The organism is Anaerosporobacter mobilis DSM 15930, from assembly GCF_900142955.1.
GTDB lineage: Bacteria > Bacillota > Clostridia > Lachnospirales > Lachnospiraceae > Anaerosporobacter > Anaerosporobacter mobilis.
On sequence record NZ_FRCP01000005.1, the window covers coordinates 1 to 57,671 of the forward strand.

The 57,671-nt window shown below is 33.5% G+C and carries 35 protein-coding genes (1 of these 35 running past the window's edge); 7 read left to right on the top strand and 28 right to left on the bottom strand.

Annotated features, from left to right (window positions below; genetic code table 11):
• Positions 1 to 555: 555 nt before the first annotated feature.
• The gene (locus BUB90_RS00030) at positions 556 to 792 is read right to left on the bottom strand and encodes a hypothetical protein (protein WP_073281469.1); all 237 of its coding nucleotides are present in this window, start codon (positions 790 to 792) and stop codon (positions 556 to 558) included.
• Positions 793 to 1,016: 224 nt separating this feature from the next.
• Here BUB90_RS00030 and BUB90_RS00035 point away from each other — a divergent pair, with 224 nt between their 5' ends.
• The 3 genes from BUB90_RS00035 to BUB90_RS00050 all read left to right on the top strand — a co-directional run bounded on the left by BUB90_RS00035 (position 1,017) and on the right by BUB90_RS00050 (position 3,685).
• On the top strand, positions 1,017 to 1,244 hold the full coding sequence (locus BUB90_RS00035) for a hypothetical protein (RefSeq protein ID WP_073281472.1): 228 nt from the start codon (positions 1,017 to 1,019) through the stop codon (positions 1,242 to 1,244).
• Between the two features lie 82 nt (positions 1,245 to 1,326).
• On the top strand, positions 1,327 to 1,575 hold the full coding sequence (locus BUB90_RS00040) for a hypothetical protein (protein WP_073281474.1): 249 nt from the start codon (positions 1,327 to 1,329) through the stop codon (positions 1,573 to 1,575).
• A 1,054-nt stretch (positions 1,576 to 2,629) separates the two neighbouring features.
• Entirely contained in the window at positions 2,630 to 3,685 is a 1,056-nt protein-coding gene (locus BUB90_RS00050; RefSeq protein WP_073281478.1) for an NAD(P)-dependent alcohol dehydrogenase, read from the top strand.
• Positions 3,686 to 3,766: 81 nt separating this feature from the next.
• On the opposite strand, the gene deoC is transcribed toward BUB90_RS00050, so the two are convergent.
• The 9 genes from deoC to BUB90_RS00095 form a co-directional block, all read right to left on the bottom strand.
• Entirely contained in the window at positions 3,767 to 4,459 is a 693-nt protein-coding gene (gene deoC / locus BUB90_RS00055) for a deoxyribose-phosphate aldolase (RefSeq protein ID WP_073281480.1), read from the bottom strand.
• Positions 4,443 to 5,183 carry a GntR family transcriptional regulator gene (locus BUB90_RS00060; RefSeq protein ID WP_073281482.1) on the bottom strand — a complete coding sequence of 247 codons (741 nt, stop codon included), beginning with the start codon at positions 5,181 to 5,183 and terminating at the stop codon, positions 4,443 to 4,445. The genes deoC and BUB90_RS00060 overlap by 17 nt, the downstream gene beginning before the upstream one ends.
• A gap of 545 nt (positions 5,184 to 5,728) precedes the next feature.
• Positions 5,729 to 6,793, bottom strand: coding sequence for a DUF1611 domain-containing protein (locus tag BUB90_RS00065; protein ID WP_073281485.1), 1,065 nt, complete (start codon positions 6,791 to 6,793; stop codon positions 5,729 to 5,731).
• Positions 6,794 to 6,956: 163 nt separating this feature from the next.
• Complete coding sequence (locus BUB90_RS00070; RefSeq protein ID WP_170865416.1) at positions 6,957 to 8,243, bottom strand: MFS transporter; 1,287 nt, start codon at positions 8,241 to 8,243, stop codon at positions 6,957 to 6,959.
• Positions 8,230 to 14,388 carry a non-ribosomal peptide synthetase gene (locus BUB90_RS00075; RefSeq protein WP_073281490.1) on the bottom strand — a complete coding sequence of 2,053 codons (6,159 nt, stop codon included), beginning with the start codon at positions 14,386 to 14,388 and terminating at the stop codon, positions 8,230 to 8,232. The genes BUB90_RS00070 and BUB90_RS00075 overlap by 14 nt, the downstream gene beginning before the upstream one ends.
• A 26-nt stretch (positions 14,389 to 14,414) precedes the next feature.
• Positions 14,415 to 24,170, bottom strand: a complete 9,756-nt coding sequence (locus BUB90_RS00080) for a non-ribosomal peptide synthetase (protein WP_073281492.1) — start codon at positions 24,168 to 24,170, stop codon at positions 14,415 to 14,417.
• Positions 24,171 to 24,193: 23 nt separating this feature from the next.
• Positions 24,194 to 25,258, bottom strand: a complete 1,065-nt coding sequence (locus BUB90_RS00085; RefSeq protein WP_073281494.1) for a DUF1611 domain-containing protein — start codon at positions 25,256 to 25,258, stop codon at positions 24,194 to 24,196.
• Positions 25,259 to 25,289: 31 nt separating this feature from the next.
• Positions 25,290 to 27,059 (bottom strand): alpha-glycosidase, encoded by a 1,770-nt coding sequence (locus tag BUB90_RS00090; RefSeq protein ID WP_073281496.1) that lies wholly within the window; start codon positions 27,057 to 27,059, stop codon positions 25,290 to 25,292.
• A gap of 285 nt (positions 27,060 to 27,344) precedes the next feature.
• Positions 27,345 to 29,525, bottom strand: coding sequence for an alpha-amylase family glycosyl hydrolase (locus BUB90_RS00095; protein WP_278277247.1), 2,181 nt, complete (start codon positions 29,523 to 29,525; stop codon positions 27,345 to 27,347).
• A gap of 124 nt (positions 29,526 to 29,649) precedes the next feature.
• Here BUB90_RS00095 and BUB90_RS00100 point away from each other — a divergent pair, with 124 nt between their 5' ends.
• Entirely contained in the window at positions 29,650 to 30,567 is a 918-nt protein-coding gene (locus tag BUB90_RS00100; protein WP_073281501.1) for a LacI family DNA-binding transcriptional regulator, read from the top strand.
• A gap of 48 nt (positions 30,568 to 30,615) precedes the next feature.
• Here BUB90_RS00100 and BUB90_RS00105 read toward each other — a convergent pair whose 3' ends face one another.
• The 5 genes from BUB90_RS00105 to BUB90_RS00125 all read right to left on the bottom strand — a co-directional run bounded on the left by BUB90_RS00105 (position 30,616) and on the right by BUB90_RS00125 (position 36,523).
• Positions 30,616 to 31,239 carry a starch-binding protein gene (locus tag BUB90_RS00105; RefSeq protein WP_073281503.1) on the bottom strand — a complete coding sequence of 208 codons (624 nt, stop codon included), beginning with the start codon at positions 31,237 to 31,239 and terminating at the stop codon, positions 30,616 to 30,618.
• 2 nt (positions 31,240 to 31,241) lie between these two features.
• Positions 31,242 to 32,963, bottom strand: coding sequence for a glycoside hydrolase family 13 protein (locus BUB90_RS00110; RefSeq protein ID WP_073281506.1), 1,722 nt, complete (start codon positions 32,961 to 32,963; stop codon positions 31,242 to 31,244).
• 29 nt (positions 32,964 to 32,992) lie between these two features.
• A complete protein-coding gene (locus BUB90_RS00115; protein ID WP_073281508.1) occupies positions 32,993 to 34,270 on the bottom strand; it encodes a sugar ABC transporter substrate-binding protein in 1,278 nt (425 codons plus the stop codon).
• A gap of 74 nt (positions 34,271 to 34,344) precedes the next feature.
• The gene (locus BUB90_RS00120) at positions 34,345 to 35,172 is read right to left on the bottom strand and encodes a sugar ABC transporter permease (RefSeq protein ID WP_073281510.1); all 828 of its coding nucleotides are present in this window, start codon (positions 35,170 to 35,172) and stop codon (positions 34,345 to 34,347) included.
• A gap of 4 nt (positions 35,173 to 35,176) precedes the next feature.
• On the bottom strand, positions 35,177 to 36,523 hold the full coding sequence (locus tag BUB90_RS00125) for a carbohydrate ABC transporter permease (protein WP_073281512.1): 1,347 nt from the start codon (positions 36,521 to 36,523) through the stop codon (positions 35,177 to 35,179).
• Between the two features lie 410 nt (positions 36,524 to 36,933).
• On the opposite strand from BUB90_RS00125, the gene BUB90_RS00130 reads away from it, so the two are divergent.
• Together BUB90_RS00130 and BUB90_RS00135 are read left to right on the top strand one after the other, a co-directional pair.
• The gene (locus BUB90_RS00130) at positions 36,934 to 37,980 is read left to right on the top strand and encodes a tyrosine-type recombinase/integrase (RefSeq protein WP_073282509.1); all 1,047 of its coding nucleotides are present in this window, start codon (positions 36,934 to 36,936) and stop codon (positions 37,978 to 37,980) included.
• A 243-nt stretch (positions 37,981 to 38,223) separates the two neighbouring features.
• Positions 38,224 to 38,958: a YrpD family protein gene (locus BUB90_RS00135; protein WP_073281513.1), complete on the top strand. Its 735-nt coding sequence runs from the start codon at positions 38,224 to 38,226 to the stop codon at positions 38,956 to 38,958.
• Positions 38,959 to 39,034: 76 nt separating this feature from the next.
• Here the strand turns inward: BUB90_RS00135 and BUB90_RS00140 are convergent, their stop codons facing one another.
• The 12 genes from BUB90_RS00140 to BUB90_RS00195 form a co-directional block, all read right to left on the bottom strand.
• Positions 39,035 to 40,384, bottom strand: coding sequence for a sensor histidine kinase (locus BUB90_RS00140; protein ID WP_073281514.1), 1,350 nt, complete (start codon positions 40,382 to 40,384; stop codon positions 39,035 to 39,037).
• Positions 40,381 to 41,121, bottom strand: coding sequence for a LytR/AlgR family response regulator transcription factor (locus BUB90_RS00145; protein WP_073281516.1), 741 nt, complete (start codon positions 41,119 to 41,121; stop codon positions 40,381 to 40,383). Before BUB90_RS00145 ends, BUB90_RS00140 begins: the two co-directional genes overlap by 4 nt.
• Positions 41,122 to 41,456: 335 nt before the next feature.
• A complete protein-coding gene (locus BUB90_RS00150; RefSeq protein WP_073281518.1) occupies positions 41,457 to 43,964 on the bottom strand; it encodes a family 16 glycosylhydrolase in 2,508 nt (835 codons plus the stop codon).
• A gap of 345 nt (positions 43,965 to 44,309) precedes the next feature.
• On the bottom strand, positions 44,310 to 45,164 hold the full coding sequence (locus tag BUB90_RS00155) for a PhzF family phenazine biosynthesis protein (protein WP_073281520.1): 855 nt from the start codon (positions 45,162 to 45,164) through the stop codon (positions 44,310 to 44,312).
• A 259-nt stretch (positions 45,165 to 45,423) separates the two neighbouring features.
• Positions 45,424 to 46,935, bottom strand: coding sequence for a VanZ family protein (locus BUB90_RS00160; RefSeq protein ID WP_084139010.1), 1,512 nt, complete (start codon positions 46,933 to 46,935; stop codon positions 45,424 to 45,426).
• Positions 46,936 to 46,988: 53 nt separating this feature from the next.
• Positions 46,989 to 47,648, bottom strand: a complete 660-nt coding sequence (locus tag BUB90_RS00165; RefSeq protein ID WP_073281524.1) for a phage head-tail adapter protein — start codon at positions 47,646 to 47,648, stop codon at positions 46,989 to 46,991.
• An 89-nt stretch (positions 47,649 to 47,737) separates the two neighbouring features.
• Positions 47,738 to 48,235 (bottom strand): kinase, encoded by a 498-nt coding sequence (locus BUB90_RS00170; protein ID WP_073281526.1) that lies wholly within the window; start codon positions 48,233 to 48,235, stop codon positions 47,738 to 47,740.
• A 312-nt stretch (positions 48,236 to 48,547) separates the two neighbouring features.
• On the bottom strand, positions 48,548 to 50,287 hold the full coding sequence (locus BUB90_RS00175; protein WP_073281528.1) for an ABC-F family ATP-binding cassette domain-containing protein: 1,740 nt from the start codon (positions 50,285 to 50,287) through the stop codon (positions 48,548 to 48,550).
• Between the two features lie 255 nt (positions 50,288 to 50,542).
• Positions 50,543 to 50,755 carry a hypothetical protein gene (locus BUB90_RS00180; RefSeq protein WP_073281530.1) on the bottom strand — a complete coding sequence of 71 codons (213 nt, stop codon included), beginning with the start codon at positions 50,753 to 50,755 and terminating at the stop codon, positions 50,543 to 50,545.
• Between the two features lie 26 nt (positions 50,756 to 50,781).
• A complete protein-coding gene (locus BUB90_RS00185; RefSeq protein WP_073281532.1) occupies positions 50,782 to 51,954 on the bottom strand; it encodes a serine hydrolase domain-containing protein in 1,173 nt (390 codons plus the stop codon).
• A gap of 40 nt (positions 51,955 to 51,994) precedes the next feature.
• Positions 51,995 to 52,483, bottom strand: coding sequence for an NUDIX hydrolase (locus tag BUB90_RS00190; RefSeq protein WP_073281534.1), 489 nt, complete (start codon positions 52,481 to 52,483; stop codon positions 51,995 to 51,997).
• 22 nt (positions 52,484 to 52,505) lie between these two features.
• Positions 52,506 to 53,327 (bottom strand): acyltransferase domain-containing protein, encoded by an 822-nt coding sequence (locus BUB90_RS00195; protein WP_139241673.1) that lies wholly within the window; start codon positions 53,325 to 53,327, stop codon positions 52,506 to 52,508.
• A 695-nt stretch (positions 53,328 to 54,022) separates the two neighbouring features.
• Here BUB90_RS00195 and BUB90_RS00200 point away from each other — a divergent pair.
• Positions 54,023 to 55,900 (top strand): DUF4914 family protein, encoded by a 1,878-nt coding sequence (locus tag BUB90_RS00200; RefSeq protein ID WP_073281538.1) that lies wholly within the window; start codon positions 54,023 to 54,025, stop codon positions 55,898 to 55,900.
• A gap of 239 nt (positions 55,901 to 56,139) precedes the next feature.
• Here BUB90_RS00200 and BUB90_RS00205 read toward each other — a convergent pair whose 3' ends face one another.
• Positions 56,140 to 57,671 carry the 3' portion of a glycoside hydrolase family 10 protein gene (locus BUB90_RS00205; RefSeq protein ID WP_073281540.1) on the bottom strand. 262 nt of this gene lie beyond the right edge of the window, so the window shows 1,532 of its 1,794 coding nt (coding positions 263–1,794); the start codon falls outside the window, past its right edge; it ends in the stop codon at positions 56,140 to 56,142.

Consider the following 57,671-nt stretch of genomic DNA (forward strand, 5'->3'; position numbering starts at 1 on the left):
ACCTCAAATGGTTCGGCAACAATTTCGCCATCTGAGCTAAGAATAGCAACCATACTTTTAGATTTAGAAACATCAACACCGACAGCAATCATGATAGTCCTCCTTTATGTATTATTATGATTGGTTCCAACATCTCATAATCAACTCATGTTCGTTAGTGACACGGGAGCAACGTCCCAACTTGCTGAAGCGAATGTAAGATAATGAGAGCTGGCTGACAAGTTTAGCTACGGGCGTGGTGTCCCAATTGATAGATTACGTCAGCCAATCAACCTCATCATAACAAAAAAATAAGAATAGAGACAATATTCTCTACTCTTATATAGTACGAATTGATTTTTAATAGTACCAATATTGTATATAGTACCGTTATTTATAAAACAATTAGGTAATGTCCTTGGTTCTTCTACATACATACTGATCATATACTCTACTTCTTTATTTATGCTTCTGTGATTTCTTTTAGCAATGCGCTGCAACTTATCTTTAGTATGCTTATCACACTTTATAAACATATGTAGTTTACTCCCCTTTATCAGCTTGTACATTATTAAGCTACTTTGTATTTATGTTTTGTGTATTCACATTTCCTATGTTGTGTATAGTACCCTCGTTATTAATCTGTTGTAGATGAATCGTTCCATTATTATTCTCATATTCCTTTATAAACTTAAGAACAATATATTCTAATTCCTTACTTAATGTTCTGTTCTCTTCTTCTGCTATTATCTTTAATTTATCAATTGTATCTTGAGTTGTATAGGCTATTAATCTTGGCTTGTCGCTTGGCATAATATCTCCTTTAAAATATTTCAATATAATTACAAATTAGTGTTGACACGGTAACGCTACTTTAGTATAATAACAATATACAAAAGTGGTGTTACTTTACACCTACCGTAATATTACTCGATAGTTCTCGGATTGCTATCTAAAAAAATCGAAATGTAGTCATTAAAAACATAACATATTTTAACAAGTGTGTCAAGGTGGCACACCTTTTAAGGGGGAATTGAGTGGATAAAGAATTGAAAAAGTTTCATCTTGCAAAGTGTATTAAGAGAATGAGTGAGATTGAATCAAGAAAATTTGTTAGTTTTGAAATTCGTAAAAGTGCTACTGAACGTATTAATAATGATATTATGCTTGCATGTAAAAACGGTGTAATTTCAATGAAATCGGTAAATGATGTAACTATATTTCGTGGATTAAACGAAAATGAAATATTAGCAATTTTGGGATAGAGAACTTGGTTTACGCAATAAAAACACTACTGCTAAGTGCAAAAATGTGTTCCGTTCCCCCTCTCCCTTAAGTGGTGAGATTATGGATAAAATAGAAATCAATTTCACTAAAGATATCAAGAAAAAGAACATAAGAAGTAATTTCGAATTTATGCTTAACTACTATTTGGGCAGAATCGAATTGACGAATAAGAACAACTTATATGAAGTTGAGTATCGTGCGCAATGTAGCGCAGATAACATGATTTACATAGCTTTGAAAATTGGTTTAATAGAACATGATGAATATAAAAGATTATACCGTATTATCTTTCATCAGACTAAAATGTAAATTAGGATTTAGTAAATTTAGAAAGTGGGTTGAATTTATGTGTTCCATGAATTGTGTATTATGTGGTTTTTGTACTATGAAATATAAAATTACTCATGGTAGTGTATCACATGAAAAGCTTCGTTATTGCAATTATTATAATATGTGGGTTCATGAAGTTGTTCGTTCATATAAAATAGGAATATTAAGCTAAAACTTAGGGGGTGACAATTATCGATATTTCGTCTATTGATTTAGAAATACATAAACTACAGAAAAAAATTACTGCTATTAAGGACCTTAGAGAACAAAAGAGAAAGGACGCAGATATTCGCTTAGTATATTCAGACGTACACTGTAACGTATCACTAGAAATATATGAGCGTGCTTTACAAGACTTAAAGCTACAGAAACACCAACTTGCATTACAAAATACATATGAAATGTTAGCCTAGAACAATATGGGATAACTCAGGTTTAACGAAATAATTTGTATGCTTTTTAACATTATTAACTTCAAATCTATTACCCCATATAAAATATCATTAAAATGAATTATACAGGGTTTATTCTATAAAATCTTCAATTTCATTTTAATTTTAACATACTTTGTATATAGATTAACTATTTCATTGACATTTTTACTAAGATTTATTAATAACACCCATATAACTAATGTTATCTATAAGGCATATAGAAAACATATATTTATATAGCCAAATCACAATATTGAAATTTTTTATTGCAAATTCATATTATATACATTATACATTAATAACACATCATTCGATAAAGATGGTTAAATATCAAGTTAAAAATATAGATTTTGTAACTATATAAACGATTAATTGATGCATTGATTTACATATTTACAATATGTTATTTAGCATAATAACATGTATTTTTCTTTATAACATATATAATATTGTTAATAATGTATTCTATCAGTTATTAAAAATTTATTAATTGTACATATTGCCACTTTTACATATTGATTATGTAAACATTATATGTTATTATAACGATGTGATAATCATTTAACAAAGTTTACAACATTTAAGGAGGATTTTTACTTATGAAAGGTTTTGCAATGCTAGAAATTGGTAAAGTTGGTTGGATCGAAAAAGAAGCCCCTACTTGTGGCCCATTAGACGCTATATGTAAACCATTAGCTATTTCTCCATGTACTTCAGATGTACATACAGTCTGGGCAGGCGCCATAGGCGATCGACATAATATGATTTTAGGACATGAAGCGGTAGCTGAAGTTGTTGAAATTGGCTCCTTAGTAAAAGAGTTCAAAGTTGGTGACAGAGTTATTGTCCCTGCTATTACTCCTGATTGGGGATCACTTGAAGCACAAGCAGGTTATTCTATGCATTCTGGCGGAATGTTAGCAGGCTGGAAATTCTCCAATTTTAAGGACGGTGTTTTTGGTGAATTATTCCATGTTAATGAAGCAGATGCTAATCTTGCTCTTCTACCAGATGGTGTTGATTTAGCTTCAGCTACCATGCTTTGTGATATGGTTCCTACGGGATTTCATGGTGTTGAATTGGCAGATGTTCAATTTGGTGATACAGTTGCAGTTATCGGTATTGGACCTGTTGGGCTTATGTCTGTTGCTGGTTCTGCTTTACGAGGGGCTTCTCATATTTATGCTGTAGGATCACGACCAAATTGTATTCAAATCGCTAAAGAATATGGCGCAACGGATATTATTAATTACCGCGAAGGTGATATCGTTGAACAAATCATGGAAAAAACACATGGTAAGGGGCTGGACCGAATCGTAATTGCAGGTGGTGATGTTCATACTATAAATCAAGCAATTCAGATGTTGAAACCAGGCGGTAAAATTGGTAACGTTAACTACTTAGGTGAAGGTGATTATATAGATATTCCTAGAGTTGAATGGGGATGTGGTATGTCGCATAAAACGATTGCTGGAGGATTAATGCCAGGTGGTAGACTAAGAATGGAGAAATTAGCTTCTCTTTTAGAGACTAAGAAACTAGACACAAGCAAATTAATTACACATACATTCAATAGTTTTGATAAGGTTGAAGAAGCCCTCTTTCTAATGAAAGATAAACCGAAAGATTTAATTAAACCTGTTGTAATTTTATAATACTATTAGTAGAGCCGATGAATTATCATTAGACTATATTAAGCGATTGAGTTTAGGAGATTGAAAAAAGAAGCAAGCGAATTATTTATATTCACTTGCTTCTTTTATTATAGATATTGCCGATGCAACACTAACACCGAAACGTTCACAACCTAAATCGGCCATCTCTATCACAGTATCTAGTGTACGAATTCCTCCAGCTGCTTTTATAAGAGCACGATCTCCTACTACTTCTTTCATGGATTTAATTATTTCTGGAGTAGTTGGTTTTCCTGACCAACCAGTTCCACTTTTTACGAATGTAGCACCAGCTTGAACTGCAATATCACAAGCTTTACGTAACTCAGATTCTGTTAAATAAGTCGCTTCAATGATAACCTTAACAGGTATTCCATTTGCTTCCTCCACAACTTTCCTTATATCTTGTAAGACATAGTCGTAGTTCATTGACTGCAACATACTATAAGCCATTACCATATCTATCTCTTTACAACCAAGAGCTATAAGTTCTTTTGTTTGAAACACTTTGGATTCTGTACTATCACATCCGGATGGAAATCCAACAACACCACCCACTTGAATATCTTCTTCATCACGTAATTCATTTATTACATAAGGTGTATAGCATGGCAATGTAAACACAGTAATAAATCGATATTTTTTCGCATATGTAATCATTGAATCAATATCTGTCTTCGTATCTGTACTTTTTACACAGCTTACGTCTATATGTCTATTTAACTGTTTTAGAAACGTATTACTTATTCTTCTCATCACCACGATATCTCCCCATCATACTAGTATTTAACTCATATTTACTTCCGATAATTTTAACTTTATCAAAACAAATTGGTTTATTCTCATAGTAACAAACTCGTTTAATGCAAAGTAAGGCTTCGCCCACAGCTATATTTAGCATTTGAGCTTCCTCAAATTCTGCATTTTTAGCATAAATAGTATCAGAAGCTTCATCAATTTTAATCTGATAAGTATCTTCAAGAAACTGGTATAATGCAGTAAATTTATTGGAGTATTTGACTACGTCAGGGACCATACTAGCTTTTACGTAGTTTTTCATAATAACGATAGGGTTATCATCTGCTAATTGAATACGTTGAAATCTGGCAACATAATCCCCTACATTAAGTTGCAGTGCCTCTGCGATCTCATAGGTAGCCTGCATTATGTCAATATACATGCTTTGTGTTTTAACTTCATAGCCCTTTTGGCGTAACGTCTCGGTAACAGATACGACATGATTCAAACTTTGTTTTGGTTTAAAATCTAATACAAGTGTTCCACGCCCTTGTTTTACATCAACTAGATGATCTTCCACCAGCATCTTTACAGCTTTTCTTATGGTTATTCTACTAACACTAAATAATTGCTCAAGATCACTTTCGATAGGAAGCATATCACCGATTTGATACTTTCCATTTAATATTTCTTGCTTTAATTGTTTATAAACAAGCATATAAGACGGTAGTTTAGTACTCATTAAACTTTCTCCTATTTCATTTATAGTATTTTCTATTATTTACTATAAATCAAAATTGAAACAATGACAACCAAGTCTTTGAATAAAGCCTATTCATTATAAATTATATTTTATCAAATTCATTAAAACATTATAATTTGGACATTTTTCCCTGACTGTTATCACTAAGCATACAATTTACTTGTAATAAGCAATTTTCCTAAAAAATATTCGTTGCATACGTTCTCCCTTAAATTATATATATTTTTCATTAATAAAGCACCAAAAACCGTGTAGAATACGGAATTTTTATACTTAATGTAAATATTAACTTACTGAGTTAGTGTTTTAATTAATACTATACTCAACAGTAAAATTATACCATTCACACAACCAAAATACCACTATTAAAATTGGTAAAGATTTTAATATATTGCTACAATGAACTTCCTGAGGAATTAAAAAAAATGCAAATACAAATTTTATGTAACTATTCGTACTTGCATTGTTTTTCGTTAACTCATATTACTTGAACTTTAGACTATAATATTAAATATAATATTTAATTAACTTATTACATCTAAAACCTTCTCAATGCAAGCAATTGGTTCTACCATAGGAACATTGAATTTTTTTATTAGCTGCATTTTTCTTTCCTGAATATCTTCTATCGTTTTTTCTTCATATTGCCCATAGCCCACCTCAATCTTGTCCGGTAATAAGAATGCTAATGGTTTCTTTCCCTCACAATAAATCCTTATAAGTTCTAAACAGTCTTTTATCGCATCATCATCGTCAAAACCTACAATAAGCAAAATTACATCTGGATCATATTCAATCATATTAGATAACCTTATTAGATTACCATAGATATTATCCTTTCCGTTATAGGCTAATCCTTGTTGAGAAGCCTTTATAATATACTCATCGCCATTATTTATGCAATTGGTAGCTAGAGCCTTTGTATATTGATTATACTTTATAGGATCTGGTAAGATCTCCAAGAATCTAATTGGGTCAACATCATATTGTTGAAACAAATCTGCCGTAGGTTCTGTAATCAGGGCACTTGCTTTTCGTCCTCTTTCTTTTAATGCTCTTAATAAATACATTTGTGCAGTAAATTTTCCAATACAGGATCTGGTTCCATAGATCCCTATCTTTGTTGATTCAGTCGTACTTTCTTTGCTTTTCGTATTTTCAATATATTCTAATACCTGTTCCCTCGTCTTAGTAAAGGTATGTAACACAATATTATTATCCTTAATCCATCTGGATAACTCTGGATTCGTTATCTCATGGGTACTGACTATCTTAATTCCAAGATCATTCGCCTTTTTTAGTACCTCTTTCCACCGTTCTTGTAGATTGTATTTGCTATAGATATCTGCAAAATGATGAATCGGTGCTCCGCCATCATTCAGTATTAAAGTGTCAACCTCATTAAATGCTTTGTCAATATCATCTTCTACGGTTACTCCTATTGGCTCACCGTATATCACCTCTCCCACATCTTCACCGATATGAATGGAAAAATCTATTACGGATGTAATATTAAATGCCAATAAGTCTCTAAACCTTATTAACCCCTGTGATATTTTATTAAATGGATACAATGCTACATTCTTCATATAAGTTTCCTCCTGTATTAAATATTAATGTTTCAGAACTACTCTTTCACAATAGTAGTTCTAAAGTGGCTAATTAAACTCAAACTTCGCACTTGAAGATTTCTAGGAATAGCTTATTGCTATATTCAATGAAAAAACCATTCTCACTTAGATTGTGTCAAGTTTATTCTACGGATTCGTTAAATTTCTTAAAGTATGTATTCTTGCTTAGCAATACACTTACTATTAACATAATAATACCTGACACCACAAGAATCTGGTCCCACTTTGCAAATTCTAATATTCCACCAAATATCCATATACCAATTGTGCTTGAGAGCATTATAGTAACATTAAAAACGGCAAATACACGCCCCCTAAGGTTTTCTGCTACTCTTACTTGAAAGTATGTATAGAGTGGAACGTTCTGCATCACATTAAGAATTCCAAGAATGATTAATAATAAACTAAAGGTAATCGTGATGACCCATCTAGAATCAAACAAAGGTACCTTAAGATTCGGAAAACAAAACATAATCATAATGAATGCTTGTGCTGATATTAATACAAAAACATGTTTGATTAACCTAAAGGTGTCTTTCTTAACCGACAATAAAAAGCCACCAATGATTGCGCCTGCTGCCCAAGATCCTTGTATAACGGACAACTGAACTCCTGATACTTTTAACACGTTATAATTAATATACGGTATTACTAATGCTGATAAAGGAGAAAAGACCAAATTAACTAATAACGTAATTGTAATAAAAAAAGTTGTTGTTTTTTCCTTCAAGATGTATTGGAATCCAAGTTTAATTCCACTAAGATATCCTTCCTTTTTAGGAGTGTCTATACTAATACCTCTTTTGGTTTCCATGATGATAAAGGTTTCAGAAATACCAGAGAGAATAAATGATATCCCATCAATTAATAATATGTATTGCAAACCTATTGTTTTATAGGCAACTGCACCTACAACGGGTCCTAGGATATTAATCAATGAACCAACTGTCGTAAAAAGCGAATTTGCTCTTGCAGTATTCTTTTCTCCTACAATATTAGGAATCGATGTACTAATTGCTAACCCGAAAAAAGATTGTGTAACAGCTAGTATAACTTTAAAAACAATTAGCATAAGTATACTTTGCGGATTTAAGTGAAACATACACATAAATGTTAATACTATTATCCCGCTTAAGATATCCGTAATGACAATTGTTTTCTTCTTATCGTGCTTATCTACAAAGGAGCCAGCAATTAAATTAACAAGCATATTGGGGATTATAGAAAAGCTTAAAACCAGGGAAAATGCTGCTGCGGAATTTGTAAAGTCAAGTACATAGAGACTTAATGCAAATCCGAATACAGAGGATCCTAGTTCTGATACAAAGCGTCCAAAGATTAATAAGAAAAAATTCAACTTATAGTTTATTATTCTCTCACTTAGTATTGATTGATTATTTTCCGACATAAATCTTTTCTCCCTTGCAATTTTTATCATTTTCTTTCTCAACCTCTATGATAGTTTTGAGTTCTTCAAAATAAGTAGTTTGTTGTACATAGATTGTTTTAAGTTTCCTACACATATCTTCAACGAATTTATCCATGTTATTAATAGCATTGTTATCATTATGTATCAATTCAACCTCAGAACATATTTTCGTGCACTCTGTTATAAAACGGTCGCAGTAATCTATGTATTCTTTAGGAAGTTCTATATATTTTGATAGATCTTCTAAAAACTCCTTAAAGAACATAAATTTATACTGCCACGACCCAAAGCAAGACGATAATAATTTCTTAATCTCCTCTACATGAGTTTTATTTTCTCTAAGCATTGTAGCAATTTCTAGATATGCTCTTACGCCTATATAAAAGGTGAAATTGTTATCATTTACTTCAAAATCTAATCGTTTATTGGACAGATTAATGTCAATATTGTTCTCTAATACTTCAAGGGCAACTTGTAGATTATTCACTTGATTAATTTTGCTTAAATCAAGCTCTGTAACTGCATAAGGTAAATTCGTTGTCTGTGCATACAGTCCATCTAAAAATCTCATACCTCTTAATCCAGCAAAGGAATGATTAAAGTCATCCGTTGGAATCACTCCATAATACTTAAAGGTAGTATCGTACACTAGATATCCGTCTTCTAGAATATCAATTAGTAAGAACGTATGTGCCCTACCACTACTTTGATCTGTTACTGCAATATTATTTTCTGGGCGTATATCAAGTCTTCGTCTCCACTCCTCCTCACCAATACAATAATCTGGTGTATAGTTTAGATAATAGGTAGTACCAGAAATCATAACCAGCTCATTATCACTTAAGTGCTCTCTACAATATGCCAAGCCTGCCTCTAAGTCTTCAAAAGATTTCACCTCTTCTGTTACACCTAATTCATCAAATATATTCACTACTCCAGGTATCTTTTCTGTTGGTAATTCTCTATATTGAAGTGTGTTTTGAAGGCCTTTACCATTCACATGACCGTAGGTTACGAAAAACTTACCACCACCAACAGCAAGAAAACTTCTTTCTAGATTTACCTTTCTCTCATGCTTTAACTTCTCAAGGATTACACCGGTCATACAACCATAATAACTTGGGTATTCCGTTGTCACCTGAAAGCTTTTATTATATACCCTTCCTTTTACTAATTCTTCAGAGTCATTATCTAATGATACAGCCGCTTCTTCACATATATCTACACTACCTTCTACCTTGCAATGCTCCATAATATTAGCTATGGTTCTATATTCTAGAATAGCCTTAACAGATACAGGTATTTTAAGAGTATTTGCCTTAGAAAGAATCTTGATTGCTTTAATGGAATCACCTCCAAGTTCAAAGAAGTCATCATAAATCCCAATCCTACTAACCGAAAGAACCGTTTCCCATATGTGTACCAATTCTTTTTCTCCACTGTTTCTTGGTGGACAATAACTAATCTGTTGGTTCATTAGCCTACTAGTTATATTTATGCAGTGCGTGATTACCTCCTTTTGCTTTTCATAGAATGTTTTCTTTAATTTAACAATATTTTCTTTTTTAAACTCATTACAATCATATCGAAACGTTATGGATAACTTCTTATCAATAACCTTGCATATAATATTTAAGGCATATTGTGTCTCATCATTACTATCCACACAATCTCCAATAGGTGCATCTGATAAGGAAAATACATCGTTATAGGAATCTTCGCCGAATTGTCCAAGATAATTAAAATTGATCTCTGGTTTATACCGAAAACTCTTTCTATCATATTTCTCTAGTTCAGACATGTATTTGAGTATTCCATAGCCAATTCCCTTATTCGGCACATTCCGTAAGGTATCTTTGATAGTATTCACATATTGACCTAAGGACTCTCCAGAACTCATAGTAAGAACTACAGGATAAAAAGAGGTAAACCAACCAACAGTTCTTTTCATATTCATATTACTTATGATTTCCTCACGACCATGACCTTCTAAGTTAATCCATACGTTATCAAGACCACTCCATTCTTGTATAGCTAATCCAAGTATGGATAACAGGATCTCATTCGCTTGTGTACCGTAAGCTCTGTGTACATTCTTAAGTAAATCTGTTGTTTCTTCCGTAGAAAGAATTAATTCTTCTAACCGTACATCTCTAAATCGTCTAACTGATACCCATTGATCCTTCGGCAATTGATTGGCACTCGCTTCATTAATACCTTTCCAATATGCTAACTCGTTCAATAGTTCTTCACTCTTTGAATATAACTTTAATTCGTCAGCCCATTGTTTAAAGGAATCTGTTTTACTTGGCAAACATATGTTTGCGCCACTAATTAGTTGCTTATATCCAGTTGCAAAATCCTCAAGTAGTATTCTCCACGATACTCCATCAACAACTAAATGATGTATGATGATAAGTAAATGATCCCCTTCTTTCGTTTTACATAATCCTAGCTTTACTAATGGACCGTTTTCAAGGCTAATTCCTGCCTGAAGACAATTCGCTACATCTTCTATATTCTTATATAGATTAATGCAATTGGTTAAGTCATATATATCAAACGTTAAGGTATTCTCATTCAGTCCCGTATTATATTGAAGGACCTTTCCCTTCTTATTGGAAAATCGCATTCTTAATGCATCGTGATGTTCTACAATTTTTTCAAATACTTGTTTTACTGTTTCTTCATTGAATCCGCCTTCCTTATATAAGCAAAAAGCTTGATTCCACCAATCTTTGTGAGACAGTCTTCTTTCAAAGAAATCCTTCTGTATAGGTGTAAGTTCTACTTCACCAGTTACGATTTGCTGACAAGTAGTTCCCTCGTTATACTTTATATGTTCACTTAGCTTCTCTATAGTAGAATATAATCTTAAATCAGATACCTTTAATGCTATATTGAGTTTTTGTAACTCCATTGCCATTCTTATATCAGATGTCTCATCTCCTCCAAGATCAAAGAAATTATCGTATATACCTACCTTATCTACATTTAGGATTTCTCTCCATACATCTGCTACGATTTCTTCAAGTGTATTTCTTGGAGGAACATATTGCACCCTATCTCCCTCTACCAGGCTAATTAATTGTTTCTTATCAATCTTTCCATTATGTGTAACTGGTATTTCGTCTATATTCATTATATAGGTAGGTATCATATAATTTGGCAGATATTTAGAGAGATGCATTCTCAAATCCGTAAGATCTATGGGAGCTCTTGAAACCACAAATGCAGCTATATACTTACTACCTTGCGTAGATTCACCACATATAACTACTGCCTCTTTTACCTCCGAAAACTTGCGTATTTGCTTTTCAATCTCTTCTAATTCGATTCGAAATCCTCTGATTTTTATCTGTTGATCGATTCGACCTAGATACTCAATTTCTCCATTATTAAGACGCTTTCCAAGATCACCGGTTCGATACATCCTACTTCTTTCTATAAAAGGATTTGTGACGAATCGCTCATTGGTAAGTTCTATCTGATTAATATATCCACGACTTAAGCCTTCTCCAGCAATATAGATTTCTCCAGGAGTGCCCATTGGTACAGGTCGTAGATATCTATCCAATATATAGATTTGAACATGATCTAGATTACATCCAATCGGTATCGTTACCATTTGATCTAATTTTTCACGATCAATCACATACATGGTTGATACATCACAACACTCTGTTGGACCATATACATTCGTTACCTTTAACTCTTTTTTATGATTTAACTCAAAGAAATTACGTACTAAGTCTATGGATAATTCTTCTCCTCCAATTACAAAGTGCTTTGTTGGTAACGCAATCTTCTGATCCATAAGCATATCCATAATTATACTTAAATGTGCCGGTGTCCCATCGGACAAATGGATGTTATGTTCGATATAATAGTTGATAAGCTTTTCACCGTTTAATCGTTCCTCTTCTGGGACGATAACTAAGGTCTGTCCATATAAGATTGCGGGAAAGATTTGCTTAACAGATGCATCAAAAACATATGGTGACAACAACGCAACATTCAGTTTATTATGATACTCCTGATAGATGTTCGCATGCAGATTCCTAGATAAGTTGATAACACTCTTATGCTCAATCATTACACCTTTGGGGTTACCCGTTGTACCTGACGTATAGATAACATAGGCTAAATCTTTGTCCTTGTTGATATTCTCTAGATTTGCTTGTACCTTCACATATAAAGCATTCTCTCTCAAATCTATGACATTCCCTTGAAACATCAACTCCTTACACTCTGTATTCGTTACCAAAATAGTAGCCTTACTGTCCCCAAGCATATAGTTTACTCTATCCACCGGGTATGTAGGATCAATTGGTAAATAAGCTCCTCCCGCCTTAAGAATAGACAGAATCCCTATTATCATCTCAATTGATCTTTCAGTAATTAGTGCTACTATGGTATCTCGATTAACTCCCATAGATCTCAAAATTCTAGCCACGCTGTTTGTCTTCTCATTTAGCTCTTTATAGGTTATTGTTAGCTCTTTATATACTACTGCATACGCATCTGGTGTTTTTTCTGCTTGCACTTTAAACAAATCCTGTATGGTCATATTGACATATGTTGTCTCATATACATCTGTTGATAACTCACTTAGTATTGATGTAAGTTCTTGCTTTGACACATTATCAAGAATTAATGTATCTTCATACATTAATAAATCGTCATGTATTGAAGTATCTTCATACATTAAAATCTCCTCAAGTCTTGACGGTTCTTCCTGTACCATATCATAGGGAAGTATCCTCCTACTTTGATTAAACCGATACACTACTTGCTCATACTCATTATCTGTTAGCATTCTTATATCTTTTAAAAGGATTTCTGGATTATTGCTAACACAATTAATGATTTCAATGATATGGTCTTTTATTGTCTCTACCACCTGATCCTCATAGATTACTGCATTGTATTTTAGTTTAATATGTATTTCCTCTGATGGTATGATAACGATATTGAAATCGTAATTTGTTTGTTCAAAAGACCTAGCATCTTTAATCTTATATGTATCGCTAGTATTCATATCTCTAGCAGGATAGTTCTCGAATATGAAAAGGTTATTAATTAGATTTTGTTTAACATTACAAGAGTTTTGTATTTGTGCTAGGGATACAAAATCATATCTTGTTGATTGATTGTAATCATCTCTAATATTCATAAGCAAGTCTGCAAACGTAAGATTCCCATCACAATTGACTCTAATAGGAATGGTATTAATGAATAATCCTACCATTTTTTCAATACCTTCAATTGGTGCATTTCTTCCAGATACTACTGCTCCGAAAACAACATCTTCTAGATTATTGTATCGTTGTAGTACAATTGACCAGATTGCTTGAAAAGCATTGTTTACTGTTACATTTGCCTTTCTACACATATCTACAATTTTCAACGTCATTTCTTTATCAATAGTAAAAGGTATCTCTTTCTTGTTATATTCGTCTACTTTTCTATTTGTTTTTTGAGGTAACACAATCTCATTCTCATAATCCGCTAAGTAATCCTTCCAATAACCATTAGCCTTATTGTTATCTTGCTTTACTAGCCAATTGATGTAGTCAACATATTGATATGCTTTATCTAGTTTATGTTCTTCACCGTATCTAAGGGACTTATAGATATTGATAAAATCGCTAATTACTAGTCCTAAGCACCAGCCATCCATTATAATATGATGATGACTCCAAACAATCTCATAATCGTTTGTTCCTACTTTAATGATAGCAATTCGCATTAATAAATCCTTTGATAAATCAAAACCTTTCTCCCGATCCCTTTCCTTGAGTTCTTCTAGACAGCGCTTCTGCTCTTGATAGTCCATCTGGGAAATATCTTCATAGTGTATGTTGGCGATTCTCTCGGCCAACACAACTTGCTTAGGTTCTTCAACCTTCTCATATATGAATATAGAACGAAATACTTCATATCTTGCAATAACTGCGTTTACACTTATGTTAAATATGTCAATATCCAAATCAGCTTCTATTGCAAAACAAAGTTGCTGAAAATATGCTTGCGAATCTCTGTTATATAAATAGTTAAAAAGCATCCCTTGCTGCATTGGCGTTAATGAATACACATTTTGTATTTTTGCTCCTTTGGCCATAATGATTTCCTCCTAAAACATCATAATCATATTTCTATCTCTTGAAGCATTTCATTCAAAGTATCCAGTTCCGTAAAAGAGAGACTATCATCGTCAAAATCACTCGGTGTATACTCTTGTTCTTCTTTGTCCGAACAGTGTTCAATTACTTCTTGTAGAATCTTAATATAACTTCTTGATAGAGTTTCCATTGTTTCTTTATAAAATTCCTTTGTGTTATAGGTGAATTTAATAATAAGTTGATTATTAACAATCATACCTCCCACTGATACGGCATATGTATTCATATTCTCCTTATTACTATTGTATCCAGAACTGATTTTTGAAGTAGTGAATATATCACTTGTTATATCGTTATCGAATTGCCCAAGATAATTAAAACATATTTCTGGCTCTAGACAAAAGCACTCCTCATTATTCCACATTGGTAGTGTGATATACCTTAAAATTGAATATCCAATTCCTTTTTGTGGAACGTGTCTTAGTGTTTCCTTCACAGTCTTGATGTCATTACTTAATCCATAACCATCTTCAAGCTGAAACAATACCGGATATTTAGATGTAAACCAACCAATTGTTCTAGCGATATCTAGATTATCTGCTATGTCTTCCCGTCCGTGTCCTTCAAGATTAATTAATACTTGCCCATTCTTTGTCCAGTTTTTAATAGCTTTTACCAAGGCTGTTAAAAGAATATCGTTTATTTCCGTGTTATAGGCACTATTCGTTTCTCGTAAGAGTTTATCCGTATATGGTTCGTCTAAAACAATACGAATGGTCTCGTAATCAATGAGTTTCCTAGTGCTAGATAGCTTAATGTCTTTCTCCATAGGAATAATGTTTTGTTTTTCTATGTTACTCCAGTAGGTGAATTGCTCTTTAATCTCAGAAGATTTTGCATATCCATACATCTGATTTGCCCATTCTTTATAAGAATCTGTTTTACTAGCCAATGCTATTTCTTGTTTTTGTGTTAATTGTTTATATGCCAGTTCAAAGTCTTGCAATAATATTCGCCATGATACCCCATCCATCACTAGGTGATGAATTACAACTAATAAATGATCTCCTTCATTGGTTTTAAACAATCCAAGCTTTACAAGTGGCCCAACTTCTAAATCTATACCACTTTGGATTTCACTTACCTTTTCTTCTATATAACTTTCATAGTCCTCAACCGCTAAATAATATATCAGGAATTCAAATGACTGTGAATCGTCACGTTCATTCATTTGTATAACTTCATGACCATCTTTCTTAAATGTCATACGTAATGCATCATGATGACTCACGATCTTCTCAAACGCTTTTTCAACAAACTTTTCATTAAAACCCAGTTTGCTATATAGCATAATGGATTGATTATAATGATTTTCAACCTTATAATGACGTTCAAAAAAATCTTTCTGTATTGGTGTTAGTTTGACCTGGCCTGTAACCATCTCTTGACTTGTCTTTAAATCTGTTCTGGTAACATACTTACTAAGTTCTTCGATGGTTTGATGTTGTAACAAATCTCTGATTGCTACCTTGAGATTATAGTCTCTAAGTTTTGAGCTTATCTGAATCGCCTTAATGGAATCTCCGCCAAGTGAATAATAATTATTATGTATACCCACTTGTTGTAATCCTAAGACCTCACACCAAACCTTTACTAGTATCTCTTGCGTTTCATCCTCTGGTAACTCAATTGGTACTTCCAGTTCTGTTCCAATTATCTCTGGTTCAGGAAGTAATTTCCGATTGACTTTTCCATTGATTGTTACCGGCAATTGATCCAGCTGTACAAAATAAGAAGGGATCATATATTCCGGTAATTCCTCCGAAAGATATCTTCTAATTGCATCAATACTAATTTTGGAATCTGCTGTAAGATAGGCACATAAATACTTACGATCAGAACCGTCATCTCTAGCTAACACAGCTGCTTCCTTAATCTCCTTATGACTTAGTAACTGCTTCTCAATTTCTCCAAGTTCAATTCTAAACCCTCGTATCTTGACTTGATGGTCGATTCGACCTAAGTATTTGATAGTCCCTTCTTCTGTCCACTTAACCAAATCACCCGTTCGATACATTCGCATTCCATCCTGATAACAATCCTCCATGAAAGCTGAACTAGTCAGTTCCTGACTGTTCATATATCCCCTCGCTACACCATCACCTGATATGTAGAGCTCACCTGGTATACCAATAGGAACTATCTTTTGGTACTTATCTAACACATACAATCTAACGTTATTCAGTGGTTTGCCAATTACAATGTCTTCGTTACAGTTATCTTGGTTTATTAAATATGATGTAGCATCCACACAACATTCCGTTGGCCCATATACATTGACAACATCAAGCTTTTTATCACCATGATTACACTTGTCTAAAAGGCTTTTTACAATGCCATTGTGTAATGCCTCTCCTCCAATCAAGAAACATCGTATCGGGATTTGTTTTAGTTGTTGACTGCTGCAATTTGTCAGTATACTAAGATGTATTGGCGTTCCATCTGATATGTCTATTCTGTTTGCAATATAGTAATCAAGTAACAGCTCTCCATCTACTCTAGCTTCCTCTGGAATTACGTGCAGAGTATGTCCTAAAAGAAGGGATGCAAAGATCTGTTTCACCGATGCATCAAAGATATAAGGAGCGATTAAAGCAATCTTTAAATCTCCTTCATATCTTTGGTACACCTTGTCATATAGAGAATAAATCAGATTGACAACAGATCGATTCTCAAGCATTACCCCTTTTGGCTTTCCAGTCGTACCAGATGTATAGATAACATATGCTAAGTCTCTACTATCCCTTGTAATATTAAGTCGTTCATTACTGTAATTCTTATATAACTCTTCGTTATCGATACATATAACATGGTTCACGTAACTTACTTGCTGTACGCACCTAACTTGTTCTATTAAACTCTTCTCTGTTAATACGATTGTAGCTTTGCTATCCTCCAGCATATATTGAATTCTGTTCACTGGATACTCTTCAGAAATCGGCATATAGGCAGCACCTGCTTTCAATATTCCCATTATCCCAATAATCATATTGACCGATCGTTTTACCAAGACTCCTACGATGAAGTCCCTGTCTATTCCCTTATTCATTAACATATGAGCTACACAATTTGCTCTCCGATCCAGTTCAAGATAAGATAAACGATTTCCTTTGAACTCAACCGCCGTTTTTTCTGGATATAATAAGACTTGCTTCTCAAATAGTTGTGCTATTGTTTGCTCCTTTGGATAATAGGCATTCGTATCATTAAAACTTACTATTATTTTCTTTTCTTCTTTCTCATCAATATAATCAATATCGCAAATCCTTTGCTCTTGATTATGAATTAAGGCACTTAAAATCTTGATATAGCTGTCTCTTAGTCGTTTGATAGTTTTGATATCAAATAGTTTGGTACAATACTTGAATTCAAATTTTATAGTATCTTCGATTTCTTCACCTACAAGCATGCAATCAAACTTTGAAATCCTATTATTTAATTCAAAAGGCTCTAACGTTGGTCCATTCATATCAATCGATGAATATTCCACATTTTCTAAGATGAACATGGTATCGAATAATGGGTTTCTTCCCATTTCTCGTTTTACATGCAATTTATCAAGAAGCATATCAAATTGATAGTCCGAATTATTGAATACTTCAAAGCAGGTATCCTTCACTTCTTCCATATATTGTTGTAAGGTTTTATCCCCACTAGGATAGGTTCTTAAGGGCAAGGTATTGATAAACATACCGATCAGGTTTTCTAAATCAGCATGATGTCTGCCGGCTTCTGCGGTACCAACAATGATATCCTCTTGTGAGGAATACTTGGATAACAGTATACTATACGCTCCAAACAGTACCATAAACAAAGTTGTTCCTGTCTTTCTATTCAAATCTCGTAACAATTGTGTCATGGTATTATCAATTTCAAATATGATACTACTGCCTTCAAAGCTCTGAATGGTAGGTCTTTCAAAATCAAGAGGTAACGAAAGGGGTAACCATTCATCATTATATGCGTTGAGCCAATACTGTTCCTGACGTTTGAGGGTATCAGAACGTAAGAAATCCTTTTGCCATACTGCAAACTCTTTGTACTGGATCTTCAATTCTGGTAACGTGTTCCCTTTGTATAACTCATTAAACTCTTTTACAAATATTCCAATGGATACCCCATCAAATATAATGTGATGCATGTCCATAAGTAAAACATGTTCTTCTTGTTTCACTTTCAAGAGTTTAAATCGGACTAATGGTAACGTTCCCAATGAAAACGGTTTTATAAACTCCTTCATGATATATTCTGTAGTATCTTTGCTTTCATCAACGCAAACCTGTACTTTAACTTGGTCCTGTACCTGTTGCACGATTTCTCCATTAACAATAGGAAAGCTTGTTCTGAAAACTTCGTGTCGGTTAATCAGTATAGTTAATGAATTTTTTAATCGATCAATATCTAAATCACCTTTTATTATGTAGGCAGCAGGCATATTGTAACTTATACTTTGCGGATCAATCTGCGCCAATGTATATATTCTCTTCTGAGAAGAGGATACTGGATAATATGGGCGTTTCTCAACTCTTTGAATTCTACTAAATTCAGATGGTCCCTTGTTATTCATACAGATACTAAGCTCTCTGATTGTCGGATAGTCGAACACATCTTTCATATCAATTAAGATATTGAATTCTTTTTGAATCTTTGACATCAAGGCAGTTGCTTTTAGTGAATGACCACCGATTTCAAAAAAGTTATTATCAATTCCAATTTGCTCTACACCAAGCACTTCTCCCCATATAGTTACAAGTCTTTTCTCTGTATCTGTTTTCGGAGCAACATATTCAATTGTATCGACAGGATCGTTATTTGGTTTTGGTAAAGCTGCTTTATTAACCTTTCCATTAGAAGTTATAGGTATCTCTTCAACTGTTACAAGATACGTTGGTACCATATACGTTGGTAAATTATTGAGTAAGTATTTTCGTAGATCCTTAATTATTCGCGCTTTCCTAGTAACAATATACGCGCATACTTCCTTATTACCATTGGAATCATCGATATCAATAACACAAACTTTATCAATACCAGGATAAGTAAGAATACTATTCTCTATCTCTCCAAGTTCTATTCGATATCCTCTAATTTTGACTTGATTATCTATTCTACCTAAGAATTCAATGCTACCGTCTTCTAGATACCTTCCCAAATCTCCCGTTTTGTAGAGTCGATTATTATCATTTTTAGTAAACGGATTCTTAACAAACTTCTCTTTATCTAATTCTGCAAGGTTCATGTAACCTCTTGCTAAGCACGAACCGCCTATATATAATTCACCTGTTTGTCCAATTGCTACGGGTTCCATCTTATTATCTACTATATATACTTTAACGTTATCGATCGGCATACCAATTACAGGACACCTTTTATATTCCTTAAGATGATTCCGATCAATCAAGGTTGCAATACAGCCAATTGTACACTCTGTCGGGCCATAATGATTCATAATTTGGGTATCCGGGTAAATCTTATTATATTTCTCTACCAAGGATACATTAATTGACTCGCCTCCAAGAACAATCAATCGTAGTGATTTACATATATCTGATTTATGAAAGCTATAGGTATTCACAAGCATACTGAATAATGATGGAGTTGCTTTAATATATGTAATTTCATGGGTACTTATATAATGCAACAATTTCTCGGGATCTGTATATTCATCTTTTGATACAATATGAAGTTCTCCACCGCATAATAAAGACGTATACAAACTCGTATAACTTAAATCAAAAGCATAAGAAGACAATAAAATAGTTTTATCCCTTTCCTGTAGGTTAGACTTCCTAGTAAACCATGCAACGTAATTTACCAAGCTACGGTGTTCAACTTTAACCCCCTTAGGCTTTCCCGTACTTCCCGAGGTATAGATGACATAAGCAATATCATTGACGGTACTAATTGGTTGTATATTGCTTGAATCTTTGGAATAGCTGCAAGTATCATCTATTATTATCTTAGTACCTGAAAAATCAACACGATTTTTTAACATGGTTTGTGTAATTAAGGCACTTGCATCACTATCTTCAAGCATATACGTGATACGATCAGGTGGATATTCAGAATCAATCGGCAGGTAAGCTCCACCGGCCTTCATCACCGCAAGTATCCCAATTGCCATATAGACGGATCGTTCTATCAATAACCCAACAATTGTATCTGTTTTAACTCCAGCCTGTCGTAAAGTCCTTGCTAAGGAATTTGCCATTTGATTCAATTCATCATAAGTCAGTTTTTCCTTACCGCATACTACAGCAATGTTATTAGGAGTTTTCTCAACCTGACGCTCAAACATTTCGCATATAGTAAGACTATTATTATACATAACATCGGTATTGTTAAATGTACTTACTATTCTTTCCTTTTCTTTGATGGGAACTATTCCAATAGAGGATACCTTCTGATTAGAGTAATCAATTATGCCATTCAGTACCTCCAGATAATACTGTTTGAACCTATGAATCGTCTCCTTTTTGAACAAAGATGTACTATACTGAAACCAACCGATAATCGCTCCATCTCTTTCTTGAACCTTGAGCGTTAGATCAAGTTTTGTTCCTTTGGGTTTATAATCATAGATTTGGAATCTCATATGTTCATCATCATTAACTGGTAACTCCATGTTTTCCATAACAAACATGATATCAAAGATCGGATTCCTGCTAAGATCTCTATTCTTATGTAAATCTTCAATCAGTTGGTCAAATTGATACTCACTATTATCAAAAGCCTCTAAAGATGTATCCTTTATTCGTAGTAGATAATCAGTAAACGTTTCCTCTTCATACAGTTTGCTTTTAATAGCAAGGGTATTGACAAACATACCCACAACATCTTGTAAGGAATCAAGATTTCTTCCGGATGTAACGGTTCCTATGACTATTTCTTCCTGATTCGCATACTTATGAATGAATAAATTAAAAGCACTGAATAAAACCATATATAGCGTTGTATTCGTCGCCTTTGATAAGTTTTTAAGACGACTGGTAACCTCTTCGTTAATGCTAAAGGAAATAGAGTTGCCTTCAAATACTTGCTTAGATGGCCGCATATAGTCCGTAGGCATATTTAGTAAAGGTATATGACTTCCAAACTCCTTTAGCCAGTATCCTTTTTGCTTCATGATTTTCTCAGAATTTTTTTTCGTCTCTTGCCATACCGCATAATCCTTATAGTTTAATCTATGCTCTGACAGTTTTTCATTATTATAAATCTGTAAAAATTCTTTCATAAGGATTCCAATAGAGGTTCCATCAGATATAATATGATGAATATCTAGGATAATATAATAATTTTGTTGCTCTGTCTTTATTACAAAAGTTCGAAAAAGAGGTGCTTTATCTAATTCATATGGAACGATAGCTTGGTCGATTATCTCATCTATATCCGCTTCTCTAGCTTCTCGATAAGTAAAGTTGTTCTGTACAATATTATGTATACGTTGTACGATTAATCCATCTTGCAATTCGAAGGAAGTTCTAAGAGCTTCATGCCGCTTTATGAGTAGATCAAACGTCTCTTTCACTCGTTCTACCTCTAGATTATCTTCTACCATAACCACTTGTGTTATGTTGTAGGCAATCCCCTCCTTATGCAGTTCGTTTAAGGCATATAGTCTTTTTTGTGCTGAAGACAAGGGATAATATTCCTTCTTCTCTACTGGTTGTATGTCCTCAAACGAATTTGACTCTACACTAGAGATGAATTCAGCCAAACTTTCTATTGTGATGTGATTAAATATGTCCCTTAGAGATATATCAATATCAAACATCTTATTCATACTATGTAACACCAAGGCAGCTTTTAATGAATCCCCACCTAATTCAAAAAAACTCTGGTCGACACTAATATTGCTACTCTTTAAGATTTGGCTCCAGATCTGCACTAACTTTTCTTCTGTATCGTTTTTTGGTTTCTTTAGCTTTCTAGATACATTACATACTGATACTATGCTTAAGGCTTGAATTACAGTATCAAAACTTCCATTTAAAAACTGCTCCATTAATTTGAATCTTTGAATCTTACCACTACTTGCCTTAGGTAAAGAATCAACAGGTATTATATTGCTTACTTCTATACCAGTACAATTATTCACATGGTTTTTAATTGAACTTGCTTTTACTGCAAAAGATTCAACATTTTCTTTTGTTAGAACAAATATAGCGACCTCTTCCTTTTGCTTTTCCTTATTGAATATTCCGCATACTGCAACTTCATTAAAAGCAAGTCCATTCGTTTCCTTTACAATTCGTTCAATATCAATAGGATAGTAATTTTGACCATTGATGAATATAATATCCTTCTCTCTTCCCGTTACTACGAGTTGATTCTCATACAGAAACCCTATATCGCCAGTCTTTAGCCACCCATCGTTTGTAAATGCTTCTCTGTTTGCAACGTCGTTACTATAATATCCTTTCGTTACATTCTTTCCTTTGATCTGGATACTACCAATATACTTTTCTTCAAGAATATCATTATCCTGATTACAGATTCTAACGAGACATTCTTCATATGGATAGCCTACTGAGACTACATTTATTATATTTTTAACATTTTCTGGGTTAGTATCGCTTATTTCTTTAATTTTGTTTCCATATCCTATAGAGTTTCTATCCAAACTAAAAAATCGAAATCCGTCACCTATCTTCGGAGCTGTAATACCAACTGTGGCTTCTGTCATTCCATAACTTGGCCATATTGTGTTCTTATTTAGCCCATATCTACTTAGATAGTCTATGAAAGTATTGCAAATAGTAACATCAATAGGTTCACCACCTGATGCTATAATCTTAATACATGATAAATCCCAATCGTAAGTAACTTCTTGATTCGTATAAGCGAGAAAATGGTTGAATCCAAAATTAGGTGCTAATAACATAGAATTTCTATGCTGATCAACTTTTTGCATCCACAAGGTAGGATTCTTTAAAAACAACAAGGTAGGCATTAAATATTGGTTTATATCAGCATACATAGATGCTATATGCCCTACTACTAAAGAAAAACTATGAGAAATAGGAAGCCAATTCAAAATCGAATCCTCTTTCTTGCAGTTTGCCCGATTGAAGATAGCATACGCATTGGAGATAACGTTCTCATGGGAAATCATAATACCTTTTGGGTTTCCAGTTGAGCCAGAAGAAAACTGGATGTAGGCTACATCTTGTGGTAGAGGCACGATTCCATCATCATAATTCGTTATTGTGATAATATCCTTACAATAGATGGTATGTTCAAGTATTCGTTGTTTAAAACTCTCAATTGTATCTTTATCCGTACCAATACCTGCACGCTCTTTTTCTACATGTTCTTTATCTACATCTTCTTTATCTGCAAACACTTTCTCACTACACATTATTGACTCACTGTTACAATCCGTTATTATCTTGGGATTTTTCAATACTTTGAAAATATTAATTACTTGATTTTGTTGTTCCTTATTAACGGCTACATGCAGTGGTATAGGAATAATTCCACCAAGAATACATGCCCAAAATACTCGAATAAAGTTCTCATTATATTCAATTTGCATGATCACTTCATGTCCTCTTGTTATTCCTTGTTGCCTCAAATTATATAATATTCCTTTGGCAGTATCGTATAACTCTTTATAAGTAAGTAGCTTTTCAGAATCCTTATCCTGAATAAAAACAATTCCTGCTTTATTCTTACTTGCAGATTCTAAGACTTCACACAAATTTTTAGCGTTTGACATTGTAACATTTCACCACCTTTACTTTAACCTGTAATCACAGGAAGTATTTTTTCAACATCACGAACCAGCTCGACATTCTCTATCTTGAATTTATCTTTGAGTTCTTTCTTTCTTTGTTCAATTTCTTCTTTTGTTTTTATCTCATATTTGCCATAAGTAACCTCTAATCGATCTGGTATTAATATTGATACTGGCTTTTTACCGTCACAAAAGATTCGAAAGATATCCAAACAATCTTGTATGTTTGCATCATCGTCATATCCAGCAACTAGAATGATAGAATCTGGGTTGTATGCTTTTAGCAATGATGTGTTGGAAGCGACCTCCTCAAGGAAGTACTGACTAGTTATGCTTTGCTGATCTGCCATTACGATATAATCGTTACCCGCCATTTCTGCATGTTTGATAAGTGTTGTCACATAATAAACATACCTCATAGGATTTTTTAGTAGTCTATGTCTTAATGGATCTGCATCATATTGTCCATATAACAATCCTACAGGTTCGGTTATGAATGCTGCAACCTTTAAGTCTTTTTGCTTCATTGCTTTCATTAAATACATTTGGGTTGTATATTTTCCAACACAAGGTCCTGTCGCATATATAGCTACTCTATGTGCATGATCTACAACCTCCATCTTTCTTCCTTCACTGATAAATTCTTCAATCTCATCATCTGACTTTGTGTATGTCATTAATTTGATTTTATTATCCTGAATCCATTTGTTTAGCGCTTCATCATGGATATCATGCGTACATATTATCTCAATACCTTTTTTACTAGCGCTTAGTATCATCTCTTTGCACTTCTTCTCAACTTCCTTTTCTCTGTATATCTTCATGTACGTTTCGTTATAGAAAGGACCAGTCATACTGTTAATAATTAGGGTATCAATACCTTCTAAAGCATACGTAGTGTCATCTCTTATTGGTATACCCACATACTTTCCATCAATATTCTCCCCTGCATCTTCTCCTACATTGAACACAAAATCTATTATAATATTAATCTGAAAATCTAATTGATCTCTGAATTTAACAAGTCCTCTTGTAATTTTATCAAATGGATATACTGCTACATTTTTCATCTATAATTCCTCCAATACTTATTTAAGAGTTCTAAACCAATAGCAAGAAACTATATGGAGGCAGCTCAAATAACACGTCTTTATCGATAAGATATTCTCTCCCCGATATAAGATCTGTAATTATATTGTTGCCGTCACACCAATCTACTCTGGCATTTACTACAGAAGCTTCATTCGAATTATTAAGCACTACACCTACATGTTCCGTATCTGTAAATCGAATAAAGCCATAAACACCTTGTTTATCATCTTCAATCCAGGTACGAAACTCACCATCCGTAAGTGCTTTAGATCTTTTTCTAATAGCTATCAGGGTTTTATAGAATTCTAATATACTATGATTTTGACGTTGACTATCCCAAATCATCGGTTTTCTACAATCTGGATCCATTGTTCCCTTCATTCCTATTTCATCCCCATAATAAATGATAGGAATACCATTGTAAGTCATTTGAAAAAGTACTGCGAGCTTCATCACCTGAATAGAATACTCCTCGTTTTCTACTTCACGAAACTGAGCACAATCGGTTAAAAATCGTTCCGTATCATGACTATCCAGAAGATTAAACATCGTTCTACTTGCCTGATCGCTATATGTCATTCTGTTTTTGGTAAGTAAACTATTAAATTCACTAACACATATGTTGCCTTTAGCAAAGAAACTGTGTACGGCTTCTCTAAATTTATAATTTGTAATTCCGTCAAACTGCTCACCTCTAAGCCATGCTCCCGCATTATGCCATATCTCCCCTATAATCAATGACTCTGGCTTTATGGATTTAATCTCTTTTCTAAATAATCTCCAAAACTCGTGATCGATTTCATTTGCCACATCAATTCTCCAACCATCAATTCCGATTTCCTCTATCCAATAACGACCAATATGAATTAAATAATCTCTTACCTCTTTATTATGAGTTTTTAACTTAGGCATGCCACCTAAAAATCCAAACGTAGCATAATTGGGGCATGGAGACTGAACAATAGGAAAACTGTTGATATAAAACCAGTCCTTGTAACGAGAAGCCTCCCCATTGGTCATTACATCTTTGAAGGCAAAGAATTGCTCACTGCAGTGATGAAAAGTAGCATCAAGTATAACGTGGATTCCCCTTTGATGCGCCTTCATTACTAACTCTTTAGCTACATCTAAGTCCCCAAAGTGAGGATCAACATTAAAATAGTCTATCGTATCATATTTATGGTTGCTAGGAGATGTAAAAATTGGAGTGAGGTAAATCAAATTGATACCTAACTCTTCCAGATAATCAAGTTTATCTACTATTCCCTTTAAATCTCCGCCATAGAAGGAATCCGTTGTTGGTTTTTCCTCCCAGGACACGATATCTTCTGGATCATTACTTCTGTCCCCATTACAGAAGCGATCAGGCAATATCTGATATACGACTGCTTTACTAGCCCAATCTGGTATAGCAAACATATCTTGTTCCGAAATATATGGAAATTGAAACACGCCTGCTTTATCTAACGTTTCTGATACACCATTCTCTCCATACCAAAGTTCACTTTTATCATTACCAACTAAATTAAATCTATATTTAATTCGTTTTGTAACTGAATAAATAACCCCTTCAAAATAGTCGAAGTTTTCATCCCAAGCTACTCTTTGCAACTGAATTTTTTCTTCTTTGTCTTTATTGGATTCATATCGATCTCCATGAAACAAATAACAATCACATATATCAAGTTTCTTTGCTTGTAGTCTGATTTTTAACTGGTGATTACCTATAGGAAAAGCATATGGCTCATCACATACATGGTAAATTGCTTCTCTAAGCATAAAGTCACTCCTTTCATGTATTAACTATGATTAGTTTTTGTGAAACTCTTACTTATGTAACCGATCCTTTCTCTTCTATAAATCCCTAGTAATCCTACAAACTTTGTTTCCATGTATTTCCATTTTACATTATTTATTTTCATATTTCAACACAATGTTATAAATTACTATATTAATACATTTATATACTTTCAAGTGAAGTAACAAGCCCTCTACATCTATTAGAGAACTATTAGATATAAAGGGCTTATATTATACTAACTAATTAGTAAGAAAATCCTATAATTAATTCTGCCAATTGGCTGTAGCTTCTGCTGTTCCAGTATTCGGAGTCGTTACCGTATGATTACTACCACTTTCCCATACTACATTACCACTAGCATCTTTTTTAATAAATTTATACTGAATTGCTGTACCCGCTGGTACGCTAACATCAAAGAACCATGTAGGATACACACCAATTGTACTAGTATTATTGAATAATGGTCCAATAGCCTTAGAAGCATCCCAGTTGCCAAGTTCAAATATATTACCAACTAAATATATGTTAGTTCCATAGTTAGTTGTAGCATTATTGACCTTAAATCTAACTGATATCTGTTTTCCAGATAATACTTCAAATCCGCTATAAGAATTACTTGCAGACCCTGTTGATGTAGTTACTTTAATTGCATATTTTCCAGCAGATACACTAGGAATAATTACTTTAATGGTCGAATCTGTCCATGAAACTACTTGTGCAGCATTAGTTCCAAAACTTACGCTACCTTGTGTATTACCAAAGCCTCTACCTGTAATCGTTACTGTGTTACCGGCTACTCCCATCATTGGATCAACATTACCAATTAATGGTGTTGTCGAACTACTTGCTGTATATTGCCATACTGCTGACTGGCCAGCACCTAAAGTAAATGTATTAACTGCTCCACCACTTGTTACTGTGATATTGCCACCACCGAGAGTTCCTTGCATTACATCCGTGTATGTACCTTGTGGAAGGTTTGTATATAATCCTGAGATGCTATAACTGCTACTTTGATTACGATTGACAGCTGTTACAACAACATTGCTACCAAATTGACGTTCATAGATCATTACATCATTGTTTATCCAACGTTCTGTCGTAGTTCCATAAGCCAAAGCTGGATTAGTTTTACGTAGTGGTGCAAGCTTACCAATTACTTTATAAGCTGTTGAATTTGTATTAAAGGAAGGCATGTCCCCACGATTATTAGGATCCGTTGATCCAGTAGCATATTGTTCTGAACCATAATAGATGGTTGGAACCCCACGTGAAGTAAGTAGAATTACATAAGCGTTATCTACTGCCCTTTGATTATTGCTTGCTAGAGTCATAAAACGACTCATATCATGATTATCAATGAATGTAACTTGATCATTCACTTCCTCATAATCAGAACCTGTTGCTGTAACTACATTATATAAATCCTTCATTGTTGCAGTACCTGAACCAAGTGCATTACGAACCGCATTGGCAAATCTAAAATCTAATAAACTCATACCACTGTCATTGGCAAATTTGGTCATATCTGCATCTGCTGCCACTCCACCATTAAACCATTCGCCAAAAACAAATACAGGTTTATAGGAATAGATAGAACTTAACCAGTTTTTTTGCCATCCAGCTGACATGTGCTTAACAGCATCCACACGAATACCATCAACACCGTAATCGAGCCATTTTTGTATTGCTTCCTTCATATACGTATCTACTGTTGCATTCTGGTGGTTTAAATCTGCTAAACCATACATGCTGTGATAGATACTATTTTCTAATGTACTAAAGTCAGTCCAACTTTCATGATTGAATAATCCTTGTGAGTCGTTTTTAAATCCACCTAGATATGTTCCATTTTTGTATAATGCACCATCTTCTGGGAAAGTCATAGTTCCATATTCTGCTGTAGATGTATGGTTTGGTGCAAAATCAATTACAATTTTAATTCCTAATGCATGAGCTGTGCTAATCATTGTTTGGAAATCGCTTACGGAACCAAAGTATGAATTCGTCTTAAAGAAATCCTTTGCCCAATATCCATGATAGGAAGCACAATTATTAGAAGGATCAATCGTGGTGATATTCTCAACTGGAGATGAAATCCAAAGAGCTGTAACACCCATACCTGTAAAATACCCTTCGTTTAATTTTTGTGTAATACCAGCCCAGTCACCGCCATGGTATTTCTGCAAATTTGACTTATCAAATATACTTCCTGTGGGATTATTACTGGTATTCCCGTCAAAGAAACGGTCTGTAACTATCTGATAGATAACATCTGTTGAAAAACTTGCTGTATTCGTAACTTCTGCATCTGTTGATGTTGTGGCAGCTTGCACTGGTATATTATTGAATATAACTCCAAATGCAAAGATAAGTACGAACAGTAAACTAGTTAATTTTTGTACCAAAGAATGGTTCCTTCTATTCAATTGCAAATTCATCATACTTACTCCTTTCAGCCCTTATATAGGGACATATAATTCGTTTTATCAAGTGACTATCGTATAGTTGCTTTTACAATTTTCTCATGATACAATTAACGGTAATACTACCATATGGAGGTGCATCATGGGAAAAAACAAAGCAACTATGCAAGATATAGCAGATTTATGTGGTGTATCAGTTGCCACCGTTTCTTATGTAATTAATAATTCAGATAAAGAGCATATTAAACACGATACCCGCATTAAGGTTTTAGAGGCGGCAAAAAAACTTAATTATGCCCCTAATATAAATCGTTGTACAACGCATCCGAAGAGTAATTTAGTTGGTATAATAATCAATTGGAATAAGCGTAACGCTCCTAGTAAAAAGATGCTTTATTACGATTTGGCCATTGAGCTACAGATGCAGTTGTCATTGTTAGGTTATGACACCATCATAGCAACTACAAAAGCATTCGAGGAGGAAGCTGATATTATATCCAAACGTTCTCTTGATGCTGCTTTCATAATAGATATACGTTCAGAGGAAGTTCGCAGAGTTACAAGAAAATACTATGTTCCTATTATTTTTCTTGATTGTGAAATTAACGATCCTCTTTTTTGCAAGATATATCCCAATTATGAAGCGATTATTTCTAGGGCAAAACGCATGTTACAAGAAGAAGATATCTTCTTAATAATGGAAGATATACTGAATGAAGAGCTAAAAGATATCATAACCAATACAATTGGTGCGGAAAAGTTATTTATTAATGATATGAAAAATGATTTGCGAGAATTTCTTCTTAAACATCAGAACGAAAAAGGGATTGTCCTAGGTGAAATTCTCGGCCTTGAAGTAGAACGATATATCCGCAATGATCATATTGTAGTTGTAACTTCGCTCGATAATTCAAAACTTCTTTTACCTGATACGATGACAATTTCAATAAAAAACAAGACGAAGGCAATTACTGCTGTGAAAATTTTAGAACAGCTCCTTCGTCTTGTGTATGTGGGTACTCCTTGCAACAAGTTTTTGATTAATCCTGATGCGGATTAGAGAGATCCCCCCCTTCATTACATATTGTTAATATCTGATGCTAACGGATTATTTCTCTCCCTTTTTCTTCTTAGTGATTACAACACCTGTAATAATAGCAACAACTACTACAGCAGCAATTACTACATATAGAACTACATTATTACTATCCTTATCTTCACTTGTAGTTGCTGGTGCTGTAGTTGCTGTATCGGCTTCAGGTCCTTCAGGCCAACCAGCTTTTGGTTCTGATGAAGCTACCAAACTTACTCCTCCACCCATACCAGAGTCATTCAGTAAATCTTCACTACCATTTGTGATCCAATATGTCTTACCAGGCTCAAGATCTTTACAATCCGATGTCTGACCACCTGCATTATCGGTGAATAAAACTCCGATATTTTCATCTGCAGTTATTTCAGCAGAAAACCAACCATTTCCTTCATCTGTCATAGCGTCTCCAGGCCAGGCATTCTTTGCTAAATCAATTTGAGTCTCAATAGTCCAAGCCCATACATTAGCACCTTCCCATTCATTTTCATTAAAATAATAAACCTTAACTACATTAGCTGCATCCGTTGTTGTACTTGTAGTATCTGCTGCCTTAGATAGTTTAGCTTGTGACACCAGACCAATAATTACAAAAGCAAAAACCAATACGAAACTTAAAACCTTCTCCAATTTCTTTTTCATACTCATTCTCCTTTACAAATCTTAAAATAATGTGCCGTATAAGGCGATATTTCATTACAATCCAAAGACTGATTTGCTAATAAATCAATACATGAAGATTGTATGATATCAGATGGTAATAACTGAACTTTATCTGTTTGGTTAATTACAACGTAGATATCGATTTCCTCATAACTACGCTTCATTACAAACAATTCTTTCGTACTCTCAAATGTTATCATTCCATAGCGAAGAGGTTTCTCACTCTTTCTAATATATATCAACTTCTTATAAAAATTATGTAACTCATGATCCCATTCTTTCGTATTCCAATTAAATCCTTTTCTACAACCTGGATCATACCCTCCGGTTAATCCAATCTCTGTTCCATAATAGATACATGGAGATCCAAGATAACCGAATATGAATGCTGCCGCGTTCATCAGATTTTGCTTGTTTTCCTTACACATAAAAAGGAATCGTTCTGTATCATGACTATCCAGTAGATTAAACATCATTTCGTTAATTACATCTGGATATTTCATAAGTTGCATGGTAATAACTTCTGAGAATGTCCTTGCATCAATATCTCCTTTTGCAAAAAAGTTAATAGCTTGATGCATAATCGGATAATTCATAACGGTATCAAATTGATCACCTAGTAACCAAGGCATAGAATCATGCCATACTTCACCTATAATGATAAGGTCATTATCCATTTCTTTTACCACGTTTCTAAACTCTCTCCAAAAACAGTGGTCCGGTTCATCTGCTACATCAAGTCTCCAACCATCAATATGAAACTCTGTTGTCCAGTAACGAACCACATCAAAGAGATACTCTTTTACTTCTTTGTTTGCTGTGTTGAATCTTGGCATATATGGTACATTTGCAAACACCTCATAATTTAGTTCTGTTTGACTAACTGGGAAATCTTTAATACGGAACCAATCCTTGTATTTGGAACTTTCCCCATGTTCCATAACATCCCTAAATGGAGCAAATCGATCACTACAATGATTAAACACGGCATCAAGTATAATACGAATTCCCTTGTCATGTGCTTCCTTCACTAATCTACGAAAAGTCTCTTTATCACCGAAATGTGTATCAATCTCCATATAATCAATGGTGTCATACTTATGATTTGATATGGATTCGAATATTGGTGTAAGATAGATGGCATTAATTCCTAAGTCTTGTAAATAGGATAAGTGCTTACGAATTCCTTCTAAATCACCTCCATAAAAGGATTTTGGTGTTGGATCTGAATCCCAAGGTACAATTCCATCTGGTGAATTCTCAGGCTTTCCATTATCAAACCTTTCCACAAAGATCTGATAGAATACCGCGTCACTAAACCAGCTTGGTTTGTGCGGTATATCTACATAATGTGCACTAGGATATTGGAAGAATAGGCAATGTGCACGGTTATCATCAAAAGCATCTAGGATTCCAGCTTCTGTATAGTAGATATCCTCCTTACCTGCTATAACTTCAAAATAATAACCTAACCTTATATCCTCTTGTTCAATATTATATTGATAATAATCAAAATACTCATCCGAACCAATTTTAGTCATAATACGATATGTTTTGTTCGCCCAATCAAATTTCACTCCATAATAGAGTCTAACTTCATCCACATCATCCTTCGCTGTTCGGAAACGAATTCTGATATCTGTTAGATTGTATGGATATGCGTAATTGCTTTTTGAGCAATGATATAGTGCTTCTCTGTTCATGCATGCTCCTTTCAGTACAATACTCTGTCTTATTCTGTTGCTAGTAACGCCTTCCAGTTCTCAATTGCTTTCTTACGTGCATCAGCTGGTGTTAATTGACCATCAAACACGGCACGGTCAATGTCTGCTGCAATTGACCAAAAGTATGAGATTCTAGAAACACTTGGCATTGGTACAGAATACTCGAATTGTTTTACGAAGGCTGGAAGATATGGATCTTCAGACAATCCTTCTACGTTATCAATGTTGCTAAGGGTTGTAATTCCATTTGATTCATTATATAAGATACTTGCACCTTCATCACTAATTAAGAAGTTTGCTAGTAATTCTGCAGCTATTGGATATTTCGTAAATGTTGAAACAAATGCACATTGTACACCTGCAAATGGTTTTAATTGATTTCCTTGATACGTAGGTAATGTTGTGATACCAAAGTTTACTCCACTTTCTTTGATTTGTGTTACATCCCAAGGTCCAGTTATATAATATGCAACATTACCATCAATAAAGTTAGCCTTTAGGGAGCTCTTATTATTAAGGTCAGTAGATGAGATTGGCATAGTATCATGCAGTGCAGCGATTAACTCCAGACCCTTTTCAAATTCGTCTGTATCAAACCCTGGGTTATCTCCATCATCACCGTTTGGACCAAACAATTCAAAACCTTGTGCAGCTAGGAATGGGAATTCATAATAAGCATCTCCAATGGTACATAAGAAGTTGAATTTGTTGTTAGCAGGGTCATTAAATGTCTTTGCTCCATCCATGATTTCTTCTAATGTTGTGGCTGGAGTTTGAACTAAATCTTTGTTATAGAATAAGCAGTTAACTTCGATTGATATTGGTATACCATACATCTTTCCATCCTTCATAACAGTTTTAGTACCTGATTCCGATACTTTACTATTAACGTTATCAACGATTGCTTCTTCTAGTTCCATGAATACACCCGAAGATAACCCTTTTTGGAAATTATCATGACCTGTTATAAACACATCTGCACCTTCCCCTGAAGGACCACTTAGTGCAATCTTATCAACCGTTCCCATTCCCTCTTGTGCAACAGTTACAGGAACACTATATTTTGCTTCAAATGCTTTGGCAACTGCTTCTCCATATTCTTTGTTACTAGTCCAAAATACCAGTTTGGCACCCTTTTCTGGAGTCATTTCATCTACAGTGGCAGCACCACTACCTGTAAACACTTCTTCATCTTCTGGTAGTGCTTTCTTACAACCAGTTAAACTACTAATCATTACTACAGACAAGATCGCTGCAAGAATTTTCTTGCTTATATTCTTCTTCATAACTCATCCTCTTTTCTATATATTTACCTGATAAAGGTATATCTTTGCTGACAATGAACATCCCCTATGCATCTTTACTCCTTAGATGCACCTGCTACAATTCCTTGTACTAAGAATTTCTGGAATAATAGATACATAATAGTGATTGGTACTGCAACCAAAACTGCTCCGGCAGCAAACAATGTAAAGTTTGCATTCTGATCGTTTGAGATCATGGAATATAGTCCCACAGCTACAGTCTTGTTCTTGTTTCCTGTTAATAACAAATTAGGAATGATATAATCCATCCATGGCATCATAAACTGAGATACTGCACAATATACAATAATCGGCGTTGACATTGGAACAATAATACGTACGAATGTATTCAATTTACTACTACCGTCTATATATGCTGCCTCATCAAGAGAACTTGGTATACCATCTATATATCCCTTTACCAGCCATACATTATATGGGATAGCCCCTGCTGCATAGAGTATTACTAAGGCAATAGGCTTATTCACAAGTTCAAATACAATGAATAATGTATAAACTGCTGTCATGGATAAGAAACTAGGGAACATAGATAATACTAGTAAAGTAAGTAATCCGGTCTTCTTTCCCTTAAACTTAAATCTTGATACGATCCACGCAGTTAACAATATCAAGATAACTGAGATTAACGCATTCAATGTAGCAACGGATAAACTATTAAAGAACCAACTCCCAAATTCAGTCTCCTTAAATAATTGCGTATAGTTTGATAATGTCAACTCTTTTGGTATAAAACTTGCTGTCGATAAGTTTTGTCCTTTGTTAAAGGAAGACATTACGATCCAGATAACAGGTATAAGAACTATGATTGATACTAGGATTAGTTCTGCATTAATTAAAATCGCTTTCGCTCGTCTCTTCCACATGTTCTTACACCTCCTTGAATGCTTGTGTTCTTCTGAAGTTCCATATAGAAACGACTGCTATTAGTATGAAAATCATAATATTCATAACAGCTGCCATATCATATAGTTTCTGTTCTAAGGTTAGCTTATAGATCCATGAAATCAAGATATCGGTATCTCCTGCAAATTGATAACTTGAGTTAACAGGTCCTCCATTAGTTAAGAAGTAGATAATTCCAAATCCATTAAAGTTACCTGCAAGATTCATAACAATCAGTGGTGCCGTTGCTCGTAAAACAAGTGGTAACGTAATGAACCTAAATATCTTAAATCCACCACCACCATCGATTTCAGCGGCTTCATATAAGCTCTTATCTATATTCGATAAGATACCTTGAATCATAATCATGAACATCGGGAATCCAAGCCATAGGTTCACAACTAAGATGGTAATCTTTGCAATGAACGGGTCTGCTAAAAATGCAATTCTATGATCGGTTAATCCAATGTCCATTAAAAACTTACTTACTGGACCAAATTGTCCATTTAAGAAATTACGAAATACTAATAACGAAATTAATTGTGGTATCGCCCATGGTAAAATCATAATTCCTCGGTAAAGAGTCTTACATTTGGTATATTTACTATTTAATAAGATTGCTTGAAACATACCAAAAAAGTAAGTTGTAAACGTTGCCAGAACAGCCCAAACAACAGTCCATCTTAGTACGGAGAAGAACGTACTTGACCAGATTGGAATCTGGAACAATTTCTTAAAGTTACTAAAGCCTACCCAACTAATTAGGTTTCCAGGCGGTAAATGATTGGTGTTATAGTTTGTAAATGCAGTTAATATTGCAAATATAATAGGCATGATTACGATAAACATGATATATATAACAATGGGAATTAAGATTACGTAAGCAAAGAATTTGGAATATGTATTTTTGAAATATTCTTTTGTAGTTGGACAATGTCCTGTTTCATCTAATAACTTACCTGTCTTGTACGCATCTCGTATATTGAAGAGATAGATGCCCATCACTACAAGGAGTACCATTACTGCTATAATACCTGTTATTAATAACATGGTTGAGTGGTCACCGTTTTTTCCACCTTCTTTTTCACCTAATGTGATTAGTCCCCAGATTCCTTTGGTAAAGAACCCTCCATGTAGGCGAAATGAAAAATGTGTTATCTGCCCAGATAATGCTTCTAATAGGTAGCCACTGAATATTTCTGTTCCAACAAAAATCAACTGTAACAGAAATAGTATCATACCCTTCAACCTCTGCTTACACACAAAAAACTGGCCAGATCCCCATATGAGTATGGAGCATATTGTACTTACTATCCGTTTATTCTTATTCAAAGTCTTTCATCCTTTCTCCTTACCGGCCCATTAATTACCATCTTTGACTATATACTACTTCATCATATGTCCTCAGTCAAGTATAATTGCACGAAAAACTGTACAATAATTTAATAATTTTATGCATATTTACCTATTGAAAATACTTAAAAAAATTATTTAAGTAATTCAATTACCGTCAAAAGCCTTGCTATTACAATATATTTTCATATGATTACTTAAATTTCAGTTTAAGTAATCACTTAAAAGAAATTCGCAAAATTTCGATATTGTGGTATAATTAAACAATAGAAAGCAAACTAGAGAGCCTTTTATTGACAAAATAAAATTAATACTCAATTTAATTGATATTCTAGTATATTATAAACAGGAAGGAGCCATGCTCGAAAACGCTATGCATGGATAAGATGATGAAAGAAAGAAATTATCATGAACAACTTAATATAGATAATACAAAGAAGCTACGTGAATTAATTAAGGAACTTCCCCCCTATGTAGCTACATATTTTCGTGGAATAGAACATACGACAGCACCAAGAACTCGTATTGCATATGCGATTGACTTGCGTACTTTCTTTGAATTTATTCACCAGACGAACCCACTATATCAGGAAAAAGAGATTCGAAACTTTGAATTTGATCTATTAACCAAACTAGAATCCACAGATATTGAAGAATATCTTGATTATCTTAAGTTATATACCAAAGATGGTAAGGAATATACCAATGATGAACGTGGCATTAAGCGCAAATTAGCCGCTCTACGTTCCTTCTATGGGTACTTCCACAAGAATAAGATGATTAATGAAAATCCTATTCTACAAGTGTCGATGCCAAAACTTCATGATAAAGCAATCGTTCGACTCGATGTAGATGAGGTTGCAACATTATTAGATACAGTAGAATCCGGTAGCAAACTAACAGACAAGCAACAAGCCTTCCATTCCAAAACAAAAGAACGTGATCTTGCAATCATGACTCTTCTACTAGGTACAGGTATCCGTGTATCGGAATGTGTTGGTTTAGATCGTAAGGATGTTGATTTTAACAACACGCGTATTAAAATCACAAGAAAAGGTGGTTACGAAGCGTATGTATACTTTGGAGAAGAAGTTACTGCTGCACTTCAAGACTATCTTGTACTACGTAATAAGATTCCTGCTGCCACAGGACATGAAGATGCACTCTTTCTATCCATTCAAAAAAAACGTATGGGAGTTCGTAGTATCGAGCTTCTAGTTAAGAAGTATTCCAGTACTGTTACTACGATGAAGAAAATTACACCTCATAAACTTCGTAGTACCTATGGTACCTCACTATACCGTGAAACAGGTGATATCTATCTAGTAGCAGATGTTTTGGGACACAAAGATGTTAATACAACAAAGAAACACTACGCAGCGATTGAGGAAGAACGCAGACGTAGTGTGAAGGATGCTGTTCGGTTGAGGGAGTAAGTTACATATGTAAAAAATTATTCTCAGTCTTTGTCTGTACGATTTCTTCACCAGTGAATGCTTTATCAGTTTCTATCCCTTCTAAGGATTCTACTAGATAAGAAAATATATTAGTGCCCAAGTATTCCTATAAAATGTCCAATCATTCCTTACACATTGTAATCTAATAAATTTATGTATATGATTGCAATTATGAAAGATCACAAATACTTTCATAATAATAATCTAAAGGAGGATAATCCCATGAAGAAATTTAGTAAACGAATTATTAGTATCTGTTCCATATGTTTGTTTCTAGCAGTTGAATTAGGTGCAACTGCTTTTGCAGCTGGTGGAACAGGACCATACAGAAGAGTAAGTTCCAATGCAGGAACGAAATCACAACCATATACCTATATGGAAACAACCGTTACTCTACCATCTAAAAGTAATATTAAAGAAAATGGTAAGGATACCGCTTATGTATACATAGGTGGTTCTGGTAATGGAACAGAAATTGATGCAGGATTACAACATAGCCCAACTTATGATAACTGGGCACCAATTATCAACTGTAATTCAGTATATAGCCATCCATCTGATACTGACAGATTTAAAGGTGGTCAAACTGTAAAGATGGTATTCTATGTTAGTGCAGACAATAAGGTTGTACTTCAAGTAAGCGGAACAACAGATAAAGGACAATATAAGACAATCACAACATACTGTAATACAGCCACTGGTTGGAAAGCAAATGGTATAGGTAATACTATGAAACGAGTAACATCGATTGGACAAAGTCCTGAAAACCTAAGTAGTGGTTCCTACATTTTAGGTGTAAAGTGGGCTAGCTCCTATATTGGGACTACAAGTAGCAAACACCAATGGCTTGCTAATGATACGCTAAGTAGCGGATCAATCTGTTACCCAAATAAAACTAAAGTACAGGTCAATTATGTGAATGCCGGCGAAGAAACCGTTTCAATTGATCTAAGATAACGTTACAAAAACAAGTTCCAATTTAGCAAAAGAATGACTTCTTAGAATATTTAGAAGTCATTCTTTTTTATTATCATCATTCTTGTATTGTATTATATGATTGTTTCGTGCTATATTCAGGTATCAGCAAACTACATTTTAAGTTAAATATGCCTTTATTTGCCCCAATCATAAATATTCCATTATACTTATTTACAACATGCTTTATGTTTTGTAATCCAAAGCCATGTACTGCTTTATCATTTTTGGTTGTTACTAGTTCATCATTAACCCATTCTATATCCTCTTTACACGAATTCTCAAAATAAAAATTTAGATAATTTAGCTTAATGATAATAATACATTTTATATATCTTTTAATAACAGGAAGTTTTATACATGCTTCTATTGCATTATTCATAGCATTATTAATGACAATTGCTAGATCATACTCTTCTATCGGTATATCATGACATACCGTTAGTTTTTTTATTATTTGTATTTCGTTGGTCTTCGCTTCTTTTAGCTTATAATCGATAAGAATCTCCATAAATGACGCATTCTTTCTAATTGTTTGATCGGTATCAATGCTTTGTTTTAACAACTTGCGTATATAATATTCTGCTTTATTGATATCATGTTCTAAAAGTAAAGCATTGATACTTTCAATATGATTCTTATATTCATGTTGCTTTGTTCTTATGGTTTTAATAGCATCTTTCTGACAATCAAGTACTAGTTTTTGTATATGATTTTCGACTTCTGTTTTATTCATATACTGAAGTTTTTTATATACTTGTATTATAAAGACTATCACTGCTAATATCGTAAATTCAGTAATTAACAATACCATAATTGTATTTGTATGCATTGGCTTTTTTAGTTTCTGTAAATTCAATATTTCTTTAAATAGAAATAATGAACTTAGTATAAACAAACTAAATAAACAACAGATTGGCTTAAAAAAATAGGTATGTTGAAGGATTTTATAATATCTAATTAGATATAAGCTATAAAAAGCTAAAATGATTTCTAATACTTTCGAAAAAATAATCAATATCCAACGTATGTGTCCATTTGACAATAAATCTACAACATCTAACTTAAAAACCAATATAGGAATGCAGATAAACATAATATTACTAATCACTAGAATAACCGAAGATAAAATCAGTTGAAATACTGTTTTCTTTTTAGACACATGTTTTTCTGTAATACTTCCCATAAAAAACCATACCATATTTACTGTTATCATTAATATAATTGAACCAGGTTCACAAAAATAATCAACCAGTATCACAAATTGAGACAAGAGTAGGATTGTTACTATTCCATTCTTTAGTGATTGTTTTGAAAAACAAATTGGCCTAAGCAAAATATAGAATAATACCATATCTGCTATATTGGCAAAGAAATAATTAATTAATATATAAGCTATATTCTTCATATTATATTCTCCCAGATCTTCATTTCCATAACAGCCGCTACTTTATGTATGTTTGCCTTGCTAACTGGTATGCTTATATGTTGTTTTCCTACATACAATTCCGTTCTTTTATGGGATACAATCTGATTGATATTAACGATAAAACCATTGTGACATCGCAGAAAACATTCTTGTCCCAATTCTTTTTCTATATCTTTTAAGTTAGCTATATACTCGTAGATGAAATCATTGGTTACAACCAATACATTTTTTCCTTTTTTTTCAATGTACAGGATATCATATTGATATACATAAGTTATCTTTCCTTTAATTTTCATTTCAAATCTAGAGGAACCATACCTTTTTATTATAGTTTCATTATGATACTCTCTAATAATTTTATCTAATTTATTATAAAGTTTAGTCTTTTCAAGTGGTTTCAAGATATATGCACTCGCTTCTACTTCATATGCTAAATAACCAAAAGAATCATAATTTGTTAAAAAAATAATTTTACATTCCGTATTATTACTTTTAATTGCTTTTGCGATATCTATTCCTGTCTTATCATCTATTTCAATATCTAATATAGCAATATCGATAGTATTTGAAACGACACATTTTAAGGCATCTTTTGTGGAAATAGTCGAAAAAATATGAAAAAATATTTGCTCTTTTTGATATTGATAATCAAGCAATACCTTTTTCATTACTTGAACTTGTTTATCTGAATCATCACATAATAATACATTCAACATGCAGTTATCTCCATTTTAAAATATATATTCCGCTTTATATTACCATATTATTACATTTTAGTAAATAGAATTGTCAATTTATTAACAAATTTATACATAAAAAACAAGGACTACATTCCATGTAATCCCTGTAAAACTTTGATATTCTTTTTATAAAATATTATTTACAATTCCCTGAAAACAGCATTCTTCCTGCACAATCAACCGTTCCAACATTAAGGATAATGAAAAACCTCTCTACCCCAGATAATATCAAGGGCTAGAGAGGCTAATTATTATTATTTAACTTAAAATTATTTAAAGGCAATCAATTCTTTCATCTTCATAACTTAAACTTAATTTCCCATCACCTTAATATCCCATAAAGAATACCCATACGGTAATGCTCTTTCTACTCCCTGGAATTTGACATATCTTGCTTTTACTTTGTCTAAATTCAAGGTTTCCACTCCGCCTGCTCCATTGTTTTGTTTAATAACAGAAGTATAATTAACTCCATCTGTTGAAACTAAAATCTCGTACTGCTTACCATAAGCCGCTTCCCAATTTAGAATTACCTGATTAATTGTATAGGTATTGTTAAGATCCACAATAAACCAAGCATCATCAGCAAAGTTAGAAGCATATCTTGTTGCTGTATTATTATCTACCAAATTATTAGCAGAAAATACTTCATTTTCAGTGCCTGATGATTGTACTGTTTTACCGAAAGCTTTATCTTCTAAAACTGGTGTTACCTCTGTCGTATTATCTGTATATGAACCGTCTGTACTGCCTTCTGCTTGATATACTCGAACATAATCCACTTGCATAGATGCTGGTATATCACCTTCTCCTGGTGTAACTCCGCCATCGAACCAGCCACCTACAGCTAGATTCATAATAATATAAAATTCTTGATCAAATGGTGCGTTTGGATTGTTCGGATTTCCTGCAGAATACCATTGATCATTGGTTGCCTTAAAGAAGCACTTTCCGTCTACATACCATTTGATGTTATCTTCTTCCCATACAAGACTATATACATGATAATCCGAATTAATGGATTCTCCTTCTGGAAATACATAATCACTACCTAAGTATGTATTAGTTGGCCATGTTCCACCATAGTGGATAGCACCGCTACTTGCATTCGGGATACGTCCTCTTGCTTCCATTACATCAATTTCACCAGAAGAAGCCCATGTTCCATATTTGTCTTCGTTTGGTAACAACCAAAGTGCTGGCCATAAACCGTTACCAGCTGGAAGTTTTGCTCTAAAATCAATTCTTCCATATTTAAATGTGAATTTGTCTTTTGTTGTTATTTTTCCTGATGAGTATGGTGCTACTCGATTAGGATCAATCTCAGGAAACGTTGTTGGTTCATAATAGGTGGCAAGATTTAAGCTTCCATCTTTGACAAAGGTGTTTTTTTCTGAATCCGTATAATATTCTAGCTCATTATTTCCCCAGCCCCATTTATCCGGATCTCCATCAATAAAGTATCCTGTATTATAGTTCCACTTGGAGGTATTTAATTTATCTCCAGCAAACTCATCATTCCATACCATATTCCAGCCGTTCAACTTAGAACTGTCACTTGTTCCTAATTCTAATTCTCCCAAATCTGAAACATCAGGCCTTGGTGCATTTGGATTTCCAATAAAGGAATACACAATATAGTTATTACCAACATTGCCGCCTTTTTCCCCATTCAATGGATATCCGATACGAAGCTCCATATCCTGTTGAATCGGCTGGAACCATAATCCGTAAATTCCATCTACCCAATATCCCCATTGGTTTTTATCTGATAATTTATTATAACCGTTACCTTGATAACTAAAACTACTTAAAGCTGTGTTGCTTAATTCAACCCATGCTCCATTTACCTTTACTTCATAGATGAAATTGTCGAGTTCAGTTGATACTGGATAACCACCATCAATAAATGGAAGTGGTATACCGATTGCACCTGTTGTTCCTGCTGTAAAAGTTGTTGTATCCGCAGTCAGTACATGCTTATCTCTTACTGGTTTTGTGTATGTAATAGTATAATCCAGAAATACCCCTGGTGAAGAAACAGAAACAAGACGAACATAGGTTGTCTTTTCTACATTAAACCAATATCCTCCCGGCCCATCAAAGAACTGTCCGAAATTCTTATCATAAATCCAACCACTGGCAGCATTGTTGTTAATATCTATCCAGTCCTTATCATCTTCTGTTCGAACATATACCTTTAGATCTTTTGCTATCTGTTCATATTTAATAGATGCGTCTCCATTAAAGGTCGGATAAGTAAATCCACAACCACCAGTAACTCCAGCAGTTAATTGAGGCCCCTGTGTTGCCGTCATAGAAGTAATTGTTGCAGTTGATAGCTGTGTAAACTGCAAGGTATACTCCAGTGTTACTTCTTTATTGGTTTTTGACTGTAATTGTAGATTTGTTGTTTTATTTACGTTAAACCAATAACCGTTAAATCCACTGTCACTCCAGTTTCCCCAATTTGAATTATACACGAAACTTGAAACTGTATCGATGCTAACCCATGCTCCATTCACCTTTACATTTACTTGTAAGTCGCTTGCAACATCTCCCCATGATGCAGAACCACCATTAAAGATTGGCATTACAAATCCATAACTGGCTCCATCAACTCCTGAACCTGTAAGTATCGGACCATCAGAGGCTGAATAATACTGCATGGATGTGATTGCCTCTGATGCTGCTTTTGCAACCTTTCCAGTGTAGCTTGAATACCCAGTTAATGTACCAATTAGCAATGTGATTGTCAGTACAATGCTTAATACATTATGTAGTTTCTTTTTGTTAAGTTGTAACATTCGCTTTTCCATAAGCGCCCTCCTTTAGATATATGATTTCCCCTTGCTTACGTCAATTTTCACAAAGAAGTCGTTTCATATCTCCCACTAATATTAATTATAATGGTAAAACTTACTAGTTATAAGTTTCTAAAGTTACATAAGGGTATACATTTTTTATAATTCCTTGTAACAGATTGTTAATTAATGCTTCTTATGGACATAACTGCAATAAAAAAAAATCTATTATTAAGAATTTTTCTAACTAGAATCTTAATAATAGATTTAAACTATCATAATATACTTTTGTGGGAATATAATCTAATTCATCCAAAAATAAATATCATATTGAGCAGTGTTTGTTTTTTAAAATTAGTGCTATAACTTTGCAACAATAGCTCCCTTTGCCAAAATAGCTACCGCTCCAGACACTAATATATCTTTTTCAGAATTGCTCATAGAAACCCTAATTTTACTAGGTCTGCCGACAAAGCTTCCTTGATTAATTATAATCTCATGTCCTACATTAAACATATTATGCTTATATAAATATGCACCTAATGGTCCAGCTGCACTTCCTGTTGCAACATCCTCAACGTTTCCTTGATTATCCCAGGTCCGTCCTTCTATAGTATTTACATCAAATATATAAGCAAATTTAGCACCTACTTCTCTTAACATTTCTTCAAAATTTGAAATAAGTATTTTGGTGTTCTCTATTCCTGAAGTTATTGGTACTAATAGGTATGGTAATCCCGTTGATACAACTTCCATAGGAAATTCTTCGCTTAAATTCTCTTCTGACAAATTCAATGCATGAACATATTCATTTCTCTTCTCTTTTGAAACTTCACAGAGGAATTCTGCTTTTCCTTGATTCATTTGTACCTCGTAATACTCCGCTGACTTTTTGGAATTAACTATAATTGTTTTTTGATTTAATTGAAAGGTAATTGCTATATCTTCTTCATTTCCAAAAATATGACTATGTATAGTAGCAGCTGCTCCCAAAATAGGATGCCCCGCAAAATCCAATTCTTCATTTACTGTAAAAATTCTTGCACTAAAGATACAATCAACTATTCTTCTCACAAAAATAGTTTCAAATTGCTTAAACTCCTGTGTTAATTTTAACATAAGATCATCTTCTAATTCCTCGTTGCAAAAAACAACAGTTAATCCATTACCAGACAAAATTTCATTACTAAAAACATCAACATGAAAATATTCCATTTTAATTTCTCCTTATGTAAAAAATATAATTAACATTTATTTAACCTAATATTATAATATAAAGTAAAATACCGCATTTCCATTACTATAAGCTAAAATACAATATATTTCAACATTAATTATCGTAATTCTTTGAAATTATATATTTCCACTCATCATATTATAATCTACCTCTTTTCATAGTTTTCAAAGTTTCCCTCAAGAAAATTAAAATTGAACTTTTATTTATTTTATTAGATTCCTGTAATTTTCTAACAATTCAATCTACTGTAAATTCCTGCGTTGATAGCGTACCATTCCATTCATGTCCATCAGATCGGTAGTACTTTCTGATAACTGATCCATCTGTCATTGTATAGTCGATCACAAAGATCTGTCCTGTATCTATTTTCATAGGATAATTATTGTATGGCAGTTCATCTTGTGTTAGAGGTCTATCCTTTAAGTCTTCATATGCATTTTCGAGACGCCAATATTCCCGGTAGGAATAGCCTTCAAATATTCCCTTTAGATTCTGTTTTCCGAAATAGGAAGCCTCATACTCTTTTCCATTAACCTTGATGGTATCTACTCTAGATGGTTCAATATCCTCAACTATAATATCTAGACTTTCAGAACGTATGGCATCGCCATAATACTTCTTTAGCTGATTTGCCATACATGGTATATCATTCGTATAGTTCATCGATTCAAGCCCGGTATGTGCCGAACCATAAATACCCATGATACTTTCGTTGCTTAACTTGTCAAACTCTCGGATAAAGTTCTGCACCATCTTGTTTTCACGATATACATCGTCTGAACGTTCGTAATAATATCTACCTTGATCTATCGCCTCTTGCGTTAAAACATATTGCTCTGAGTCCACTAACTTGTTACTTTGCATATATTTCAAAAATCGTCTTCCGGTAGTGTCATATTGGTGTCCAACATCTGTTCCATGAAATATGGTTTCAGGACATTGACTTTTTATCTTCTCATAAAATTCCTTATTAGCGGTGGTGTTTGCAGCAGTACCCTTCAAATCGCTAAATATCTCATCTAATATCTCATTGCTATCAGATTGCATCCATAGATTTAAAAACTCTGCGGTATAGTATGGAAACTCAATAAATAGATGTCTCATACCCTGATTTTGATAGTATTCATTCCATAACTCAAATTCTTGATCTAAGATGTTTTCGACCCCATGTGCTTCCCCGTATAAGTATATTTGCCCAGTGGATGTTGGTGAGGAACTATTCGTCTGGGTAACGTTTTTAGAATTAGCGGAAAATACTAGTATCATAATTACCATAACTAATACAGAAGAAATTAGTGCCATTACATTAACCACGGTGATTGCCCTATCTTTAAAAATTCTCTTAATCAAACCATACATACCGATTCCAATGATTCCACCGAATGTATTACCAATAATATCAGTAATATCACTCGCGCCAATTGCAAATGTATATTGTATAACCTCGAATAGTAAACTAACACCTAAACATGGCAATATCTTTTGAATAAATGACCACTTAGATTTAAATATATTTATATAGATTCCCATAGGTATAAAAACCAAAACATTATATATAATCTCTCTTAATTCAATCTTACCATTCACTACCATTGATGCGGCAAATGGGATTAAATTAATATTCCTTATATGGCCTAAGTCTGAAATGTTGGTTTGAAATTTAAACAATATCAACCAAACTAGTAAAAAAGCATACACAATAAAAAGTCCTATGGTTAATATTTTCTGTCGTTTATCTTTGAACATCATAATACCCCCATCTTTCTGATTTGTCTTAGCAATTGTTTAATTTTATAGAAATATCAATTAGGATGAATTTTATTTATTATACGTAAACAAGCTTCAATATGCATAATCAAATGTCTTGAAAATGGCATTTGTATTAATCCTTTTATATCCTTTCCACACCAATAATCAATTAGCCAATAAGCATTTTCATCTCTACTAACCACTTCCAGCGATTTTAGATAATTCTTACTTTCATTCGTTATCTTACGTTTTAAATCTTGGTAAGATAAATTCCTTAATAAATTATCTGTACTGCGCATGACTTTTGATATGTATAGATATAATTCATTTAGATCTAACACTTTAGAGAAATCTGATATTTGTTCCTTTATCAGCTCATTTCCTGTCGTTATAATGGGTGACTTCATTCTCAGTTGATAATTTCCTTTCAATAAAATCTGTTCATCACCCATAATTAAAGTGTGTGCCACTATATCTTCAATACGAAAAATGTGCCACAATGAATACGCTATTGTTTTACTGTGATAACCAGAGACATTTATAAAAGGTATTGCATTAAATTCGTCTCTGTTCAAATTCTCTTTAAATGAGTATATCTCCTCAATTAGCTTTTCCCGTAATACCAAAAGTGTATTTATTCCATCTTGATAGGTACCTTCTTTTTTTATTAGATTTTGCATTGATTTATTTAATTCAGACCATTCTGCATTCATTTCCATCCCTCATTTAATCTCTATAATCATACTTTATTTAATAATAGCAACAAATGCATTAATAATTTCTCTACAACTGTACATTAGATTCAACTACTCATCACATCTTGATATATGTATTCTACTGTATCATTTAATTCCATATCTTTTGATATTTCTTTTTCAGGTATAAGATTTATGAAATCTTTCTCATTCCACCAAGCGCTCATATCAATTTCAGTAAAATCATTTTTATTTGGCTTCGTCTGATGTCGTTTCACTGTTTCATCAAAAGGAATATCATAGTAATAAGCGAATATCTTATCTCCAAATTCGTACATTGCTAGTTCAAACAATGACTGATACCAACTAGCCTTTAGAATTCCTTCTAGTATAACAATCTCACAATTATTTCTACCATATAAAAGAAGTTCTTTCATAAGTGGTAATGCTTTTGTATTAACACCATCTTTTACACGTAGCATATCTCGTCGTATAACATCCTGTGAAATAAGCATGCAATTATGTCCAAATTTTTGTTGTAATGCTTTTGCTACTGTAGTTTTACCACTACCTGAATTTCCTCTTATAATAATTAATCTAGGCATAGCTGCCCTCCATAAATTCTAAGTTGTATAAGTTTTCACTTATGCTTCTAAACATAATATGTAGTTCACATGTCCACCAATTGGATGTTCTTACATAATTCTACATCCCATTATAAATAGCTCCTATAAATAAAGCAATATAAACATCAAATGAAATTTGAGCTCTTCACATCAAAATAGATACTTAAAGCGGAGTTGTTACACTAAATGTAGCAACTCCGCCTTACATAACGACTTACCAATCTTACATTAAATATTTAATATTTACACAACATTCAAATTTCTTTCTATTATTATAGTCAGAATGAACGATTATAGTAACTTAATCAACTCTTCTAACTTTTCAGATAAAATCTTTGCTTGTGCAAAATCAGTATTCTTTAATGCTATTTCTATTTTGGTTTCAACCTCTTTTTTCTTTTGTTCAATTTCTAAGTAATCTTTATCAAAATGATTTGAATATATCATCTTTCTAAATTTGCGTATACTCATCTTTCTGATCGTCTTATCTTCAATGATTAATACATAATCCACACAATTTGCTATGGTATAAAAATCATGGGAGACCATGAGAATTGCCCCATTATAGTTTTTAATAGCTTCTTCTAGGGCTATTTGAGAATAGGTGTCTAGATGACTCGTCGGTTCATCAAGAAGTAACATGTTTGCTTTAGTCGCTGAAATTTTAGCTAATTGAAGTATATTCTTTTCTCCACCAGATAACGATTCTATCTTTTGATTAAGCAATTCTTCCTCGAAACCATAGCCAAGAACATATGATCGAATCTCTTGTTTTGTTTCAAATCCAGCCTCAAATAACTCTTCAAGGATCGTATTCGACTCATTTAACATCTCACCCTGTAGTTGAGATAGAAAGGCTACTTCAATCTTTTCATTTATCTCAATTGAATCATTCTTATTATTATAGATTTCTCGAAGTAAAGTTGTTTTCCCGGTACCATTTGGACCGATAAGAGCAACTTTCTCATTGGATTTAATCTCAAAGTTAACATTTTCTATAAGTAGCTCATCAAAGGCAACACTGTAATTATTAACTCTTAAAGCAATCGTTTCTTCGATTTCATTATCTGTAACTAACTTGATTTCTGGTTGTTTAATATCTACAAATGGAGCTTTAATTCTACGGGCTTCTAATCTTTCTAGGAATTTCACTCTAGCATGTACTGCTCTTCCTCTTGCAGCATTCGTATGAATCGTTGCAGCTGATCTTAATTGTTCGACTATTAGTTCATTTCTTTCGATTTCTTCCGCATCCGCAATCGCTAGTTCTTGTAACTCAATTTTACTTTGAAGTAAAGAGAAATTATAATCAATATATCTTCCATTAAATTCTTGAAGTTCGGTGTTTTCAAGGTGAATGACCTTATTAAAGCAATGATTTAATAGATATCTGTTATGCGTAATAATTAGTAGGATTCCTTTATGCGAATTAATTAGATTTTTAAGTGAATTAAGGTTTTCAAAATCTAAAAACACATCGGGTTCATCCATTATCATTAAGTCTGGACTTGTTAGCATAACTTTAATTACTTGAATTAGTTTGAATTCTCCTCCACTAAGATTAGATACCTTAAGATCTGCCTGCTTACTAAGGTTCGCTAAATTTAATTTCTTTTCAATGTTGCTTTCGAAATTATCTCCATCAATTGCCTGAAATGCATCTAATGTTTGTTGATACTTTTCCAGTAAAGTATCAATATCCGCAGATGTTTCCATCTCCGCACAAATTGATGTTATTTCGTTTTGTAGTTTAATAAATTCCTCGCCAATATATTCGAAAACTGTTGTATCTTTTGTTTTGTCAAGTCCAGAGAACTGACTTACATATCCAATTCTACAATTAGGCTCTATCTCTATCTTACCATCGAATATATATCTCTCTGGTTCCATAATCATATCTATCAATGTACTTTTACCGCTTCCACTAGCTCCTATAAATGCACAATGTTGACCCTCTTCTAGTGTAAATGAAATATTTTTATAAAGCTCCTTTTGTGGGAAGGAATAGGATAAATTATCAACGTTTATCATAGTATTACCTTTCTTTTCAATAAAAAAGAGCTTATAAAAATAAGCTCTAATATATTATTACCAATCGTAATGTTACAATTAATTTTTTAGTTAAAATATTATTCTAAGTTTATAATTTAGAATACCATCTTTTTCGATTAATTTCAATCATTTAATATGAATACTTCCGTTTCTAGTGACATCGGAGGCTTTCCATAATATTTCAGATACAGCTTGAGCCCAAAACCTTTCAGGTATATATGGAATTGTGAATGTCTAAACCATTTTACCTACAATATTCCAAAACTGACAATTCCCCGCATCAATTCTCATATATCTAGGATTGTCAACGTTTAATTGTCTACCTGCAAGAACTCTTGAGTCTCCACCGAATACGTCCAAATCGTATATTTCAAACATATCTTGCGAGTTAAAACGATCAGTAATAACTGTGTGAATTTTAATATGATCAAATTCATACTTAGTCATACACCATCACTCCCTAATATTAGATATTAAAATGAAGCTCGCAATGCATTCAATAACTTTCTTGTTAATGGGGTCGTTCCGGAATTTGTCTTCTGATACATTAATAAGAAGGTTAGATTATCTTTAGGTGAATTCATAAAGAATACTCCTAGCCAACCGTCCCAACCATATTCACCTTTCGTACCAAGATGATTGCACAGCTCTGGTTTCGTAAGGATCCGCATGAGATTGCCATAACTATACCCTGCTAGCCCTTCCCATGTTTCAAGGAAATGTTCTTGTTTTGGGTTAAGATGATTGGTAACCATATATTCAACAGTCTTCTCTGCTAATATTCTTCTACCATTATAAACACCTTTGTTCAATAACATCGTTGCAAATTTACTATAATCCTCAATCGTTGAGGCTAAACCAGCACCACCTGATTCGAATACAGGTTTACGTAACATCCTATTTTGTATACCTAAGTTATCACCTACGTATTTCTTAAGGCCATCTTCTGCTACCTCATAGGTCGATGCCAACCTTGCTTGTTTCTCTTCTGGCACATAAAATCCAGTATCATTCATATCTAATGGTGTGAATATATTATTCTGTAAAAATTCTGAGAATGGCATTTTAGTCACTACTTCTACAATTGCGCCTAACACATCTGCACAAGAGCTGTACAAAAATTCATCCCCAGGAGAAAACATAAGCGGTATTTTACCTAATTCATTCATCGCTTCTACTGTACCGAATGTATCATATGGACTGCTTTCCTTTAAGCCATCTACTAATTTATCGAAAAGTTTACCAGTTTCTCTCTCTGTTAAACTATTCTCCCCTGGATAAGTAAGACCAGCTGTCATGAATAGTAAATCCTTTATGGTCATTTTACGTTTCACATCTTTTAGAGTCGATCCCTCATAGTACTTTTGATCCTTAAATCCTTCTAGATATAGTTCAACTGGATCTAATAAATCAATAAGACCTCTCTCTACCAAAAGCATAACAGCCGCACTGGTAACAGGTTTAGACATCGAATATAAACGAAATATCGTATCTTTTCTAATCGGAGCTTTAGTCTCCCTATCTGCATATCCGTATTCAAAGTAACATTGTTCAATTCCGTCTTTTAAACACAGAAAATTCCCTCCTACAATTTCTCCATCTTCTACAGCCTTTATTAAAATATCATTCATTTGTGATAAACTCATCTGTATATCTCCTTTTAACTTAGTTATTTATTAAGGTTATTCAAAACTTATCCCCATACTGTGTAACGACATGTTCTATCGTGTCGCTGATATTCTTTAAATTACCATTAAAGAATTTAGGATACGCTTTATATGAATCCAAATCTGCAATTGGTAACCAATGCATATATTCTTTCACACCGTTTGTGTAACTATTACTATGTAATTCTTTAGTTCCTCTTGGTTTCATAAGAAAATATAATGCAATTTCATGACAGTTTAGACCGTCAAGTGTACCGGTTCCATTAAAGAAATTCTCATGAACATATGCCAACCGTTCGACCTCATAATGAACTCCCGTTTCTTCATACACCTCGCGCTTAACCGCATCTTCTGCAGTTTCACCAATCTGAACGCCACCACCGATTGAATAGTAATAATCATCTATTTCATTCTTAGCAAATAATATACTATCTCCTTCAATTATTATAGCACAAGCTCGATAGCGAAACCATCCGTTATCTCTTGTAAATCCACAGTCAATATTCATGTATTTACCTCGTTGTTATTCCTTAACACCATGGATTTTTTTGTAACTGGCCAAATGCAGCCCCTACAAATCCACCGTTTAAAAGATGTTTCTTCATATTCCTTTGTAAGCTTGAATCTTCTGGTAATTCCTTATAATCATCATACTTCTTTTTAAATACCCATTCAACAAAATCATCCTCTTCTTTATTCCATTCTGAAACTTCAAAAGCTTCTTGGAAACCAATGATATTAGAAGTAGACGGCAATAATTCTTTAAGTGCAGGCGAAAGTAACCAAGATTGACAGATATATCTACTTTCCTTATACTCTGGGTAATATGTCTCTATAAATTTCTGGCTATTAACATAGGAAATTTTACAATTTTCACTTGTTAATCTTGCATTGGATGGAATATGTATACTAGTCACTTTTTCTTCGTCCTCATAAGTTAATTCATACTCCAATTCTCCGATTCGAAATAATTTCATCCCAATCTGCCTTATTGTCCACCAATCCCTATCAAATCCATAGGTTCCATAACTTGCTTTATGTTCTGCTATAAATCGTGGGAAACAATTCATAGTATCTATGAATATCTGTTCTGATATTCCTAATTTACTATATTGATCATATGTACGTTCTAAACACTTTACCATGCACGTTAGTATTTTGATTCCATTTTGATCTTCCCCTAACTTCCCTTTCAGTCTTATTCTTGCTTCATTTGCTGCTTGGAAGTTTAATAACTGATCCATCTCATCTTTTACGCTATCATACGAAAAAGCTTTATCAAAAGCTAGTACCTTTTCTATAACCTCCTGTTGTAATCCAATTCTTTCACACATACACAAAATAGTATTCAACCTCGCTCACCCTGCCTTATCTATAATTTTTTCTTTATTCTTCCAATCTTTCAACAACAAAGTCTTTACTCTCCTTAAAAATGATTATATAATATATATGAAACCATTTATAATATAAATAGTACAAATTATATTTCATTATTAAGTAACTTGTATTTTGTTTTAGTCGTTTCACTAGAGTGCATAGACTTTTTGTCCTTTCATATATAATAATACCTCTTTGCAATCTCAATAGCAATAATATAGAAAATAATCTTCTATATTAAGATTTTCTATCACATTTATGCAAGATATAATGTCTAATCTTGCAGCATTTTATTTACAAGGTATTTAATTCCGCTTGACTTTCTTGTATTTACCATGTATATTTGATAGAGAATAGTATTTACCCCAAAGCAAAATGAAACTTTTGAATTATCTTATTTCATTTTGTAACAACTAAGCTTATATATATACTATCATATATTTGGCGGTTCCGTATTTTTCTTATTATTCTTGCATTTATTTTTGATTATGAAGGATGAATGGAAAATTAGTTCATAGCAACAACAACGAATTAATAATAAAATGAAAAGAATCGTTATCAACACATTTTCTTGCACATCGAATAAAATCGAGGACGTATTTGCTCGTTCTAAGCGTGCAATAGAAAATAGCATCAAACAATTACTAAAGGTAATACAAGGAGGATTCGCATGAACCAATTATTACAGAAATTCGATTTTTCTAATGAGTTACAAGATTTATTATCTAACTGTGCTGGTGTACATACACCTACTACTAAGGCTGAGCTTTATAAACTGGTTTATGGATCAGAAGAAACAATGATTCATGATGTTGTCTATACAATACCAGGAAAAGGTGATATTAAAGAAGCAAATGTTGTTCGCTGTAAAAACGGTGCGGCTGTTAACTACGTTGAAGATTATATGCGTCGTCGTGATCCAAACTGTATGGTTATTGCAGATCACAAGCCAACGGATAAACCTAAATATAAAGATGTTTATGGTATGGAATTCGATTCTGTTCGTAATGAAACATTTGAATGGTTAAAGACGCAAGAACTTATCGTTATTCCATTCAATGCAGGTGGTAATGTTCATGGTTATGGTTCTTTACTAGTTTGTCCTTTAAATGCTGCTTTCTTCGCTTATGGCGTTGCATTATTACAAGGTTTTATCAACGCAGAGGAATCAGAAGGTTTTCGTCCACGTGCGGTTATCTATGTTGCTCCACCTTTCCGTCATACACATTTTAACGGAAAACAAGTTTGTGTTCATAACCGATTAGATGATTGTCACGAAATCTTCTCCTATAACTTATATCCAGGTCCATCAGCCAAAAAAGGTGTTTATAGTGTTTTACTTGACATTGGAGAAAGTGAAGGTTGGGTTACAGCACATGCATCTTGTGCTAAAGTAGTTACTCCATATGAAAACGAAGTAGTTATTATGCATGAAGGCGCATCTGGTGGTGGTAAGAGTGAATTACTTGAAGAAATTAAGAAATTATCCGATGGACGTGTCCTTTTAGGTACTCATACAATCTCAGGAGAAAAGAATTACATCAATATGGGTGATACTTGTACAATCAAACCTGTAACTGATGATATGGCTATCTGTCACCCAGCTTTCCAAAATCAAAGTGGAAAACTTTGCTTAACAGATGGTGAAGATGGTTGGTTCTTACGTGTTGATGGTATTACGCAATACGGTAGTAGCCCTGAACATGAGAAAATATCGATTCACTCAGATGAACCGCTAATCTTCTTTAACCTTCAAGGAATACCTGGTTCAACTTGCTTACTTTGGGAACATACACTTGATTCAGACGGTAAACCTTGTCCTAACCCACGTGTAATCATTCCTAGAAAATATATTGAAAACATCGTTGATGAACCTGTTGAGGTTTCTGTAAGAAGCTTTGGTGTTCGTATGCCACCTTCAACAGCAGAAAATCCAAACTATGGAATTTTAGGTATGTTACACATAATCCCACCTGCACTTGCTTGGTTATGGAGACTTGTATCACCACGTGGACATAATAACCCAAGTATCGTTGATTCTAAGGGTATGATTAGTGAAGGTGTTGGTTCATATTGGCCATTCGCTACTGGAGAACGTGTTAAACAAGCAAACCTTTTATTAGATCAAATTATGTCTTCACCAAATACAAAATATATCTTAGTTCCAAATCAACATATTGGTGTATATGAAGTTGGATTTGCTCCAGAGAATATTGTTGTTGAATATCTCGCACGTCGTGGTGGTGTTAACTTCAAGATGGATCACTTAGTAGAATCTCGTTGTTCATTACTTGGATACTCATTAAAAGAAATGAAAGTAGACGGTCAATACATTCGACCTAAATTCCTACGTACTGAAAAACAAGCTTTACTTGGTACTGAAGGTTACGATAAGGGAGCTGCTATCCTTACAGACTTCTTCGCTCGTGAAATTGAAAAATTCGATACACCAGACTTACAACCATTAGGAAAAGAAATTATTCAATGTTTCAGAAATAATGGTACAGTTGAAGATTACTGTAAGATCACTCCATTAGGACTTTACTAAGATTAAATTGATTGATATAAACATAAAAAAACCTCACATTTTCATAGTTGAAATTGTGAGGTTTTTTATGTTCGTTTTAGAATTTTCATACTTACACCAGGGTTATCTGATGAATTCGCAATCAGCACTTCTCCTTATCTGGGGACACACCTTAGAGCGAAGGTTTGTTATTGTAACGTAATCAAAACCGGCAGCCCATAGCTGCCGGTTTAATTAACTTTATTCTATTAACGAAGCTCTTAGTTTAAGATATCAAGTAGATTTCCTACTTCTGCTTGTGTAGCGTCTTTAAAGAAGAAATCATAACGGAAGAAGAAATATCCATCAACTTCACCAGTACTACGTCCGTATTCCACCATACGTTGTAATACATCATCATTCTCTTTCCATTCTGGTTCAACACTTGAACCGGCTCGATAAGTTGGTATACCTACATACATGTTAACAGTTGAACTTGTACGAAGGGATAACCAATAATCTAACGCTTTATCATACGCTGCTGAGAAACCAGTATTCTTGTCTGTATACGTATTCTCAAATGACCAGTATAATTGAGGACAAATATAGTCAATATACTTGTCTGATGCCATCCATGTTTTTACGTCAACATAATTTCCCTGAGTAAGGTATAAGTTGACCGGATTACCTGCTGGACTGATACCAAATTGAACGCTAGAATCAATATCTTTAATCGCAGCATATACTTTCTTAACTAAAGTGTTAACGTTATTTCGTCTCCATACATCAATCGTGTTTGGTTTTTTACCACTATCAATAGTTTTTGATACATATGCATTGTATTCGATATTATCGAATGCAGTTTTGTATTTGGATCCTAAGTTTGGATAAAAATAATCATCAAAATGGATTCCATCTACATCATAATTTTCTACAATTTCTTTTACACCGTTAACAATTAAATTTTGCGCAGTAGTTGAAGCTGGGTTAAAATAGATATTCGGTTTTTTATCTCCATCTGTATCAAACGTTAAGACATTGCGATTCTTTGTCGTATCTTTGTCTTCATACCACTTTCTAGCAGGATTATCTTTAGATAATGCCGAATAATCTCCTGATTGAAGAGTTACACGATATGGATTAATCCATGCATGGAATTCTAATCCACGTTCGTGTGCTGCTTCCACCATGTATTCTAGTGGATCATATCCAGGATCTTTTCCTTGAGTACCTGATACATACTTGGACCAAGGGAAATATTTTGATGGATATAGAGCATCACTGAAAGGTCTAACTTGTACAATTACAGTATTCATGTTTAAATCTACACTATCATCAAACATCTTATCAATCTTAGCCTTAAATTCTGCTTCTGTATATCCAGTAGTTTTGAATTCAAGATAAGAAATCCACATGGCTCTCATTTCTAATGTAACAGTAATTGTTTTTATATCCGCATTTCCAGCCTTATCAGTAACTTTAACACTATACGTTCCATCTGATTTAACAGTAAAGGATTGTAGATCCGAAACGTTTTTAGCTTTGGAACTCCACTTATCAGAAGCTACCTCAGTAACTTTACCTTTAATATACTGCACGCTTTCAATACCCGAATCATCTTCTGCTGACACATTAATTGTAGCTACTTGATTCATTACAGATGAATCTAATGATACAGTTGGCGCTGTTTTATCAATATTCTTAATCTCTAATTTCTTGATTTTTGTGTTACCAGCTTTATCAATCGCATAAAATGTATAAATTCCATTCTCTTTGATTGAAACTGTACTTATATTTTTACTTAGTTTAACCG

What these genes read in the sequence shown, in the direction of transcription:
- BUB90_RS00185 (WP_073281532.1), bottom strand. Translation starts at nt 51,954, where the DNA reads ATGAGTTTATCACAAATGAATGATATTTTAATAAAGGCTGTAGAAGAT.
- BUB90_RS00145 (WP_073281516.1), bottom strand. Translation starts at nt 41,121, where the DNA reads ATGTTGAATGTATTATTATGTGATGATTCAGATAAACAAGTTCAAGTA.
- BUB90_RS00165 (WP_073281524.1), bottom strand. Translation starts at nt 47,648, where the DNA reads ATGAATGCAGAATGGTCTGAATTAAATAAATCAATGCAAAATCTAATA.
- BUB90_RS00040 (WP_073281474.1), top strand. Translation starts at nt 1,327, where the DNA reads ATGGATAAAATAGAAATCAATTTCACTAAAGATATCAAGAAAAAGAAC.
- BUB90_RS00030 (WP_073281469.1), bottom strand. Translation starts at nt 792, where the DNA reads ATGCCAAGCGACAAGCCAAGATTAATAGCCTATACAACTCAAGATACA.
- BUB90_RS00080 (WP_073281492.1), bottom strand. Translation starts at nt 24,170, where the DNA reads ATGTCAAACGCTAAAAATTTGTGTGAAGTCTTAGAATCTGCAAGTAAG.
- BUB90_RS00085 (WP_073281494.1), bottom strand. Translation starts at nt 25,258, where the DNA reads ATGAAAAATGTAGCAGTATATCCATTTGATAAAATTACAAGAGGACTT.
- BUB90_RS00090 (WP_073281496.1), bottom strand. Translation starts at nt 27,059, where the DNA reads ATGCTTAGAGAAGCAATTTACCATGTATGTGATGAGCCATATGCTTTT.
- BUB90_RS00050 (WP_073281478.1), top strand. Translation starts at nt 2,630, where the DNA reads ATGAAAGGTTTTGCAATGCTAGAAATTGGTAAAGTTGGTTGGATCGAA.
- BUB90_RS00075 (WP_073281490.1), bottom strand. Translation starts at nt 14,388, where the DNA reads ATGGCCAAAGGAGCAAAAATACAAAATGTGTATTCATTAACGCCAATG.
- BUB90_RS00160 (WP_084139010.1), bottom strand. Translation starts at nt 46,935, where the DNA reads ATGATGTTCAAAGATAAACGACAGAAAATATTAACCATAGGACTTTTT.
- BUB90_RS00060 (WP_073281482.1), bottom strand. Translation starts at nt 5,183, where the DNA reads ATGAGTACTAAACTACCGTCTTATATGCTTGTTTATAAACAATTAAAG.
- BUB90_RS00095 (WP_278277247.1), bottom strand. Translation starts at nt 29,525, where the DNA reads ATGATGAATTTGCAATTGAATAGAAGGAACCATTCTTTGGTACAAAAA.
- BUB90_RS00120 (WP_073281510.1), bottom strand. Translation starts at nt 35,172, where the DNA reads ATGTGGAAGAGACGAGCGAAAGCGATTTTAATTAATGCAGAACTAATC.
- BUB90_RS00070 (WP_170865416.1), bottom strand. Translation starts at nt 8,243, where the DNA reads ATGTCGGAAAATAATCAATCAATACTAAGTGAGAGAATAATAAACTAT.
- BUB90_RS00115 (WP_073281508.1), bottom strand. Translation starts at nt 34,270, where the DNA reads ATGAAGAAGAATATAAGCAAGAAAATTCTTGCAGCGATCTTGTCTGTA.
- BUB90_RS00175 (WP_073281528.1), bottom strand. Translation starts at nt 50,287, where the DNA reads ATGATAAACGTTGATAATTTATCCTATTCCTTCCCACAAAAGGAGCTT.
- BUB90_RS00105 (WP_073281503.1), bottom strand. Translation starts at nt 31,239, where the DNA reads ATGAAAAAGAAATTGGAGAAGGTTTTAAGTTTCGTATTGGTTTTTGCT.
- BUB90_RS00065 (WP_073281485.1), bottom strand. Translation starts at nt 6,793, where the DNA reads ATGAAGAATGTAGCATTGTATCCATTTAATAAAATATCACAGGGGTTA.
- BUB90_RS00110 (WP_073281506.1), bottom strand. Translation starts at nt 32,963, where the DNA reads ATGAACAGAGAAGCACTATATCATTGCTCAAAAAGCAATTACGCATAT.
- BUB90_RS00100 (WP_073281501.1), top strand. Translation starts at nt 29,650, where the DNA reads ATGGGAAAAAACAAAGCAACTATGCAAGATATAGCAGATTTATGTGGT.
- BUB90_RS00190 (WP_073281534.1), bottom strand. Translation starts at nt 52,483, where the DNA reads ATGAATATTGACTGTGGATTTACAAGAGATAACGGATGGTTTCGCTAT.
- deoC (WP_073281480.1), bottom strand. Translation starts at nt 4,459, where the DNA reads ATGAGAAGAATAAGTAATACGTTTCTAAAACAGTTAAATAGACATATA.
- BUB90_RS00135 (WP_073281513.1), top strand. Translation starts at nt 38,224, where the DNA reads ATGAAGAAATTTAGTAAACGAATTATTAGTATCTGTTCCATATGTTTG.
- BUB90_RS00170 (WP_073281526.1), bottom strand. Translation starts at nt 48,235, where the DNA reads ATGCCTAGATTAATTATTATAAGAGGAAATTCAGGTAGTGGTAAAACT.
- BUB90_RS00150 (WP_073281518.1), bottom strand. Translation starts at nt 43,964, where the DNA reads ATGGAAAAGCGAATGTTACAACTTAACAAAAAGAAACTACATAATGTA.
- BUB90_RS00130 (WP_073282509.1), top strand. Translation starts at nt 36,934, where the DNA reads ATGAAAGAAAGAAATTATCATGAACAACTTAATATAGATAATACAAAG.
- BUB90_RS00155 (WP_073281520.1), bottom strand. Translation starts at nt 45,164, where the DNA reads ATGGAATATTTTCATGTTGATGTTTTTAGTAATGAAATTTTGTCTGGT.
- BUB90_RS00140 (WP_073281514.1), bottom strand. Translation starts at nt 40,384, where the DNA reads ATGAAGAATATAGCTTATATATTAATTAATTATTTCTTTGCCAATATA.
- BUB90_RS00180 (WP_073281530.1), bottom strand. Translation starts at nt 50,755, where the DNA reads ATGACTAAGTATGAATTTGATCATATTAAAATTCACACAGTTATTACT.
- BUB90_RS00200 (WP_073281538.1), top strand. Translation starts at nt 54,023, where the DNA reads ATGAACCAATTATTACAGAAATTCGATTTTTCTAATGAGTTACAAGAT.